Genomic DNA, 57,054 nt, shown 5'->3' on the forward strand with positions numbered 1-57,054 from the left:
ACGCTTGCGGGTGGGGCCTCCTAGAATTTCAGGGGTCCCCGTGTGAAAAAAAATCGGGTGCTGGTCGTCTTTATGACAGAGCGAAAGTATCACGGAAGCGTCCCGCTTCCCGGTGACGCCGCTTGACGGGGTTGGGGGCTACAGAAACAAAGTGCTAGGGCGTCGAACATCCAAGCGGCAGGCAGGGCTTTGACCAAGGACAACCACATATCGGAGGCGCTGCTCGAAGAGGCCATGGATTGGTTCCTCGAGTTGAAGGCGCGCCCGAACTGTCGCGACACGCAAGCCCGGTTCCGCGCCTGGCTGGGCCAGTCGGAATTGCATGGCCAAGCCTGGCAGACGGCGTTGCGGACCTGGCAGCTGCTCGGTGAGGTGCCGCCGGTGCACGAGCATCTATGGCGTGGGGCAAGGCCGTCCGTTTTCGTCGAGCCACCGGTCCGCCAACGTCGCCGGATGGGAACGGGCGGCTTGGTCGCCGGCGTGGCGCTGGCGCTTGCTGCCTGCCTCGTCCTCTTCGTCTCCCTGCCGTCGCTTCTCGTGTGGTGGCAGGCCGATCACGTGACCGAGACGGCGCAAAACAGGACGATTACGCTTGCGGACGGGACGATCATCGAAATGGGCGGCGGCAGCGCCATCGCCACCGACATCAGCGCCGGCACCCGCCATGTCAGGCTGCTGAAGGGCGAAGCCTATTTCAACGTCGCCCGCGATCCCTCGCGTCCCTTTGTCGTCGAGGCGGGTGGCGTCGAGGTGTCCGTGCTGGGGACTGCGTTTGATGTGCAGCTGGCGAGCACGGAGACGACCGTCGAGCTGGCGCACGGCACGGTGGCCGTCTCCTATAGTGCAAACGCGCACAAGCAGAATTTCGAACTGGCCCCGGGAGAAATGGCGACGGTGAGCCATGCGACCGGCGCAGTCTTGCGAAGCGCGATCGCGGCGGATGATATCGGCGCCTGGCGAAGCGGCAGGATGTTCGTCAATGATGTCACGGTCGCCGCTGCCGCCGAGCGGCTGCAGCGCTACCATTCTGCCTGGATTTCCATTCCGCAGCCGGATCTGGCAGGGCGGCGTGTAACCGGCGTCTACGATCTGAAGGATCCGGATCGGGCGCTCCAGGCGCTGGTGCAGCCTTTCGGCGGCAAGGTACGCGAGGTGACCCCCTATGGCCGCATCCTGACGCGGTTTTAATTGGAGTAAAAAAATCAGGAAAAAATCGCGCGCCGGTGAAAAAAAATCCGGGGCCGGTCGTCTTTGGTTGGAAACGCGCGCCCGCAAGGCCGCGTGGAATGCCGAGACGGGGGTAAAATGCGTTCGCCGAAATGCCGCAAGGGACATCTGAAATTCGATACGGGACGTCGCCGTGAAAGACGGCGCCTGCTGACGACGACGGCGATCGCCGCGTTTTCCTCCCTCGCGCTGATGCCCGTTTCCACGGCCTCCGCCCAGCAGACCACGTCGCGCGTCAGCAACGCCCGCAGCTTCGACATCCCGTCGCAGCCGCTTTCCACCGCGCTCAACGCCTTCGGGCGGCAGTCCGGCCTGCAGGTGACCCTGGCGGCTTCCACCTCGCAGGGGCTTCGCTCGGCGACGGTCAGCGGAACGATGACGGCGGACCAGGCGCTTGCCCGGCTTTTGTCGGGCACCGGCATTTCCTACAGGATATCGGGCGGCACCGCGCTGGTCGGCTCGGCCGTGTCGGCGGGTGGCAGCGCTGCTGTCGCTGCGGACGGAGCAACGGTCCTCGATCCGATTTCGGCCTTCGGTGCCGGGCCGCTCGGCGCCGGCGAGATCGTCATCTCGTCGGAAGACCTGAAGCGCAAGAACCCCGCCAACATTGCCGACGTGTTTTCCGGCGAGCCCGGCATTTCGGTCGGCAGCTCGTTGCCGATGTCGCAGAAGGTCTACGTCCACGGCATCGAGGAAACCAGCCTCGCTGTCACGATGGATGGCGGCCGACAGAACAACAAGGTCTTCCACCACAACGGCACCAACCTCATTGACCCCGGCCTGCTGAAGGCCGTCAACGTCGATGCCGGCGTTGCGCCGGCCGATGCCGGTCCCGGGGCGCTTGCCGGCGCGATTGCTTACGAGACGATCGACGCGCGCGATCTGCTCGATGGCGACGGCTTCGGCGGCTTTGTCACGTCGAGCTACAATTTCAACAGCGACACGGTGACGACCGGGATCTCCGCATACGGCATGCGCGACGGGCTCGAGTTCCTCGGCTACTTCAATTTCGGCAACGGCAACGATTTCACCGCCGGCAATGGGCAGGACGTGGAAGGCACCTCGACAGACGTGTTGAGCGGGCTTGGCAAGCTTGCCTACGAGTTCGACAGCGGCGACCGTTTCGAGATCAGCCACGACCGCATTCGCGACGACGCGCCGCGTCCGTTTCGCGCTAATATCGGCTTTATCGACGGACGCCCACCATGGGAGCCGCGCGTGCGCGACTACATGCTCGACCGGCAGAACACGGTGTTTACCTATACCGACAGCACGCCGGAGGGCTGGTGGGATCCAACGCTGATGCTCGCCTACTCCAGGACGGAGGTCGAAATTCCGATCATCCTGCCGCCGCGCCTCAACATTCCGCCCTATCCCGCCACCGGCACCACGAGCAGCTTCAACGGCAAGTTCGAGAACAAGTTCTCGTTCGACATGGGTAACGTCATTGCCGGCGTTGACTTTTATGACGACAAGGCTGACCTCGACGACATGTTCGATGCCAGCACCGAGAAGGCGCGCAATGTCGGCATCTATGCCCAGGCCCGGCTCGAGCCCTGGGAGAGAACGCGCCTCTCCTTCGGTGCGCGCGGCGACACGCAGCAGTTTACCGGGACGACGGGAGAAGAGTGGAACAATTCGGGCCTCAGCGGCAACGTCTCGGGCGAGTACGACCTCATCGAGGACCTGCTGACCGCCAAGGCGGGCTATTCGCACGTCTGGGCAGGCATTCCGCTCGCCGAAAACTTCATCATGAATCCCAACTGGAACTATGGCAGCGGTCCGAAGCCGGTGACGGCGGACAACTATATCCTGGGCCTGGAGGCGAACTACAACGACTTCACCGTCGAGGGCAGCGTCTTCCAAACCGATATCGATGACGCGCGCACGCCGCGTTATGCGGTCACGCGCGGGATCGAAGCGCATGACGTCCGCTCGCGCGGCTTCGAGATCGGCGCCGGCTACAGCTGGGGCGATGGTTTTTTCAAGGTGAAATACGCCAATATCGACGTGGAGATCGACGGCAAGCCTGCCGATTCTGATCTCGGCACCTATCTGGCCGCGCCGGCCGGCCAGATCATCACGCTGCAAGCGGTCCACACGCTGACGGACTGGGGCGTCACTTTCGGGGCCGACGCGGAAATTGCGCTCGACTACGACGACGTTGCCGACGGCAGCAAGCCCTTCGAGGGCTACCAAGTCTTCAACGCCTTTGTCGAATACGTGCCGCCGGAGCGGCCGAACCTGTCGCTGCGCGCCGAACTGAAGAACATTTTCGACGAAACCTATTCGGATCGGGCGACCTACGGTCAGGAGTTCGGAACGGTGACGCCACTCTACGAGCCGGGCCGTTCCTTCATCCTGACCGCCAAGGCGACTTTCTAGGGCGTCCGCGACCGCAACGGCCGCCGCCTCCAGGTGGCCGTTGCCTCAACAAGCGGAGGCGGCCACCCAAGCGCCGCCCACGCAAGCGAAAGCCGAAACGGGAGTTCCAGATGCAAGAAGCCACCACCCATTTTGCGACGGAAGACGGCCAGAAATACCTGACGCAGCTCTGCAAGCATTTCGCCCACAAGGTCGACGTCGAACAGGAGGGCCCGCGCGCCGAGCTCAGGTTTTCCTGCGGCACCGGCTACCTCCATGCCACATCAGAAGGCTTGAGCATCCGCGCCCGCTCACCCGATGACGCCAACCTTGCGGACACGAAATCGGTGATCGAAAGCCATCTTCTGCGCTTCGCGTTCCGGGAAGAGCCCGATCCGCTTGCCTGGCAGCCCGCCGGCTAAGCGAACCGCTCGCAAGCTAGTTCCGACAAGAAAATTCAATGTGTTGGTCGAAAGCGCCCAACGCAATTGCGCGGCTATGCGTGTCGCGTGCCGAGGATCAGGATGCAATCGTCTAGGCAAATAGCAGAAATCGCCACCTTTCAAAGCTTCGCAAACTGCTACCTGCGCGAAGTCAATCCGGGCATCCGGGCCATGCATCGCGCCGCAGGCGGCGCCGTCGACTGCGTGGAATGGTCTCTGCCCAGGCAGCAGATGATCCTGCGCGCCGAGGTGACATCGCCGTCGCTCTGCGGCCCACACCATTTCGGCAGGGTCTGGGGCAGGGGCGTGTCCGACGCCACCTGGCGCCATATCGAACTGATTTCGGCGCTCCATATCCTGGTGCACGAATGCTACCGCCAGGTCGACGAGGCCAAGGCCGACGTTTTGCGCGGCTTCGAGCTCGAACTCTTGATGCGCGTGCTCGAAAGTTACCAGCAAACGGCACTCTATATCGACAGGGCCGCGCCGGAGCCGGCGGACGGCGGTCATTTCATCGAAGCGGAGCAGTCGCTCGTCTTCGGCCATTGGCAGCACCCGACGCCGAAGAGCCGCCAGGGCATGACCTATTGGCAGCAGGAGAGCTACGCGCCGGAACTGCGCGGCCAGTTCAGGCTGCACTACTTCGCGGCAAAACGCGGCGACATCAGGCACGATTGCGCGCGCGCGGTTGCAGCGCCCGAGATCGTGCGGTCCCTCGTCGGGTCGGATGCTAACGGCATCGCGCTCGGAGACGACGAGTATCTGTTGCCGATGCATCCGCTTCAGGCTGAAGCCCTGCTGCTTGATCCCGATATCCGCGGCATGCTGGGGGAGGGGCGGCTGCGGCATCTCGGCCCCGCCGGCCCGGCCTTTACCGCGACCTCGTCGGTGCGCACGGTTTACGGCGCCGATGCCGGCTGGATGCTTAAATTTTCCCTGCCCGTGCGCATCACCAACTCTGTGCGTCTCAATCGTCGTCAGGAGCTCGAAGCGGGTGTCGCAATGGCGAAGCTGATCGACCGGATCGGTTTTGCCGAACGCTCGCGAAACTTCCGCATCATTCAAGACCCCGCCTATATCACGCTCGAGCTGCCCGGACGCAGCGAGAGCGGCTTTGAAGTCATCCTGCGGGAGAACCCATTTGCGGACGGCGGTGGGCGGGGCGTCGTCACCGTCGCGGCCCTGACGGCCGATCCGCTACCGGGGCAGGTTTCGCGCCTCGAACGGCTGGTTCGGACGGTCGCCGCCCGTACGGGCGAGAGCCTGCTCGATGCGACGCACCTCTGGTTTCGCCGGTATCTCGATTGCGCCGTCGAGCCGCTGATCCGCCTCTATGACGATTATGGTATAGCGCTCGAAGCCCACCAGCAAAACAGCCTGCTGGACGTCGGCACCGGCTATCCGTCCGTCAGCTACTATCGGGACAATCAGGGCTTCTATCTCTCGGAGCGGTACCGCAGCCTGATTGCCGGCCATGTGCCCGAGACGCAAACGATCGCGTCCCTCTATTTTGCCGAGAGCGAGATTCGGGATCGCTTCGCCTATTACCTGATCGTCAATCAGGTCTTCTCGGTGATAAGCCGCATGGGCCATGACGGGCTCTGCGATGAGAGCCTGCTCCTGCGCGAACTGCGCGGGCATCTCGAGCGCTATGCCAGCCGAATGAGTGGCGCCGGGCGTGACTTTGCCCGTCACGTGCTCGACCTGCCGACGATCGTCTCCAAGGCCAACCTGACGACGCGTCTCTACGACGTCGACGAACTGCAATCCAGCAACGCGCCGTCCCTCTATCGCCCCGTGCCGAACCCGCTGAGGGCGCCGGCTGTTCTGACTGCGCCGAGGACCGACCATGCCATTGCCTCTTGATCTCAAGGGCCGCCCGGACGAGCGGGTGCTTCGCCAGCTCGTTGCCGCGCTGCTGTTCGAAGGTATCGTTGAGGCCAGCGAGCACACGGATGGGGATGTCACCACCTTCCACGGGTCGATCGGCGGCCGGCAGTTCCGCTGCCACGGCGCTATCGGCCCCTTTGGCCGGCTGCGGCTGGCTGCCGGATCGGTAGAGATGCGCGATGATGCGGACGGCTGGGTCGTGCCGCCGCTGGCGCAGCTGGTATCCGTCCTGCCGGGCAGCGGACCGACGCGCGGAAAGCTGCTCAACGAACTCACGCAGACGATCGCCTTCAGCGCCTGGAACGAGCGTCAGGTACCGGCGCGGCTGCGCCGCGCTTTGTCATTTGCGGAGTTGGAGGGAGCGCTTGAGGAGGGCCATCCCTATCATCCCTGCTACAAGGCGCGTACCGGCTTTTCCGTCGCCGACCATGCAGCCTATGGGCCCGAAATGGGAGGAGCGTTCCAGCTCGTCTGGCTTCTGGTGGCGCGCAAGCATCTTCGCTGCGCGATCCCTGGTGACGAGGATGCCTTCTGGGAAGCGGAACTGGGGGAGGAAACCTGGTCCGAACTCCGGGCGAAGCGGCAGGAGCGCGGTGTTTCGCCTGATGCGTTCGGTCTCGTACCGCTACATCCCTGGCAATGGCGCGAACTCAATGAGAGACAGCTTTCTGGCTGGATCGCCGCGGGCGAAGCCCTTTGCCTCGGCCCGGCGGGGGACCGATACACGGCGACGCAGTCGGTCCGATCCCTGTTGAACCGGGACCGACCGTTGGCCGCGAGCGTCAAGCTGCCGCTCAACATCGTCAACACCTCGTCGCGCCGTACCCTTGAGCCGCATTCGGTCTGCACGGCGCCGGTGATCTCGCGCTGGATCGCCGAGATGGTTGCCGGAGATCCGGCCTTTCGCGACCGTTATCCGCTCACCGTCCTGCAGGAATATGCCGGCATCATAGCCGACAGCGACGGCCCTTTGGCCGGACAGGTCGCAGCCATCTGGCGCGAGAACGCGGAAGCGACGCTTGGCTCCGGCGAGGCCGTCATTCCCTTCAACGCGCTGATGATGGTCGAAGCGGACGGGCGTGCCTTCGCCGACGACTGGATCCAGCGCTTCGGCTTGATGCCCTGGATCAACCGCCTGATTGAAGTCGCGGTCCTGCCTGTCTGGCACCTGCTGGTGCACCATGGGCTTGCGGTAGAAGCGCACGGGCAGAACATGCTGCTCGTCCATCGCGATGGCTGGCCGGCCCGGCTGATCCTGCGCGATTTTCACGAGAGCATCGAGTTTTCGCCGGGCTTTCTGCGCGCGCCGGAAAAGGCGCCGGATTTCCTGTCGCTCGAGCCGATCTACCGGGAGGCGGAGCCCGACCAGTTCTATTGGACGGACAACCTGGATTCGCTGCGCGAATTGGTGATGGACACGCTGTTCGTCTACAATTTGAGTGAGATCTCCCACCTTCTCGACCACTGCTACGACCTGCCAGAAACGCTCTTCTGGCAGCGCGTTCAAACCGTGCTTGCCGCCTACGAGGCGGAGCACGGCGCGACGGAGCGGCTGGCGCAGCTCGGCTGCAACCAGCCCCGCATCCTGACCGAATCCCTGATGACGAGGAAGCTGCTCGCGCTCAAGCCGGAATACCACCACGAGGTGGCAAACGCCTTGGCCGCAAGGATGCTTCAACGAAGGAGAAAGCCATGATCCGTATCGATGACAGGCTCTATGACGAGGCCTATTTCAGCGCCAGATCGGCCGAACTCGCAGCCGAGATCGGCCTTGGCGCACAGGACACCGGCCGCTACGCCGTCTGCTTCTCGGAGACGGTCGATTGGCTGGCTCTGTTCTTTGCCATCCGCAAGGCGGGCGCGAGCGTGCTGCCGATCCATCCGGGCACACCCTATCCGGCCGCGCGCAAGCTCGCGATCGGCGCCGGCTGCGACCGGCTGTTCTACAACAGCCTGACGGCCGAAGTTCTCGAACCATCCGACCTGCTTTCGGCTGAGGGCACGCTGTTGCAGATGAGCTCCGGAACGACGGGCGCGCCGAAATGCGTGGCGCGCAACTGGACGGAAATCGATGCCGAGATCGAAAGCTATGTCGCCACCTTCCGCGAACCGGAGGACATGACGCCGGTCGTCGCCTGCCCGACCACCCATTCCTACGGGCTGATCTGCGGCATCCTGGTGGCGCTGAAGCGTGGGCAGACGCCGGTCATCGTCAACACCGCGAACCCGAAATATCTCCTGAAGGTGCTGCGCGAGATCGAACGGCCGCTGCTCTATTCCTCGCCGGCGATCCTGCACACGCTGGCGCGGCTGACGCCCGCGGGCGAACAGATCCACGCGACGATGACGTCGGGCACGCTGCTTCCCGATCCGTGGTTTGCCGACATTCGCACCAAGAGCCGGTTCATGTTCCAGCAATATGGCTGCTCGGAATCCGGCTGCATCGCCATCAATCCGGATGTGACTTCCGCCGGTGACATGGGCTTCGTCCTGCCGCATCTGATCGCCGCCACCGGCAACAGCGCCGAGGACGCGGGTGAGATCGTCGTTAGCAACGGCGACGGCGCGCCGATCCACACGCGTGACCTCGGCTACCGGCGCGCCGACGGCATGCTGGTCTTCGTTTCCCGCCTGGACGACATGATCAACGTCTCCGGCCTCAACGTCTATCCGAAGGACGTGGAGGATGCCGTCATGGCGATGCCGGCGATCACCGACGCCGTGGCCTTCCGCAAGGCCGATCGTTTTGCCGGCGAGCGCGTGGCGCTGCTCTTTAGCGCCGAGGCGCCGGTGGCGCCGCAGGCCGTGCGCGAATGGTGCAGCCGACACCTCGCATCTCACCAGTTGCCGATGGAAATCCTGCAGATCGATGCAGTTCCGCGCCAGGCGAACGGCAAAATCAGCCGCCGCGATGTCGCGGCCCGTCATCTGGCAGGCGAATTCAACAAACCGATTGCGGGAGCCGCATCATGACCGAAAGCGAAGTTCTGGCGGCGATCGAGGCCGTCCTGACCGACAAAATGGCGCATGGACATATGGACGGCTTCGGCCTCGATGCCCGTCTCAACGAAGATCTCTATCTCGACTCCGTGCTGATCCTCGAAATCTTCCTCAATCTCGAGCTCGAATACGGGTTGTCGGTGCCGGAAGAGGCGATCGCAAAACAGGAGATCGAAACGGTCGCCGATCTCGTCGCGCTCTATGTGCCGAAGCCGACCGCCGCCATCGTGCCCGCCTTTCCGCTCACCGGCGGGACGACCGACGAGGGGGTGCACGGCGAGGCCTATTACGACATCAAGGTCCATTGCTTCGTCAGTTGCGTCTCGGACGGCCTGAAGCGAAACGGGCTCGATCAGCGGCCGTTCTATTTCGGTGTCTGGGACGCGAAGTTCGCGGTCAGCGAGCGTTTCGAGCTTCTCTATCATGCGCCCGATATCACCCAGGAATTCTTCCGTGGCTGGTTCGAGCGGCTTTACGGCGTTTCCGTTGTCGAGTGGTACGATCCGCAGCGCACCAAGCTCGACAACCTCGCAGTGCTGCTCGGGCTGATGAAACAGCGCGGCGAAACCGGCTCGGTCATGGTCATGCTCGACATGTTCCACCTGCCGGAGCGGGAGAACAAGTTCAACCAGAACCCCTTCCCGCACTATCTGATGCTGCAGGAAACGGCCGATCCCGACACATGGTTCGTGCACGATCCCGACTATCGCTGGGAGGGCGAGATTGCCCGCGAGAAGGTCGTTCACGCCATCATGCAGCCGACTGTCGGCGGCGGTTATGTCTTCGACAATGCCGAGGCGCGCGCGCCGTTTGCCGAAGATCTGAGGGCCTATTTCGAGGCCTGCTTCGTCCGGGACCGCAATCCGCTGGTCGATGCCGTCAGAGCGATAGTCGCCGCGCATCTCGACGGGACGAACGGTGTCGCACTCACTGATCTCGGCGCCGCGGTGCGGGAACTGCCTGTTATCACCATCCGAAAATACGCCTATGAGCACGGCTTTGCCTTCTACTGGCGGGCGCTGAAGTTGCCGGCCGCCGAGTTCGAGGGCTGGTGCGGGGAGATCGAGGCGCTGGTTCAGTCGCTGAAGACGCTGCACTACGCCTGCATGAAGCTCGCCCAGACAGGCGATCGCTCGCTGTTGGGCGCCGTCATCGAGCGTCTCGACGAAGCCGACCGGCTGGAGACGAAGCTGAAGGTCAAGCTCGCAGAGGTCTTCGATCTCTGGTGCGATCTTGCCATCCCCCAGGAAATCCGTCCCTTGAAGAGAATTGCGCGATGAGAGTTTCGCTCTGCACCATCACTTTCCGCCACCATCTGATCTCGCTCGACGAGATCGCCGCCTGGGCCGAGGCCAACGACTTCCAGGGTATCGAACTCTGGGGCGCGCATGCGCGCAACCTCTCGCCGCGCGCGGATCGCAACGCCGAATGGCTCGACGGCTACGGCCTCTCGGTGCCGATGATCAGCGATTACCTGCCGCTCGACGGTGACGTGGAAGCGCTGCGGCACAAGGCGGTCGAGCTTTGCCGACTGGCGCGCCGGTGGCGCACCCGCAAGATCCGCACCTTCGCGGGAAGCCGTGGCAGCCTTGACGTCAGTGCTGACGAGCGGCGGGAGATTGTCGAGCGCCTGAAGGAGATCTGCACCATTACCGCGAGCTACGGCATCCAGCTGCTTGTCGAAACGCATCCGAAGACGCTCGCCGACACGGCGGCCTCGACGATGCGGCTCATCGACGAGGTGGACCATCCCTCCTTCGCCATCAATTTCGACACGCTGCATATTTGGGAAGGCGGCGACGACCCGGTTGCGGTCCACCGGTCGATGAAGCCGCATATCCGGCACTATCACTTGAAGAACATCGTCGACCGCGCCGACCTCACCGTGTTCGAGCCGGCCAATGTCTATGCCGCCGCCGGCAGCCGGCGGGGCATGACGCCGCTGTTCGAAGGCGCCGTCGACTACGACCGTTTCCTCTCGGAAATTGCAGGTGACCCGCAGGCCGATGCGTCGCTGGAATGGTTCGGCAACGATTGCTTCGAGACCCTGCGTCGCGATCGCAGGCAGGTCCGCGAGGCGGTTGACGGGACCGAGCCGAACCGCCGGGCCGCCGGCCAATAGGCGTTACGCATCATGATGGCCCGGACGTCTGCGCGCCGGCTCGTGTCGGCTCGGGGCCTATTGTGTCTGAAGCCTGTAGATCTCGGTCTCTTCGCTTCGGCCGGCCAGACAATGTTTGCCGAGCTGGGCGAGATCGGAGCGATCGTCATCAGCCACCAGACCGAAGGTTTCGCCGCTCAGGAGGATCATTACCTCTTCACTTGGCGCGATCGATTTGCCGAGCTGCTCCAGCCGGTTGCAGGCGTTCACCGTGTCGCCGACGATCGTATAGGCCGACCGACCGGTCATGCCGATATTGCCGGCAACGACCGACCCGGAATGGATGCCGATGCGCACCCTGAGGGGCGGCAGGCCCTTTAGGCGTCGCTCGGCGTTGTCGCTGGCGATCGATTTGGCGATCGCCCGCGCTGCCCGGATTGCCCGATCTGCATGGTCCATTTGCGCGTCGGGTGCGCCCCAGAAGGCCATGACGCAATCACCGATGAACTTGTCGATGGTGCCGCCTTCGCTTTCGATGCAGTGGCCGAGCAGGTCGAAGTGGCTGTTGAGCAGTGCCGCCACGTCGCCGGCGCTGGTCTTTTCTGCCGTCGCGGTGAAATCGACCACATCGGTGAACATGATGGTGACGGTGCGCTGGGTGGATGCCAGGTCCTCACGACCGATCAAGTGGCGCACGAGCTTCTTCGGCACATAGGTCTCAAGCCAGCGCAGCCCAGTCAGCATCGTGTTGTAGGCCTTAGCCTGCTCATCGAGTTCGGTGAAGAGGCTGCCGGGAAGCGGCCGCAGAGCGGCAAAATCGAGCATGCCGACGGCACGGACCTCACGCGCCATGCTGGTGACCGGGCGAACGATCAGGCGACCGACAACCCACGCGATGACGATCGCGACGAACAGCACCGCGAGGCCGGCAATGCCGGCCCGCAGCAGGTCCCACACCGGCTTCTCGACCGCCTCGATCGGAACCTCGACACCGATAATGAGCGGAGAGGGAGCGTAGCCGCGGATCTCGCGCGTCAGGACGACCCGTCCGTCGTCCCCGAGCTTGACCGCGCGTATCTCCATGTCCGAATCGTCGAAGGTCTCGGCCGGTTCTTTCCACAGTGCGGCGAGAAAAGGGTCGCCCAGTTCGTCGAGCTTCGGCAACCGATGCTCCGCCGAAAGGAGCGGATGTCCCGCGGCCATCAGCGGATGGGCGAGAACCTGGTCGCGGCCGTAGAGGACGAAGGGCGTCGCCCCCGGGTTCGAGACGGCAATCTGGCGCAGGAAGTCGGACATGGTGTCGACCGTTATCGTGGCACGGAAAACGCCGGCAAATTCACCGTTGTGGTTTGCCGGTTGCTGCAAATTCGTGACTGACGTGCGTATCGCCGGATCGGGTACGAAATAGACGGGCCCCCAGTGAGGCGTGCCGCTGCGCCGCGCTTCCTCGATCTCCGCGCGCTCGTTGTCGCTCGTGACCTGGTCGGTATAGGAAAAGACACCCTTTGGACCCTGCGTAACGCCGATGATATCGCCGTTGGGCTTCACGAAAGAGAGTACTCGAACTTGCGGCGTTGCCGCCAGAGCGCCCGTCATCACGCGTTCGAACTTCGGCGAATCCTTCGGGTCGAGGCGGCCGGCACCGACCTCTCGCGCCAGAAAGGCGAGCTGATCCTCCACAGGCGAGAAGCGGCTGCCGATTTGCGTCTGCACCGCCTCCAGGCCGAGATGCGCCGATTGCACGAGCAGGTCGCGGGTCGTGCCCGCTGACATGAACCAGACGACCGAGAGGATGACGGCTGCGGTCAGGGCGACCAGGGCTGCCATCACGATCGCCAGGGTGCGCGACAGGGAGATGGTTCGGTTGGGTGTTTCGGCGTCAGTCGCCTTGGTCGTCTGCACCAGCATGCCTCATGTTGCAGCAGGTGCTCGCCATTCGCGCGGCCCCGCAAGGAATGCACCCTCTTCTAGCTGTTTTGGGCGTTTTTCCAAGCGTGCGCCGGCCTTTCCCGTTCTGCGTCAATCTGTCCCTTGCAGCCGCCGGCTGATCGGCTCGAACTCCGGGGTCGCCTTGCGCGGCGTCGTGTCGCGCTCGTTGGCCTCCATCTGCTGCCAGTATTTCCAGCCGACCTTTTTCGCGCCGAGCTCGTAGTCCATGCCGTCCCAGGCATCCTCGCGGAAACTGTAGAAGGCCCAGTGCAGACCGTCCCTGTCGAGCGTGGTCAGCACGTCCTCGAGGTAGGTCTTGCAGCCGGACCACAGGCGCATGCAGCCGAACTCGCCGGCCACCAGCCGATTGAGCGGCACGCCCTTTTCTTTTGCCCATCGCACCGGCTCTGCGAGATAGGCTTCGACCCGCGCCCTGTCCCACGTCTCTTCGCCGTCGCCGAAGGGCACCTTGCCGGGGTAGGCGTAGGGCTTGTCGCGCTTCACGTTCGGTGCGCTGGTCGCGGCATAGGGCTCATACATGTGGAAGCTGTAGAGCACCTTCTGGTCGGTGAGCGCTGCCGGCCAATAGGAAAAGGCGTCGGCGGCCGCATACCAGCCGGCATCCGCCATGATGGGCGTTGCCGGGTCGACCGCCCGGATGGCGGCGATTACCGTCTCGTAGAAGGCCCTGAGGTCCGAGGCGCTGCCCGCCTGGTCGCCGTACCAGGCTTGCATCGTCTTTCGGTCGGCATGTTCGGCAAGGCCGTTCCTCTTTTCAGGCGCCGGCTCGTTGACGATGTTGTAGGCGGCGACCGCGGGATGATCCTTCAGCGCGCGGGCCAGATCCTGCCAGAAGGCTGCTGCCTGGCCCCACCAGATCTTGTCCTGCCAGAGACGGCCGTCGAACCGGTTGCCGTTGTTCTGCGCCCAGCGCATGCCGGGCAGCGACAGCGGCGCGATGACGACCTTGAGGCCCGCCTTGTCGGCCCGGTCGAGGGTCTCCTTCAGCGTCTTGAGGTCTGCCGCCGGTATGCCTTCGTATTTGTCGGCGTCGCCGATCAGATAGTCGCGCTTGGCCGGCTCCCACTTGTCGTAGGACAGGCGCACCCAGGTGGCGCCGTAGCCGGCCAAGGCCCTGAAATAGGCGTCGTCCGGGGGCAGCCGGTTGAAGCTGTTGCCGCCATGCTGCGGCTTATCCCAGAAGGTGATGAGATCGGCGGCACTGGCGGAGCCCGCAAGGCTGCAAGCGAGGAGGGCGGAGGCAATCAGGCGCATTCGGTCGGTCCTTCTGGAGTTCTTGGCCTTCGCGGCTCTTGGTTTGGCGCGGCCAACCTACCGGCGGATCGTTTCGCTGAAGTTCCCTGGGGAACAGCGTCAGGGTTCAAAGCGAGTTTGCGAAACCCATTGGCGGTGACTGATGCCTAGCGGTTTCGTTCTTCGCGAGAAAAAGGCCTCGCAGCGGATCAGTGATCCGCTGCGAGGCCCGCTTGCCTGGATATCTTCGCGATCAGTCGGAAAGCGCTGTCGCCGCCTTCTCAATCAGTTCGGCGACGGCGGCCGGCTGGGACAGAAAGACCGCATGACTTGCCTTGACCTCGACCGTATCGCTGCCGGCACGCTTGGCCATCGTCCGCATCAAGTCCGGATGAATGGCCCGGTCTTCGGTCGCAATCAGCGCCCAGCTCTTCTTGCCCTTCCAGGCCGGTGCCGTGATCTTCGTCTCGAAGGCAGATTTTGCCGGGAAGACCTGGGAATGAGCCATGAAACGGGCTTCTACCTCGGGAACGTCGGCGGCGAAGTCCGCGGCGAAGACTTCCGGATCGAGATAGAGATATCCGTCGTCCGTTGCCGCGATGCCCTTGGTTGCAGCCGGCTTCCTGGCTGCCAGGTCAAGCAGAGTTTCGCCAGCATCCGGCTGAAAGGCTGCGACATAGACGAGGCCGGCGACGTTTTCGGAAGTCCCGGCTTCGGTGACGATCATGCCGCCATAGCTGTGGCCAACGAGGACCGATGGGCCGTCCTGCAGGTCGAGGATGCGTTTGGTTGCCGCGACATCGTCGCCAAGCGAGGTCATCGGCGGTTGGACCACCGTGACGGTGAAGCCTTTGGTGGTCAAAAGGTCGAAGACCTTGCGCCAGCTCGAGCCGTCGGCGAGTGCGCCGTGCACGATGACGACATTCTTGACGGGTTCGGCCAGGGCATGCCCAAGCGGGGCCGCCGCCAAAGCCAGGAGTGTGGCAGCCAGGATTCTCATCTTTCGCATTCTTAGGTTTCCTTTCCTTGAGAGCGGAGTGATTGTTCCCCGACAAGCGGCGCCTTCTTCGGGTGACGCTTCTGGATTTTGAGAGGCGCACGCATGCTCTGGCCGCGGGGTCCGCGGCGCATGATGGTGCGTCTTCGATAGTTCGGACGGCTATTGCTGAACTATGGGAAGAGGAGAGCCGCTTGTCCGGCAGCGGTTCGCCGGCCTGCCGTCAGCGCCATTGCGGATGCCGCGAGCGCGTTGCGGTCGAGCCGGAAGTGGCGGTAGAGATCGCCGATCGTGCCGGTCTGGCCGAAATGTTCCACGCCGTGCGCGATGGTGCGGTGGCCGGCGACGGCACCGAGCCACGAGAGCGCTGCCGGATGGCCATCGAGCACGGTGACGATCGCGCAGTGGCCGGGCAGCGGATCGAGCAGCCGCTCGATATGGCTTTTCGCACGGGGGTTGCCACGGGCCCGTTCGCGCTGGGCGGCCGTCCAACCGGCATTGAGACGGTCAGCCGAGGTGACGGCGAGCACGCCAATGTCGCGGCGGACCTCGCCTATAAGTCCGGCAGCGGCAATCGCCTCGTCGGCCACCGCACCCTGGTAGGCAATGACGACATCGCAGTTTGGCCCTGGCTTGCGCAGCCAATAGGCGCCGTCGATTGCACCCTGGCCAAAATCATCGTCGACGCGCTTCAGCGGCTGTTCGAGCGGCTTGGTGGTGAGCCTCAGATAGACGGAGCCGCCGGTCTCGTCGCGCAGCCAGGTGCGCTCGTCCGGATCGTTGTCGCCATCGCGCTGCATGTAGTCGAAGGCCCATTCCATGATGACGGCGAGTTCGTCTGCAAAGGCTGGTTCGAACGCTGCCAGTCCGTCCTGGCTGATCCCAATCAGCGGCGTGCCGATCGACTGGTGCGCGCCCCCTTCGGGCGCCAGCGTCACGCCCGAGGGCGTGCCGACGATCATGAAGCGGGCGTCCTGGTAGCAGGCATAGTTGAGCGCATCGAGGCCGCGGCAGACGAAGGGGTCATAGACAGTGCCGATCGGGATCAGCCTTTTCCCGAAGAGCGAATGGCTGAGGCCGGCGGCGCCGAGCAATAGGAACAGATTCATCTCGGCGATGCCGAGTTCCACATGCTGGCCCTCCGGAGTGAACTCCCACTTTGCCGTCGATGGAATGCGGTGCTCGATGAAGGCGTCGGCGAGCGGCTGGCGGGCAAAGAGCTTGCGCCGGTTGACCCAGGCGCCAAGACTGGTGGTGCCGGTGACATCGGGCGACGTCGTGAGGATGCGTTCGGCCAGGTCCGACTTGCCCTTGGCGAGATCGTCGAGGATCTTGCCGAAGGCCATCTGCGTCGACACCTCGCGCTGGGTCTCAAACGCGATCGGCGGCACCTCGAGCCGGTGCTCGGCGTGGCGGCGTATGCCTTCGGCAAAGAAAGGGACCGCGGCGAGGAACGCCTGGAGCGCTTGACGATCCGCCACTCCGGCGAAAGGCTCCCATTCCTCGCCGCGCCCGACACCCATATGCGCCTGCCATTCGGCGAACTGGGTCGTCGTCATCAGGCCACCGTGATTGTCCTTGTGGCCGGCAATCGGCGTGCTCCAGCCCTTGATGGTATAGGCAAGGAAGCAGGTCGGCCGATCATGGTCGATCGCTGCGAAGGTTTCGGCCATCGTCTCGACGCAGTTGCCACCGAGGTTCTCCATCAGCGCTGAAAGCTCGGCATCGCTGCGCCGCTCGATGAGCGCCGAGACGTCACCCTGGTCGCCAAGATCGTCGGCAAGCCGCTTGCGCCAGACGGCACCGCCCATGAAAGTCAGCGCCGCATAGTCCTGATTGGAGCAACCGTCGATCCAGTCGCGCAGCTTCTCGCCGCCCGGTTCGGCAAAGGCCGCGCGCTGTAGCACGCCATATTTCACCCGCACCACGTCCCAGCCGAAGGCGTCGAAGATTTTCTCGACGCGCTCGAACAGGCCCTCGCGCACGATCCCGTCGAGCGACTGCCTGTTATAGTCGATGATCCACCAGCAGTTCCTGAGGGCGTTCTTCCAGCCCTCCTGCAGCGTCTCGTAGACGTTGCCTTCGTCAAGCTCGGCATCGCCGACGAGCGCGACCATGCGGCCGATCTTGCCCTCGCCCCATTGTTTGGCACGGACGAAATCCTGGACGATCGAGGCGAGCGCGGTGATGCCGACGCCGAGACCGACGGAGCCGGTCGAAAAATCGACATCGTCGACATCCTTGGTCCGGCTCGGATAGCTCTGCGCCCCGCCAAAGCCGCGGAAGTTCTCAAGTTTCTCGCGCGTCTGTCGGCCCATCAGATAGTGCATCGCGTGGAAGACCGGCGCCGCATGCGGCTTGACGGCAACACGATCCTCCGGCCTGAGCGCCGAGAAATAGAGCGCGGTCATGATCGAGACGACCGAGGCGCAACTGGCCTGATGCCCCCCAGTCTTGATGCCGTCGACCTTCGGCCGGATGTGGTTGGCGTGATGGATCATCCAGTGGGAGAGCCAGAGCAGGCGCTTTTCAATGGTCTTCAGATGGGTCGTGTCGGTCATCGCCAGGTTCCGATGGAGAAGGACGTAAGGTGACAGTCTAGGCCAAGGACTCAGCCGTCCTTGTAGTAGTAGCTGTAGCCGTTGAGCGCCGGTGCGCCGCCGAGGTGGGCGTAGAGAACGCGAGACCCCTCCGGGAAGAATCCCTTGCGGGTAAGGTCGATCATCCCCTGCATGGATTTGCCCTCATAGACAGGGTCGGTAATCATCGCTTCGGTGCGAGCCGCGAGCCGGATCGCCTCGTTGGTTTCCTCTGATGGTACGCCATAGGCGGGATAGGCGTAATCGGGATTGATCACGATCTCGTCTTCGCGGATCGCCCTGCCGAGGCGAACCAGTTCGGCCGTCGAGTCGACGATCTTTCGAACCTGGGAGCGGGTCTGCTCGAGCGTGCCCGATGCGTCGATGCCGATCACCCGATTGGCGCGGTCCTGTGCGGCAAAGCCGACGATCATGCCGCCCTGGGTGGAGCCGGTGACGACGCAGACGACGATGTAGTCGAAGGTGAAGCCGAGCTCCTTTTCCTGTGCCGCCACCTCTTCGGCAAAGCCGACGTAGCCGAGTGCGCCATACTTGTGCACCGAGGCGCCGGCCGGGATCGGGTAGGGCTTGCCGCCGGCATCCTTAACCGACTGGATCGCATCTTCCCAGCTCTTCCGAATACCGATGTCGAAACCGTCGTCGACGAGTCGACTGTCCGCCCCCATCAGCCGTGTCATCAGGATGTTGCCGACGCGGTCATAGACCGCATCATAGTGCGGCACCCATTTTTCCTGGATGACGACGCATTTCATGCCGATCTTGGCAGCAGTGGCGGCGACCATGCGGGTGTGGTTCGACTGCACGCCGCCGATCGAGACCAGCGTATCGGCGCCCGAAGCGATTGCGTCGGGCACGATATACTCAAGCTTCCGGAGCTTGTTGCCGCCCGTGGCGAGGCCGGAATTGCAGTCGTCGCGTTTGGCGTAAATCGCGACCTTTCCGCCGAGCGCCGCCGTCAGTCGCGGCAGATGCTCGATCGGCGTCGGGCCGAAGGTGAGGGGGTAGCGTTCGAACTTCTCAAGCAGTGACATGATCCAGGCCTCCGTGTGAAAATTGTAGGAGAAGGATAGGCGAAGTCTCGTGAAAGGTGCTCTCTAAATTGCTGTCAAAATTTCGCTGGATAGAATACAGTTCCGATCAAGTTTTGATTTTCTTCAATAAACGGGATAGATAATGAAAGATTCTTCCGATGATGATTTTGACCGGATCGATCTCAAGATCCTGCGTGCCCTGCAATCCGAAGGACGGCTGACCAACGCCGACCTTGCCGAGCGGGTAAACGTCAGTCCGGCGACCTGTCATCGGCGAACACAGAGGTTGTTCGAAGAGGGTCATATCACCGGTGTGAGGGCGGAGGTCGCGCCGGCAGCGGTCGGTCTCGGAGCGTTGGTGATGGTCGGCGTTGTGCTCGATCGTTCGACGCCCGAGAGCTTTGCGGCCTTCGAGGGCGCGGTGCTGGAGATGAAGGAAGTGCTCGACTGCAATCTCGTTGCTGGCGACTTCGACTATCTTTTGAAAATCCGGGTCCGAGACATGGCGGACTTCAACAAACTGCACGGTCAGAAGCTGATTGCGCTACCGGGGGTACGCCAGACGCGCACCTTCTTTGTGATGAAGGAAGTCAAGGAGAACGCCCGGCTGCCGTTCTGACGGTCGTCGAACGATTGGCCTTTCGCATCGAAGGGCACGCGAGACCCGGTACGTCTTCAGCGTGCCGGATGCGGCCCGATAGGTGCAACCCGGTCAGACCTGGACGAAGTGATCGTCTGCGACCTGCTGAAAGCGCCGCGTTTCCGGAACGTAGTTGGGCGCGCGCAAGGGGCTCTTCAGCTCGTCGCTCGCGACATTGCGGCGCGCATGGCGACGGGTCGGATCGGCGATTGGGACGGCGGCCATCAGCTTCTTCGTATAGGGATGCTGCGGATTCTCGAAAACCTGCGCACGCGAGCCGATTTCGACGATCTCGCCGAGATGCATCACGGCGACCCGGTGGCTGACGCGCTCGACGACGGCCATGTCGTGCGAGATGAAAAGATAGGCAAGGCCGAGGCTCGCCTGCAGGTCGAGCAAGAGGTTGATGACCTGTGCCTTGATCGAGACGTCGAGTGCCGAGACAGACTCGTCGGCGACGATCAGCTTCGGGTCGAGCGCCAAGGCGCGTGCGATGCAGACGCGCTGGCGCTGGCCGCCGGAGAACTCGTGCGGGTAGCGGGCGGCCATGTCGGCCTGCAGGCCGACGCGTTCGAGCAGGTCGGCGACCTTCTCACGCGCCTGCCGTGCCGTGCCGAGCTTGTGTTCGAGATAGGGTTCGGCGATCGCAGCGCCCACCGTCATGCGCGGATTGAGGCTCGCGAAAGGATCCTGAAAGATCATCTGCATGGTGCGGCGCATTTCGCGCAGCTGCCTGCGATCCATTTTGAGGACGTTCTGGCCGTCGAGCGTCACGGAGCCGCTTTCCGGCTCGATCAGCCGCATGATGGCCCGGCCGGTCGTCGACTTGCCGCAGCCGGATTCGCCGACGAGCGACAGCGTCTCGCCCGGCTGCAGACTGAAGGAGACGTTCTCGATGGCGTGGACGCGGCCTTTGAGCTTGCCGAGCAAGCCGGCGTGGATGTCGAAGCGCTTGACGAGGTTCTTGACCTCGAGGATCGGCTTGCGGCCGGCCTGGACCGTATCGGTGGCTTCCGCCGTCGCCGAAGGCAGCCCGGTCGCGGCGTCGATGACGGGAAAACGCATCGGCTGGCTTTCGCCCTTCATCGAGCCGAGCATCGGCACGGCCGAGAGCAGTGCGCGGGTATAGGGGTGTTTCGCCCGAAGGAAGATGTCCTCGGTGTTGCCGGTCTCGACCGCGTCACCGCGGAACATCACCACCGTGCGGTCGGCGATTTCGGCGACCACGCCCATGTCGTGGGTAATGAAGAGCACCGAGGTGCCTTCCTCCTCCTGCAACACCTTGATCAGGTCGAGGATCTGGCCCTGGATGGTGACGTCGAGCGCCGTCGTCGGCTCGTCGGCGATCAGGAGCTTCGGCCGGCTCGCGAGCGCCATGGCGATCATCACGCGCTGGCGCATGCCGCCGGAGAAGCGGTGCGGGTATTCGTCGAAGCGCGAGGCGGCGGAGGGAATGCGGACCTTTTCGAGCAATCGGATGGTTTCCGCCCGGGCGTCGGCCTTCGACATTGGCCTGTGGCAGAGAAGGGCCTCGGAGATCTGGTCACCGATGGTGAACAGCGGATTGAGGCTGGTCATCGGCTCCTGGAAGATCATCGCGACATCGTTGCCGCGCACGCGGCGCATCTCAGATTCCGGCAAGTCGAGGATGTTGCGCCCGCCCATCATCACCCGCCCTTCGACGCGGCTCGTCTCCTTCTGCAGGAGCCGCATGATCGAGAGCGAAGTGACGCTCTTGCCCGAGCCGGATTCGCCGACGATCGCCACGGTTTCGCCGGGCGCGACGGTAAACGATATGTCCCGGACGACAGGCTTCCAGGCGCCGTCGACCAGGAAAGAGGTCGTCAGGTTCTCGACGGAGAGAACGGGCGCCGTCGAACGGTCCGGCTGGGCTTTGGTCTCGGTCATCTCGTTTCCTCCGTCAGATGCTGCGCGTATCTTAGTTGGTCGTCGGGTCAGTCGGGCCAGCGCAGCAGGCCGGCGAAGCGGCGTGCGTTGCGTTCGGCGAGCGACGTGGCGATGATCTCGTTCGAGGCTCTCGCCTTGTCGAGCTCCTCGGCGAGGCGGCTGGCGACGATCTTCTCCTGGCCCGGATGCAGGTTACAGGGGTCGAGGTAGAAGTAATTGTGCTCGGCCTCGTGGTCTCGCACGATGATCGGCGGCGCGCCGCGGGCCAGCGCATCGGCGAGATCCCAGGCGGTGATATGGGCTTCCTGCGGGTCGATGTTGACGCGCAGCCGGTCGAGCGGGTTGTTGGTCGGGTCGGCCTCGATCACCGGCTTGATGCCGGGACGGCCGTCGAGCGTCTCGCGCCAGAGGTTCAGATAACCGGTTTCGCGCTCGCGGATGCCGGCATGGTCGCGGGTTTCCCAGGCTTGAAGTGCCGCCATCACGCCGAGCATGCTTTCCTTGCCCACCTTCATGCCGCGGCCGATGCCGAGGTTCTGCAGGAAGGTGTTGCGCACCATTTCCTTTTTGCCGGCGACGATGCCGGAGGTCGGGCCGCCCAGGAACTTGTGGCCGGAATAGAGCACGATGTCGGCGCCCTCATCGAGGAAGATGCGCAGGTCGTATTCGGAAGCGGCGTCGACGATGACCGGCACACCCTTCGAATGGCAGACCTCGGCAAATTCCCTGAGGCCGACGAGACCGTATTGCACCACGTGATGCGAGACGACGTAGACGGCGCAAGCGGTGCGCTCGTTGATCGCGCCTTCGATATGGTAGCGATAGGCCGACGTCGCCTGGCCGACGATCACCGGCTTGGCGCCGGCAAGCCGGATCGCCTGGTCGACGGGCGCGCCGTAGCTGACCACATGGCCCATCTGCAGAATGACTTCATTCTTGAGGCCGGTCGTATCCGGCAGGCGCTCGATGGCGGCAAGGTCGCTTCCGGTCATGGTGCCGGCAATGGCGAGGCTGATGCCGGCGGAGCAGGACGCCGTGATGAAGCCGGCCTCGGCACCCGTCAGCCGAGCAATCACCGGGCTCACCTTGCGCTGCAGGTCGTTGATCTCGACGAACTGCGGCAGTATGCCTGTCATGGCCGCGATCGCTTCCGGGACCACGATCGATGCGCCGAGGCTGGTCATCGTGCCGGAGACGTTGATAACGGGACGAAGTCCGAGAGCTTCGCGAATGTCACGGTCAGGCATAGTGGTCTCCATATGATTTTCTGGCGGTCGAAGCGGGTAGACTATTCCGTCTTCGCGGAATATCTACCATAGTAATGAAGTATGAGTGAGGCTTTGCGCTATCTGACGCGGCCGCCATCGGCGGCGCGGCGGCAGCGGAAGCCGAGATTTTACCGGCAGCACGCCCTTCGAGCGGTGCAGGAGTGAAGCAGTGGACAAGACGATGACCGGCGTCGAGCCGACCGACGATATGGAAACGACCGGCAAGCCGCGCCGCTCGCGCGTGAGCGGCATGGATCGCGCCTTGCAGGTGCTCGATTTCCTTTATGAGACGGGTTCCCCGAGTGGCGTCTACGCGATTGCCAAGGCTGTCGGCGCGCCGCTGTCGACCGCTTATGTCATCGTCGACGACATGGTCGAAAAGAACCTGCTTAGCCGCGATGCCGATGGGCTCGTCTGGCTCGGCGACCGGCTCTATCACTATGGCCTTGCCTATGCCCGCTCGCTCGATTTCCTCGGCGTCGCCACCCGCGAGATGCACGACCTCGGCCGTGAAGTTGCCGAGACGATCCAGCTTTGCGGCCGCGACGGCGACTACATGCAGGTGCTCGCCATGGCCGATGGTCCCGGCCATTTCCAGGTGACCTCGCGCGTCGGTACCCGCGTGCCGCTCAACTGGACGGCGTCGGGCCGTCTTCTGGTGGGGCATCTGCCCGCCGACGAACGGCTGGAGCTGTTCCGCCGCTGCGCACGAACCTCGCCGACCGGCCGCGCCGATATCGATCCGGCCGCGCTCTCCGCCCAGGCTGAAAGCGCGCTTTCCGCAAGGCTGTCGATCCAGGCGGGCGAATCCGACTATGCCGTCGCCTGCGTCGCAGCCCCGATCCTCGACGATAAGGGCAATTGCGCTGCCACGATCTCGATCGTCCTGCCCGAGCAGAAAATCCTCGACGACCGGGCGTTCTACGCCGATCACGTCAGGGTTTCCGCCGAGCGGATCGAAAAAATGATGGGCTGGCGCAGCCACTGATCCGACCTCCCGTCGTCACTCGTGCAGAGCGACGATCGCCTCGATCTCGACGGTGATGTTGCCGGGTAACGACCCGAAACCCACCGCCGAGCGCGCATGGCTGCCGGCCGCTCCAAAAACGTCCATCATCAGGTCCGAGCAGCCGTTGATGACGCGCGGATGTTCGGCAAAATCCGGAACGGCATTGACCATGCCCAGGATCTTGACGATGCGCTTGACCTTTCCGAGGTCTCCGAGCGCATCATGCATGACCGCAAGCAGGTTGATGCCGGTTAACCGTGCGTGGTCATAGGCGCTGTCGATGTCGACATCGCCGCCGACCTTGCCGGCGTAGAGATGACCGTCGGGCTCGCGTGGGCCCTGGCCGGAGAGATACAGGATGTTGCCTTCGCGCACATGCGTCACGAAATTGGCGATCGGCGGTGGCGCAGGCGGCAGGTTGATGCCGAGGGCCTGAAGGCGTTCGTAGGGTGAGACAGCGACGGGGCTGTCGTTTTTCGGGTCCATACTGTTCACGCGTTGTCCTGTCATTTCTGTATTCTGTCGCCCTGGCTTAGCGGTAGCTGAAGCCGTGGCTGTGGTCCGGGCACTCGATATGCTGCGGCTGGTAACGATTGGCGGCAACCACGTGGGTGCCCATGACCGCGTAGCGCGGCTCGAAGAGGCGGTTGAGGTGCGCTTCGGCGCCGAGTGAATCGAAGACCCGAAGCTCGCTATCGACGAGGTCGAAGAGGGTGAATTCGGCGCGGGCGCCGACGGTAAGCAGATTGTCCATCGGCAGGCGGATGACCGAGGCGGGCGCTTGGGTCACGGCCTCGACCACCTTTTCGAAAGGCATGCCGACGCTCAAGAGCTTCGACATGGTGGTGCCCAGGTCCCAGACGGACTGGTTCATGCTGCGCAGGTGCACGTCGGTGGAGATCGAGAAGGGGAGCAGACCGCGGGCGATCGCCACTTCCGCCACGCGGAAGGAGAACGAGGCGCCGCCGTGGCCGATGTCGAGGCGGATGCCTTCGCCGGCGCAGCGTTCGGCAAGCTCAAACAGGTCCTCGTCCTCGATGATGCTGGAACCGGCCTTGCCGTTGAAGCAATGGGTGACGATGTCGCCGGGCCCGAGGATTTCCAGAACCTCGTCATAGAGCGCCGGCGGCTCGCCGACATGCACCATGACAGGGATCTTCAGGATTTTGGCGATCTTCTTGCCGAGCTTCACCGGCGTCACGCCCCAGGAACCGGTGATGACGTGGCTGGCGCGCACCTTCAGGCCGACGATGTGCTCGCGGTTTTCCTGGTAGCAGGCGATGATACGGTCGATGTCGATCGAGCGGATGTCGGAGAGTTCGCTGACGCGGTTGCAGGCGACAAGCCCGATCGAGCCGAGATTGAGGAACGCCTTGATGCGCTCGCGCGACGGCTCGATGATGTATTCGCGAAAGCCGTGGAAATTGGCTTCACCGGCCGAACCCGCGTCGACGATCGTGGTGACGCCGCGCTCCATGCCGCAAAGCTGCGGGCGCACAGAAATGTCGGTGCCGCCGTGCCAGACGTGGGCGTGCAGGTCGATCCAGCCGGGCGAGATCCAGGCGCCCTTGCCCTCTATGCGACGCACGTCGCCTGATGCCTCCAGGTTCGGGCCGAGGGCTGCGATGCGGCCTTCGTCGTCGACGAGGATGTCGGTGGTTTCAGCCGGCGCGGCCATGCCGAAGGCGACGGGCTTCACCTGCCGGATCAGCACCGGACCGGCGTTCGATGTTGCGGTCGTCATGACTTACAGGTCCTTTCTGAGGCGGGGATCGAGCATATCGCGCAGGCCGTCACCGACCATCTGCAGCGACAAGACCGAAAGCACGATGGCGATGCCGGGGAAGAGCGTTACCCAGTCGGCCTGGCCGATATATTGACGCCCCGAGGCGATCATCGTGCCCCAGGTCGGGATTTCCGGGCTGACGCCGACGCCGAGGAAGGAAAGCCCGGCTTCGGCAAGCATCGCATGGGCGAAGAGGAAGGTGCCCTGCACGAGGACGGGCGAAAGCAGATTGCGCAGCACGTGACGCGTCATGATGTGTGGCGTCGAGATCCCGAGCGCGCGGGCCGCCTCGACATAAGGAAGCTCGCGGATGACCAGTGTCGAGGCGCGCACCACGCGGGCGAGCCGCGGCGCATAGACGATGCTGAGCGCGATGATGACGGTCGTCAGCGAGGGGCCCAAGGCCGCGACCAGCGCGATCGCAAGCAGGATGTCCGGGAAGGCCATCATCGCGTCGATGACGCGGGCGATCGGCGTGTCGAGCTTCGGAAAGAAGCCGGCGAGCAGACCGAGCACGACGCCGATCACGGTTGCAAGCGTGACGACCGCCGCACCGACAAGCAGCGACAATCGGCCGGCATAGATGGTGCGGGAGAAGACATCGCGGCCGAACTCGTCGGTGCCGAAGAACCATTGCAGGCTCGGCGGCTGCAGCCGGTTGACGATCGACAGCTTGCCGGGCGCATAGGGTGCGATCAGCGGCGCGAAGACGGCAAGCAGCACGAAGACGGTGAGCACGATCAGGCCGAAGGCAACGGTTTTGCGCTTCAACAGCCGGCGGACGAACTTGCGGCCTTCGCTCTCGGTGGGGGCAGATACGGTGATAGACATCAGTAGCGCACCCTTGGATCAACGAGGAGATAGAGCATGTCGATCACGAAATTGATCAGCACGTAGAGCGCGGCAATGACGAGCAGCGCGCCCTGGATGACGGGATAGTCGCGGCGAAGCACGGCGGAGACGACGAGATTGCCGACGCCGGGCAGGCCAAAGACGGTTTCCGTGACAACCGCACCCGAGATCAGCACGGCGGCGGTGAGGCCAATGATCGTCAGGATCGGGATCAGCGCGTTTTTCAGTGCGTGCTTCATCACCACCTTGCGTTCGCCGAGGCCTTTGGCGCGGGCGGTGCGGATGAAATCGTCGCCGAGCACGTCGAGCATCGATGCACGGGTAAAGCGCAGGATCAGCGCCGAGGAGACGACGCCGAGCGCGATCGCCGGCAAGGTCAGGTGATACATGCGCTCGGTGAAGGAGGATCCGGGGCCGCCATAGCCGGAGACCGGGAACCAGCCGAAACGCACGGCAAAGACCTGGATCAGGATCAGGCCAAGCCAGAAACTCGGTATGCTGGCGGCGAGCATGGCAAGCGTTGTTGCCGCCTGGTCGACGAAGGAGCCGCGCCTGTAGGCGGCATAGATGCCGATCGGCAGCGCGATGGCGCAGGCGATGACGATTGAGAACAGGGTCAGGAAGAAGGTCGGCTCGGCACGCTCCGCCAGTGCTGACGTGACCGGCTGGTTGAGGAAGATCGACTGGCCGAGATCGCCCTGCAGCAGTTGTCCGATATAGTAAACATATTGCAGGCCGAGCGACTGGTCGAGGCCAAGCCGGCTGCGCAGCGCCGTAATGTCTTCCTGGGTTGCTTCCGGACCGAGCATGACGGCGGCGGGATCGCCGGGCGTCACGCGGACGATGACGAAGACGATCGTGACGACAATCGCCATGACGACGATCATGCCCATCAGCCGTTGGAAGATGTAGCGTAACATGGTGGCCTCGAACCTTTCCTGTGCGCTCCGCCGCAAGGGTGGAGTGACGCGCCCCTTCGAGCGGGCGCCAGGCGCATGGCCCGGCTGCCCGCCGAAGTCCCTTGGGAGGGGGAGCTTACTTCTTGATCGAAGCGTTCCAGAAGTACGGCCACGGGGCCGGCGAGACGCCGTCGAGCGACTTCGACTTCGCCGAAAGCGCGTTGAAGTCGCCGATCTTGATGAACGGCACTTCCTCGAAGATCACCTTCTGCACGTCTGCCCACAGCGCCACGCGCTTGGCCGGGTCGGATTCGGCGTTGAAGGCATCGACCGCCTTGGCGCGCGCCGGCGTATCCCAGTTGCCGGGCGCCTTGGTCGACATCATGCCGATGAGGGCCGGTTCCGGCAGGAAGGGGCTGTGGGTGATGTAGATGTCCCAGAGCGTCGGGTCGGCACGGCGCTGGGTCAGCGTCGCCCAGTCGACCACCTGCAGATCGACGGTAAAGCCGGCGAGCTTCAGATACTCGGCCGCGACCTGCGCCATCTTGTAGTGGAACTCATACTGGCGGCTCGTCAGGATGCGCAGCGGCTCACCCTTGTAGCCGGCGGCCTTCAGGAGTTCGCCAGCCTTTTCCGCATCGGCGATGTTGTAGGCGCCTTCGGTGCCGGCATCGGTCCGCCAGGTAAACTGCGACGGGTAGAGAGCGGCGTCGAGCGCATAGAAGTCTGTGGTGCCGAAGGCTGCCGCCATCATGTCTTCCATGCTGAGCGAAGCGCGGATCGCCTTGCGCAGGTCGAGGTTCTTGGTCATGCCGTTGCCGGAGTTCAAGACGAAGACAGGCCAGCCGAAGGGCTGCAGCATGACGGGTTCGGAAGCGCTCGAACCCTTGACGCGTTCGAAGGATTCGACCGGCAGAGAATCGACATAGTCATACTGGCCGGAAACGGCCGCTTCGACGCGGGTGTTCGGGTCCGGAACCGGCACGAAGCGGATTTCGTCGGCATATTGGTGGCGGGCGCCGCCATAGCCGTTGGCTTCGCCTTCCGGCGACTTGTAGGCATCGTACCGGGTGAGCTGGATGTACTGGTCCGCCTTGCGTTCCTTCAGCTGGTAGGGGCCGGTGCCGACGAAATCAGTCATCGGCTCGGCCTGCTTTTCGGAAGGAAGCACGATCGCCGCGGAGTTGTTGAAGGCGAGCAGCGAAACGAGCGGCGCGTAAGGGGTGGTGAGCGAGATCTTCACCGTCAGCGGGTCGATCGCTTCGATGCCGGAAATCGTCGTTGCCGTCTGCTTGCCGCGCGAGGCGACCTTGGTCCAGCGCTCGAGCGAGGCGACGACGTCCTTCGAGTCGAGATCGGTGCCGTCGTGGAACTTGACGCCCGAGCGCAGCTTGATCGTGTAGGTCTTGCCGTCGGCGCTGATCTCCGGAAGTGCTGCCGCCAGAAGCGGGGTCGGCTTCCAGTCCTTGTCGAAGGTGTAGAGCGTCTCGAAGATGTGTTGCGAGACTATGCCGACGAGGTCGGCCGTCGATGCCATCGGGTCGAGGGTCGGCGGCTCACCGACCGTCGCGACGTTGATCACGCCGCCCTTTTCCTGCGCAAAGGCGAGAGTTGCCGATGCCACCAATGCGGTTCCAATAAGCAATGCGAGTTTAGTCGATTTCATATTTTCTCCTCCTCATATTCCATAGTTATGCTATGTCGTTCTTTATTTTGGAATATAAAAAGGCACGAAGCCGGAAATGTCAACCGGCTGTCGTCGTCTTGTCACAACCGCCGGCAGCGGCGGGCCGGAACCCTTGTCCTGGAGGGTGCATAAGTGGGCGGGAGCTATCGCGAAGGCGCGGGATTTGTTAGCCCGGAGTCCGGATTGAAAAGGGAGAAGAGAATGAAGGTCATCGGCCTGATCGGCGGCATGAGCTGGGAGAGCTCGGCGGAGTATTACCGCATCATCAACGAGACGGTTCGCGCGCGCCTCGGCGGCGTGCACTCGGCGAAATCGCTGATGTGGTCGATGGACTTCGGCGAGATCGAGCGCCTGCAGCATCACGGCGACTGGCCGGCCCTGACGGGAGAGATGATCGCCGCAGCGCGACGTCTCGAGGCAGGCGGCGCCGATTTCCTGATGATCTGCACCAACACCATGCACAAGATGGCGGCGGACGTTTCGGCAGCCGTCTCCATTCCGCTGCTGCATATCGCCGACCCGACGGCGGAGAAGATCAAGGCGGCGGGCCTTCGCAAAGTCGGCCTGCTCGGAACGGCCTTCACCATGGAACAGGACTTCTACAAAGGTCGCTTGGCGGAAAAATTCGGTCTCGATGTGCTGGTGCCGGAGGTGGAAGACCGGGCGAAGGTGCACGAGATCATCTACCGCGAACTCGTTGCCGGTATCGTCAAAGACAGCTCGCGCGACGCCTATCGCGCCATCATCGCGCGGCTTGTCGATGCGGGCGCGGAAGCGATCATCATGGGCTGCACCGAGATCATGCTTTTGATTTCACAGGCTGATAGCCCGGTCCCGGTGTTCGATACGACCGAGATCCACGCGCTTGCTGCGGTCGACCTCGCGCTCGGGGACGCCTGACCACGGCCGACTGGCCGTCGGCCGTGGTTGCAAGGGCTAGTGCAAGGTGAATTCCCGGGGTTCGCCCGGAAACAGGCTGAGAAGTGCTATGCCCTGCTGCAAAAGCAGTTCGGCGGCTGGCAAGTCGCCGACCACCAGGTCGTCCGCACAGCCGATGATGATGTTGGCGAGGCTGATCGAGTTCTCGGCGAACCGGTCGTCGCCGATCTCGTAGGCCTTCTCGGCCGTTGCCTCGAGCGCTTCCGCTACCAGCGCCATCATGTTCGAGCGTTCATCCAGCGTCATGGCATCCAGTGTCTTGGCGTCGGGAGTTTTGGCAGTTGTCTGCATGATTACCTTCCCTATTGTTCAAGCCGAAATGGCCGCGCCGGCCGAAGCCGGGGGAAAAGTCTACGACTGGGGTGAGTCCAGGAGGGGAGCCGGCGTCGAACGCGGCTTCTCCAATAAGATCGTGCGTTGCGGCGCGATATGCAAGGAATGGCTACTATGCGGCCAGCGCATGGGTCCGCGGAGGGCGGCCGCCGGGGTAGCACGTCAAGGGAGCCCGTTGAGCGCCGGATGCGTTAGGCCGTGATATGGGGTGGCCTTGCCGGCCATGCCAGGCTTTCGTCGATCGCCAGGCGATCGGCGGCGCATTCCTGGGCAAGAAAGTCGATGAAGGTGCGAACGGAGGGCAGTAGCCCGCGCCGCGAAGGAAAGACGGCGTGCACGACGCCGGACGCCGGGCGCCATTGCGGCAGCACGGGCACCAGCGTGCCGGCTGCCAGGTCCTTCCAGATCATCATCGTCGGCAGTTGCACGATGCCGGCGCCGTCGAGCGCCGCTTCGCGTAGCGCCGCCATATCGTCGGTCAGGAAACGTGGCTCGTGGCGGATGACGGCCCGTTCTCCATCGGCGCTTTCCAGCCGCCATTCATAGGTGTGCGTGGCCGAAGTCCAGGCAAGACTCGGCAATCCCGTCAGTTGCGCGGGCTCAGCGATCGGCGCCTTCAGAAATCCGGGCCTGGCGACGAGATATTGCGAACTGTCGTCGAGCTTGCGCATCACCAGCTCGCTTTTTTCGAGCGGCGGGAACCGGACACGGATCGAAACGTCGAAACCTTCGGCGATCACATCCACGCGCCGGTTGGTGCTTTCCAGCTGCAGGCCGATCCGCGGATGGGCGGTCATGAACCGGGCAAAGAGCCGGCCGAACTGGAACGAGATCAATGCGGTCGGGCAGCTCACCCGGATGATGCCCTGCGGCTCTCCCTGATGCTGCGCGATGAAGGCATCGGCCGCTTCCGCCTCGATTAACACCGCGACGCAGCGCTGGTAATATTCGCGGCCGACATCGGTAACGAAGAACCGGCGCGGCGAACGCTGGATCAGCCGAACCCCGATCCGGTCTTCCAGCATCGCAATGCGCCGGCTCAGCCGGGATTTCTGCGTACCGGTTGCCCGTGCCGCAGCCGCAAAGCCGCCATGATCCACGACTTGGACAAAATAATAGAGGTCGTTCAGGTCCTGCATCGTTCTATTCATAGGACGCTGCGTCGAAATTCACAATCTTTTGGCGGCAACGGTCCTGCAGTAGCTTACGTTCAATCACAGCAGATCGGCAACGAAGGCCGCTGGCGGTGATGAAAACAAAACGAAGGAAAGGACTTCCGATGACCAAGCCCTACGTACGCCTCAACAAGGATGATGTTGCCGTCCTGCTCGTCGACCATCAGACCGGCCTGTTGTCGCTGGTGCGCGACTTCGACCCGGACAAGTTCAAGAACAATGTCCTGGCGCTCGGTGATCTCGCCAAGTACTTCAAGCTGCCGACGGTTCTCACAACCAGCTTCGAGGATGGCCCGAACGGCCCGCTGGTTCCGGAGCTGAAGGAACAGTTTCCCGATGCGCCCTTCATTCCCCGTCCGGGCCAGATCAACGCCTGGGACAATGAGGACTTCGTCAAGGCGGTGAAGGCCACCGGCAAGAAGCAGCTGCTGATCGCCGGCGTCGTGACCGAGGTCTGCGTGGCGTTTCCGGCGCTTTCGGCGATCGAGGAAGGCTTCGAGGTCTTCGTGGTGACGGATGCTTCCGGCACCTTCAACGAGGTGACCCGCGATTCCGCCTGGTCGCGCATGACCGCCGCCGGCGTTCAGCTGATGACCTGGTTCGGCGTTGCCTGTGAGCTGCATCGCGACTGGCGCAACGACATCGAGGGTCTCGGCACGCTATTTTCGAACCACATCCCGGACTACCGCAACCTCATCACCAGCTACAACACCATGGCGGCGCGCAAGTAAGACACGCCAGACGATGAACGACGAAAGCCCCGGCCTGGGATGGCCGGGGCTTTTCGTGTTGTCTGTTGCCGTGGCCTTTATGCGCGGCTGGCGGCCTGCGGGGCGTCGTCTTGCACGTCCAGACGGGCCGCGGGCTTGATCCGGCCGGTCAAGAGCAGGCTGACGGCGAGGAAGGGCACGAGCACGCCAAGACCGAAGCGCATGTCGCTGTATTCGGCGATCAGGCCGATCAGCGGCGGCCCGAGCAGGAAGCCGAGCAGCGCGATGAAGGACAGAATGGCGACACTCGCGGCCGCCGGCCGGTCCTTCTGGTCGGCAGCGGCGGTGACGGCGAAGGGAAAGCCGACGGATACGCCGAAGCCCATGGCAGAAAAGCCGAGAAGCGCTGCCCAGGCGGCGGGGCTTACCACCACGAGAATGAGCCCGCTAATGCTGGCGATACCGCAGGCACGTGCCACCGCAACCGGGCCGTAGCTCGCCTTCAGCCGGTCGCCGGCAAAGCGCCCGGCAGCCACCATGAAGGCGAAGATCGAGTAGCCGAAACCGGCGCTGGCGCTGGAAAGCCCGAAGATGTCGCGCAGGAAGACCGCCGACCAGTCGGCGACGGCGCCTTCGGTCATGGTGATGCCAAAGACGAAGAAGCAGACGCCAAGCAATGCCCAGCCCGGCAGCTTGCGTCTGGAGGGCGCCGCTTCGGCAGCCGCGGCCTCGCCGGTCTTCAGGAGCGGCAGCTTCCGGGCGAAGTAGACGCTGATCGGCAACATGCCTGCCGCCGTCAGCGGCACCGCCCATTCCGGTGCCACGTGCAGCGCCGCGAAGCCGACGCCAACCAGGCTGCCGGTCATGATGCCGAGGCTCCAGAAGCCGTGGCAGGTGCTCATGATCAGCTGCCCGGAGTGCTTCTCGATCGCGTCGGCCTCGACATTGAGGCCGAGTTCGAGCGTCGTCAACGCTGCGCCGACGATGGCGAGCGCCACGAAGAGCACCTCGATGTTCGGGGCCCATGTCGGTAGCCAGACGAGCGCCAGAAAGACGACGAAGCCGTAGAGGATGGTCGCACGGCCGCCGATCCAGGCGACAAAACGGCCGGCAAACGGCAGGGTCAGCAGAATGCCGACGGGCATGCCGAGCAGCGCGATCGCCAGTTCCGCCGGGCCGAGGCCGAGCCTTTGCTGCACGTCGGGAATACGCGGCAGCCAGGCGCCGAAGGCGATCGGTTGCAGGAAGAAGATCAGCATGATGAGCCGTTGGTTGGTCATGCGCATTGTTCCCCGGATAGCGTGTCGCGCGATGCACCCTCGGCAGCGGGCGGGAGCCGTCGAGCCGATGCGGTATGTGAAGGAATTCTGATATTCTGAAAATTGTTTTCAGAGCTTGTCGCGCGGGGCGGGTCCCGTCAAGGCGAGAAGAGGCCGTCAAGTCGGAAAGCGCGGCCTTTCCGAGCGAATGGCTGTTGGTGTTGCGAATGTGTCGCCACCAATCCTGGCATTGGTCTGGTTCCGGTGAAAAAAATGTACATACCGGAAGCGGCGGGCTCCGACCCGCCGTGCCGTTGCGCGTGCTTTTGTCCTATCGCAGCAATTTCAGCGATCCCGTCAGCGATCTGACCCACTTCACGTCGCCGGCAAGACCGATGCCGTCGATCGTCTCCTGCGCGAGATCCCGTTCCGGAAATTGCGTCTCGTAGTCGGCATAGCTGTGCAGCGAACGCGCGAAGGCTGGAAACGGCACGACGACACGATCGTCTTCTTTCGGCAGTGCCTTCAGGAGCAGTGCACGGATCGTCGCGCCATCGGCCTGGAGGATCGGCACGGGCCGGTTGGAGCTGATGTCGATGGTGTTCTGCCTGCTGTCAGTCAGCCGCTGGTTACCGAGACCGGGCATCGCCGAGCCGATGCCGATGCAGATCGCGGCGATCGTGTTGGCGAGATGACCGGGTGTCAGTTCGGGATTGACGATGATGGCGAGGCGGGTGTCCTGAAGCACGTGGTCTGTTTCCTCTCTGTTTCTCAAAGGCTGGGTCGGCCGGGAGAATAGACCGTGTGGCGAGGCAGTATCTTTCTGATGTTGCGAGAAATTGCCAAGATGGGGTAGATTCATCCCGATAGAGCAGAAAATGAGATAGAAGATGCCCGCCACCCTGACACCCGCCGATGTAAAGATCCTGACCGCGCTGCAAAGTGACGGGCGCCTGAGCAACCAGGCGCTTTCGGAGGAGGTTGGCATGTCGACCTCGCCCTGCTGGCGGCGGGTACGGCAACTGGAGGACGACGGTGTCATCCAGGGCTACATGGCGGTACTCAATCGCCGGGAAATCGGCCTTGGGGTGCTCGCCTTCATCCGGGTAAAGATCGACAGCCATACGGAGGCGGAGGCGGACGCCTTCGCCGAGGAGGTGATGAAACTCGACAGCGTCGTTGCCTGCTACAGCATTGCCGGCGATGCGGATTTTCTCCTCCAGGTCGTCTCTGCCGATCTCGATTCCTATTCGGATTTTGCCATGAAGGTCGTGCGGCGCCTGCCGTGCATCAAGGAGATGCAGACGACCTTCGTGCTGAAGGAGATCAAGGCCTATGGCGGGCTGCCCCTGCGCGCCTCGGCCGGCCAGCGCTGACCCAAACGACGGTCAGGAGGCGGAGGCCATCAGCGGGTCTTCCCGGACCACCTGGACAAGGAAATCGAGAACGGTGCGCACGCGTAGCGGCACGTTTCTGCGCGAGGGATAGACGACGCTGATCGGCAGGCGCGCCGGCGGGAATGCCGGCATGACGTTGACCAAGCGGCCAGCCTCGATGTCCGGGCAGGCCAGGATATGGGAGAGGATCGCAAGGCCGTTGCCGGCGAGCACCGCGCGATGCACGGCCACGGCACTGTTGGCGACGAGCCGGGGCGCGATGCGCACGAAAACGTCGCCGGAGCCGTCGGAAAACGTCCACTGGCGGCCGTCGCCGGCGCGGCTGTAGCAGATGCATTCATGCTTCCCGACGTCGTCGGGAATCTTTGGCGCGGGGCGCCGGTTCAGATAGTCGGGTGCCGCCACCAGAAACGCGGTCGTCCAGCCGATCCGCCGGCAGATCAGGCCGCCCTCCGACACCGGACCCAAGCGAACCTCCAGATCGATGCCCTCCCCAACCAGTTCCGATGGTTCCTCGCGAAACAACATCTCTACGGAAAGCCCCGGATGACGGGCGAGCAGGGCGGCCAGGCGATCGCTCAGATAGAGCCCGAGCGGCGCGGGCACGGTGAGCCGCACGCGGCCCGCCACGAGGCCGGTCTCGCCGCAGGAAGCCTCGTTCAGAGCATCGACCGCCTCGACAACTTTGAGCGCCATCGGGATCATGTGTTCCCCCTCGGCGGTCAGCGCCAGCGCATTCGTCGTCCGGTGCAGAAGACGCATGCTCAGGTGCTCCTCGAGTGCCGAGACCTGGCGTGATACCGCCGGCTGGGTCAGGCCGAGATCGTTGGCAGCCGCGGAAAACGAGCCGGTCTCCGCCACCCGCAGGAAGGCTCTGAGCGCAGAAACGATGTCCATCCGGCTTCCCCCAAACGTTTCGACATAAGCCTTATGCGCCGAGTTTACCCCCGGCGCGCTTTACTGTCCATCGATTAAGGATATCTTGTATCCATAAGGATAATAGATGTCCTTAATTAGGAGCAAAGCCATGACCCAGCGCCTCAACTATGCCCAGCAGTCACCCGAGTTCTTCAAGAAAATCTCCGACTTCAGCCTCAGCCTGAAGGACAGCGTCATCGAGCAGACAATCCGCGATCTCGTCAATCTGCGGGCTTCGCAGATCAACGGCTGCGCGTTCTGCGTCGACATGCATGTGAAGGAGGCGAAGATCCACGGCGAGAGCGAATTGCGCCTCTACCACGTGGCAATCTGGCGGGAATCGAACCTGTTTGCGCCGCGCGAACGCGCAGCACTTGCCTGGACCGAGGTGCTGACGAAATTGCCCGAGGGCGGCGTTCCGGACGAGCTCTATGAGCGCGTGCGCGGCCAGCTTTCGGAAAAGGAGATCTCCGATCTGACCTTCTCCATCATGGCCATCAACGCCTGGAACCGCGTCAGCGTCGCGTTCAAGTCCGTGCCCGGCTCGGCCGACAAGCTCTATGGGCTCGACAAAGCCGGGCTCAACTGAGCCCGCGCTCTGCAACCATCATGCACGGCGGCGCGATGGGCGCCGCCGATGGAGGATCCCATGAAAATCGTCATCATCGGCGGGACCGGCCTCATCGGTTCGAAGACGGTCGAACGCCTGCGCAAGCGCGGACACGAGGTGATTGCCGCCTCCCCGAACACCGGCGTCAATACGATCACGGAAGAGGGGCTCACCGAAGCGCTCAGCGGCTGCGAGGTCGTCGTCGACCTCGCCAACTCCCCCTCGTTCGAGGACAGGGCGGTGCTCGAATTCTTCGAGACGTCGGGCCGCAATCTGCTTGCCGCCGAAAAGGCTGCCGGCGTCAAACACCATATCGCGCTTTCCGTGGTCGGAACCGAGCGGCTGCAGGAAAGCGGCTACTTCCGCGGCAAGCTTGCGCAGGAAAAGCTGATCGAGGCCGGTGGCATCCCCTACACGATCGTGCACTCGACCCAGTTCATGGAGTTCCTGAGCGGGATCGCGCAATCGGGAACCGTCGGCGACCTCGTGCGTCTGTCGCCGGCCTATGTGCAGCCGATCGCGTCAGACGATGTTGCCGATGCCATGACCGACGTGGCGCTCGCCGATCCCGTCAACGGCACGATCGAGATTGCGGGTCCGGAGCGCTCGCGCCTCAGCGATCTCGTCGCCCGCTATCTCAGGGCGATGGGCGACAATCGCAAGGTCGAGCCGGACCGGGAGGCGCGCTATTTCGGCGCTCTGCTCGAGGACGGCTCGCTTGTTTCCGACAACAATCCCCGCCTCGGCCGCATCACCTTCGAAGAGTGGTTCGCAACGGCACCCCGCAAGTAACCGAACCGGAGGCGCGCGCGTCGCGCATCTCCCTCATCTGAAAGGATTTTCGACATGATCAAGTCTCTCCTCACCACCCTCGCCGTTACCGCAACCCTGTTCGGGACCGCCGTCGCCGGTGACGCTGCCAAGGTGACGCTCGTCTATGAGCATGAATTGCCGAACGTTCCGGGCAAGAGCATTAAGGGCGTTCTGGTGGAATATGGGCCTGGCGGCTCGTCCGATGCGCACACCCATGCGAGCACGGCCTTCATCTATGCGACGGTGCTCGAAGGCTCGATCCTCAGCCAGGTCAATGATGGTCCAGTCAAGGAATACAAGGCCGGCGAGAGCTTCTCCGAGATGCCGGGCGACCGTCACGGCGTCAGCGCCAACGGCAGCAAGACCGCGCCCGCCAAGCTGCTGGCGGTCTTCGTCGTCGACACCGCCGAAAAGGAACTGACCTTTCCGATGACGAAGTGACGCCATGCCAAGGGCCGACTGCCGATCGCGCAGCCGGCCCTTCTTTCGGCCCAACCGTTGGGGCCAGCCAAGTTGCCGAGCATCTGCCGGCGCAGGCCTATCTCTACGCTTCGCCTGCTGAAACCGCGGCCGGCGCCGCTCATCCGGCGCGTTCTAGCACCCAGGCAAAGCTTCGCTTCGAGAGATCGGCGGGAATTTCCTTCGAGAGGATTTCCATCAGGTCGGACAGGCGCACGCTTCGCAGCTTGTCGCGCCAGGCTTCGTCCGCCTCCCACATGATGCGCGCCACCGCACAGGGGGTCTCGTCGCAGTAACCAGGCGCCCGACAGGGATTGTTGGCCCGGATATTGGTACAGACGAAGGTGCGCGACCGGCCTTCGACCGCCTCGACGATATCGAGGAAAGTCAGTTCCGCCGGCGCTTTCGCCAGCCGGTAGCCTCCCGAAGGACCGAGGGTCGTGTGGACGAGGCCCGCCTGTGACAGGCTCTGCAGCGCCTTCGACAGATACTCCTTCGGAAGTCCGTGGAATTCGGCCAGCGCCTTGGTCGATAGGTAGCGGCCCTCGGGCAGGCCGGCGAGAATGGCGCAACAGTGCAACGCCCATTCGACTTGGCTCTTAAGGATCATACGCTCTAACGATCTTTTTTTCGTCCGGCAGATGCCGCCCGCATCTATTAAGGACAAAAAATATCCCTATTTTTTCCCTGTGTAAACAGCGCCGTCATGTGCAACAGGAGGGATCATGGTCGTTGTCGTCGGTTTTCTGCTTGTTCTCAGCATCCTGCTGCCGCTTGCCTTCATCTGGCGACTGTGGCGGCTGAATGAACCGACGCGGCTTGGCTGGCTGCTGGCGCTTGCAGAGACCGTCGTGCTGCTCACCCTGATCGGACTTCTCAACCGCTGGGACATCGCCGGCTTCTGGACCCGGGCGGCGCTGGCCGCGCTCGCGGTCGCGGCGTCTTTGGTTTCGTTGCCCCGACATTGGCGCCGGCCCTGGCTGTCGCTGGATCGCGGAGCATTGGCGCGCAGCCTGGTGCCGACCGTAGCCTCTCTTTTCGTCTTCGGTGCAGCACTCGCCTATGTCGCCTGGGGCATCGGCTCGCAGCACGGTCCGCGCGGGCTATCGTTTCCGCTGGCCGGTGGTCGCTTCGTCGTCGCTCAGGGCGGCGGCATCGGCGTGCTCAATCATCACAGCGATCACCCGGTGCAACGGCATGCCCTCGACATCACGGCGATCGGCGACGCCGGCTTCCGGGCGTTCGGCCTGCTACCTAGGGATCCCGCTGACTATGCCATCTTCGGCAAGACCGTCGTCAGCCCGTGCGAGGGAGAGATCGTCGCGGCAGTGGATGGGCTGCCCGACCTGCCCCCGCCCGAGGCGGATCGGGGCAACCCGGCTGGAAACCACGTGATCGTTGCCTGCGACGGCATGCGGGTGGAACTGGCGCATCTGCGCAAGGGGAGCGTGACCGCCTTGATCGGGGCGCGGGTTCTCGCCGGCGATCCGATCGGCGCTGTCGGCAACTCTGGCAACAGCACGGAGCCGCATCTGCACATTCATGCCGTCGATGCCGGATCCGGAAAGGCTGTTCAACTGTCCTTCGACGGGCGTGTTCCTTCCCGCAACGCGCAATTCGCCAGGTGAGAACCGATGCGTGGTTGAGCGGGCGGTGCTTTACACGTTCGATCTGAACGGCCAAAGATAGGCCGCTCACGGGAGGAGCTCGTTCATGGACATCAGCACCATGGCTGCCTTTGCGGCCGTCACCTTCATCGCGGTGGTCACGCCCGGCCCGGACGTGATCCTGGCGATGGCCAATGGCTCTCGTTTCGGCATGAAAAAGGCGGTTGCCGGGATGATCGGCGTGCTCCTTTCCGACTTCTTCCTGATCGCCGCCGTGGCAGCCGGCCTCGGCGCCATCCTTGCCGCGTCGGAGTTCTGGTTCTCGGTCGTCAAATATGCGGGTGCCGGCTATCTCGCCTGGCTCGGCTACAAGATGCTTCGTCCCGGTAGAGCCGAGAAAGCGGAAACGCAAGGCGCCGAAAACGGCGATCTCGTTCGCACGGAATCCGCGCTTGCGATCTGCCGCCACAGCATGATCGTGGCCATCACCAACCCCAAGGCCTACCTGTTCTTCTCCGCACTGCTGCCGCAGTTCATCAACCCGGCCGCGCCGCAACTGCCGCAGTTCCTGGCGCTTACCGCCGTGTTCACCGTCGTCGAGTTTGCCGTCATGTTCGGTTACGCTCTTGTCGGCTTCAAGACGACGCAGTTTGCCGCCTCGTCGATGCGGCGCTGGATGGAACGAGGCTGCGGCGGCGCCTTGCTTGTCTCGGCTGCCTCGCTCGCGCTGGTAAAGCGCGTCAACGGATAGGCGGCGGGTCGCGATAGCGGGGTGCCCGGCCGATCGTTCGTTTTCGGGATGCGGAAGGTTCAGGAGCCGGTGGGCCGCCGTGTCGCAGCACTGCTTCTGGCAGGGCTTAATGATAGAAGCGTCGCCGCCGTTTCGGCGGGTGCGATCGAGCCCGCTGCAAACTGCGGCACGCCCGACGGATCTTCCGACCAAACGCTGTTTCTGCCGGCGGCCTTCGCGGCATAAAGCGCGGCGTCGGCGGCGGAAATGATCGCGTGCACATCCTCGTGCCGGTCGGCAAAGGCAATGCCGATGCTGACCGTTGCCGACAGCACGCCCTTGGTCGTGCTCAGCCGGCGCGCTTCGAGCGCGGTGCGAATGCTGTCGGCAATGGCGATCGCGTCGGCGCGATCCGCCTGCGGGAGGCAGGCGGCGAATTCTTCCCCGCCCATGCGCGCGATCAGGGCGTCACGCGGCACGGCCTTCGAGAGGATCCCGGCAAATTCCACGAGCACCTGGTCGCCCACCGCATGGCCGTAGCGATCGTTGATCACCTTGAAGTGGTCTATGTCGAGATAGAGCAGTGCTCCCTTGGCCGGTTGCGTGGCGAGATGGGTCTCCAGCTGCGCAAGGAACGAACGGCGGTTCGGCACACCCGTCAGCGCGTCGGTCTCCGAGGCGAGCTTGTAGCGTTGCTGGGTTCGCTCCTTGACCATGGCGAAGAAGGCGAAGCCACCGGCGAGGCTGTGAAAAAACAGCTCGAAGGTCAGCAACTGGTACCAGAGCGGCTGCGAAGTTCCCGCGGCCGTGTTGCCGGCGAGCGGCCAGATCAGGATCAGCGGGATGCGGGCGAGATAGAGCAGGCCATGGGTGGCGAACACGAAGGCGACGATGTAGGAGCTCGGGAGCTTGCGGAAATTCTCCGAGCGGAAGATCTCGTGCGCGATCAGCGCCGAATAGGCGAAGATCAGGATCGAGTAGAGCACGATCCGGCTTGTGACGCTCTCGCGAACATAGTCTGAAGAATAGGTGACGACGATCCACAGGAGCGGCCCGACGAGCGCGGAGGCGATCTTGAGCGGCTGATTGTCAAAGGCGCGCAAGCCCAGCCAGATCATCGCGAGCCCCAGCACCGCGAGCGCGTTGCCGAGCGAGATGGTGATGAAGTTGTAGCCGTCGCCGCGCAGCGTCAACAGGACGAAGCCGACTGCGCCGATGGCGAAGGCCAAGGACCACAGAAGCAGTTCGAGGCTTTTGCGCTCCTGCCGCCAGGCAAAACCGAAGAAAGCGGCGAAGATCACCAGCGTTACGAACGAACTGAGCATGATCGTCGGGGTATGCAGGATGTCCACCATCGTCTCCTGATGTTCGCGCGAAACCATGCCCGACAAGCGTAAAGCTTTCGCAAATGACGGCATTTGGTGGCGTGCGCGGCTCCGGGCAATCTGTGCCAAAACGGCGGTCGCGTAGGCAGGAAACGGGTTGAATTCGGCGGCGTCCTGCACGATTTTTGAGGGAGGCGTACAAGTGGAGGCGAGGCCGATGGGTCAGGCGATGCATCGTTATTTCATCTTTGAGACCGCGGCCGGTTTCTGCGGCATCGCCTGGAACGATGTCGGCATCACGCGCTTTCAACTGCCGACCGGCACGCTAGAGGCGACCGAGCGGCTGTTGCTGCGGCGGCTGCCTTCCAGCGAGGCGTCGGAGCCGACGCCGGTAATCCGGGCGGCGGTGGAAGCCGTGCGGCACTACTTCGAGGGCAGGGAGGTCGATTTCTCCGGCTTCGCGGTGGATCTGCAAGGCCAGGATGAATTTTTCCTGCGCATCTATGCGGCCGCGCGGGCGCTGCGCTGGGGCCAGACCACGACCTATGGCGCGCTTGCCAAGGAACTGGGCGTCGGGCCGGAAGCAGCACGCGATGTTGGCCAGGCCATGGCGAAGAACCCGGTATCGCTGATCATCCCCTGCCACCGGGTGCTGGCCGCCGGCGGCAAGATCGGCGGGTTTTCAGCGCCGGGCGGTTCGACCACCAAGACGCGCATGCTCGAACTGGAAGGCGTCCATTTGGAGGAGCAACAGGCCAAGCCCGCACAGCAGTCTTTCGGCTTCTGAGGTGAGGCTGCTCCAGCGCGTGGCGCCTAAAGCCTGTCGCGTCACAAAGGATTCACACGCCAGACTGTAAGCTCTTGTTTTTATGCGTCTCGTTGCCGCAAAACCGATGCACAGTTTTGCGCGACATGCATTAGCCTTTGGAGCGCTGCTCGGCCTCGCGTGCGTAAACCGCGAGGAAGGCCTTCCCCATCAGCGAATTCTCGTTCTCGATGCTCTTTCGCAGGACCGCGGCCCGAATTGCCTGAATGGCCCGGTCGTCGGGTGCGGCTGCGCTGGCGAATTCCACGAGTTGCACCGCGAGGCGAAAATTCCCAGCCTCCGATAGGTGCGTGGCCCGCTCCGCAAGCTTTTCGGCGCCGCCGGCAAGAGCGGCCAGTTCCGATGCGAGATCGGCAGTCCTCGGCGGCTTGAGATGGGCCGCGTCACCATCGAACCAGCCGGCATAGAAGTGATAGATGCCGCGGACGAGGAATTCCGGGTCGTCGTATTTCGCTGCCAGATAGGGCTTGCCCAGATATGCCTCGGGCACCTTCACCGCATGCAGAACCGCGTCGAGGCTGGCGCCCCTGTTGAGGAGCGCGAGCGTTTCACGCACGAGATGCTCGAGCGCCTCTGCCCCGTGGCGCAGCATCTCGGCCGCGCGCTCTTCGCCAAAGACGACCGGACCGTGACCGGGAATGAGGACCGCCGGAGCGAGCGCCTCCATCCGCCGAAGTGCCGTCGCCCAATCGGCTGCATAACGCTGCACCTTGCGCGGATTGCCGGCGTTCGGAAACACCCAGATGACGAAATCGCCGCTCGCAAGGACACGTCGTTCCGGTAGCCAGACGAACGTGGCATCGTCGGTTTCGCCTCTGCCGTGAAAAAGTTCGATCCGCTCGCCACCGACGGACAGTGACAGGGTATCGTCATAGACCGCGTCCGGTCGCCGCTGACCGATTGGGTAGATGTAGCCCGGTTTGTTGAACTGCTGGCTCTGCGCGATGCTGTTGTAGCCATGCGAAGCCTCGTAGCGCTCCATCCGCCGCTTCACGTTGCGGTGGGCGACGATCCGCGGGCGCGCTAGCCCACGCGCATCCGCTTCCTGGTCGATGACCGTGATCCCGCTGGTATGGTCGATATGGCCATGCGTGAAGATGACGGTGTGTATGGGGCTGTCGTCCCAGGAGCGTATGACGTCGAGGGTCTGCTTTGCCGTTTCCGGCTTCGCGGTGTCGATCAGGACCAGACCTTCGCTGGTACGGATGGCCGTCACGCTGCCGCAGAAGTAGGTCGTGTGGACGGTGATGATGTTGTCGGCGACATGGGTGATGGCGCCGTGCGAGACCGCGGCGGTCCATTCTTCCATCTGAGCCGTGCCGTCCCACAGACGCTCGAACAACGGGTCGTGTCTCATGGTCTTTCTGTCCTCGAAGCAATCGCCGACAGCTTTAGCATTGCCGGCCGTGGTTGGAAGCCGGCACGTGTGGTCTTGTGGACATGCCTCAGGTTTTGGGCTGCATCATCTGAGACGCTCGCTCATTGAAGAAGCTTGAACAGCTTTCCCAAAGTGCCGCTGTCCTGTGCCGGTTGCTCGGCTTCTGCAGCGGGTTGCTGCTCCGGCTGCGGCGTTTCCGGCGCCGGCTGTTCGGCAGCCGTGTCGGGCGGAGCTTGCCCATCGACGGGCGGTGCCGCCTCGGGCTCGGTGCCGCCACCGCCGATGATCTGCTCGATGGAGAGCTCGCTGCCTTCGTCCTTCGGCTGCTTGCCGATCGCACCGCTGAGGATGTCGCGAAGCTTTCCTCCCTTGCCGTCCCCGGACAGAAGCTCATCGAGCCCCAGCTTGCCGGTCGGCAATCCGAGCTTCTTCAAGGTCGAAAGCGCGGCATCGGGGTTTTTCAGAAGGCCCGAAAGGTCGGGATAGATGCGCGGAGCGGCAAACGACCCTTCGATGACGACGGGCACGCCGATGCCTTCGGTGGCGATGTCGGCACCCTGGCCCTGCAAGGATGCGACCACGCGGGGATCGAGGCGGAAGTTCAACTGGTCCTCCGGCAGGTTTGCCTCGCCTTTGCCGCTCATCCGCACGAGGGGGCCGACGAGCTTGATGTCGTCGGTGCGCGCAACGCCGTTCTCGATGGCAAAGGATGCCCCGAGTTCGGTAAAGCCGGTCGCCTTGTTGTCGTTCTGCTTGAAGCCGGAGGACATCAGGCCGACGAGATTGTTGTAGACGTCGGCAACGTCGATCCCGCGAATGGCGCCGTCGGAGAAACGGACCTCAGCCGTGCCCTTGAGCGATCGCTTGAGCGTGCTGGTCGTGCCGCCGGCGCCTGCAATGTCGAACGTCGTCTGCAGCGCGCCTTCGAGATGCTTGAAGTTTGCAAGGTCGGTGAGCAGTGGTGCGGCCGAGGCGCCCGATATCGAGGCCTTCACGGCGATAGACGGCTCCGTGCCGGATCCGTCGGCGGTCAGGCTCGCGGCCACCTGGCCGCCATAGAAGGGGCTATCCGGAATGTCGAGGTTCGCGATGCCCTCGGAGATCTTCAGGGAAGTTGCGACCGGCCCGACGACGACGCGGCCGTAGGCGAGTTTTTCGGCATCGACCTTGATGGAGGCATCGATGGAGCGAAGTGCGGACAGATCCAGCGGACCATCCGGGGCAGGGCCACCACTCGCTTTGCTTTTGGCCTTCGCCTGCGGCGCGGCCGAAGGCGCGCCGGCCAACCGCGCGAGGTCTAGTTCCTTGAAATGGAGCGCGCTCGAAATTTTGAGCGGTGTCCCGAGTTCGACCGCGCCATTGCCGCTTCCTTCGACCCCGTTGACCGAGAGCGTGGCCTTCTGGAATGCGACGCCCGCAGCGCTTGCCTTCACGTCGCCATTGAAGGCGAATTGCGTGATGCCGCCCGCGTCGGCCTGACCGATCCAGGCAAGAAGCGCTCGCAGGTCTGCGGCCGCGAAGTTCAGCTTGCCGGCGTAGCTGCCCGCAAGCGCCGCCTTGCCATCCAGCGCAAGCGTCGCTTCCTTCGTGCGCAGGTCGAGCTTCAGCGGGATGTCGCCCGCACGGGCATTGGCGTCCATGAGCAGGTCGCGGACCGGTAGGGTAAGATCGATCTCGGCCGGTTTGCCCCGCCACACGAGGCTGCCCGCAAGACGCATTGGCTTGGCCAGGCCCTCGATCTTGAGGGCGAGTTTCTTTGCCTTCACCTCGGCCATGGCCGGATCGGCGATGCCGGGAATGACGATGGTCGCGTCACGCAGGCTTGCGCCGCCGGTCACGTTGATCGTCTTGCGCACAGAGTTCGCGCTCAGTCCGCGAAACGCGAAGGCCGTGTCCATCGTCACGGTTCCCGACAGCGGTACCGATTGGCCGACCAGAGCCGCGAGTTTGGAAACGTCGAGCCCGTTGCTGACGACGCGGCCCTGGAAAATCGGCTCGGCGGCGCCGACGTCGGCGGCGAGATCGGCGGCAACACTGCCGGCGTCGATGCCGAGATGCTCGAGCCGCCCGGTCAACTGCCCGTCCTTGAGGGTCGCCGTCAGCGCGACGTCGGATGCGGAAATGTCACCAACGGCAAGGGCGCCGACATTGACGCTGATATCGGCGTCAAAACCGGCCAGCGCCTGCAGGCCTGCAGCTGCCTTGGCCTTGTCCGTCCGGCCTGCCGGTTCCTCGGGCTGGGAGGAGGATGCGGCCGTCTCGCCGTCATCGAGAAATGCGCTCAGATCCAGCCGCTCGGCGTTGAGGTCGGCGAGGAACCGCGGGCGGCTGCCCGGCACGAACAGCGCGTCGAGTCCGAGCGCTTCGTCGCCGATCGTAAGCTTGCCGCCGCGGATCTGGTAACCGCCATTGGCATTCAGCGCTACCTGGCCGCTGGCAGTCAGTTCGGTGAGCCCGGCCGCCAGCTGGTGCTCGGCCTCCAGGGAAAGGCTGAGTTCGGCAGGCTTGTGCTCGAGCAGCGGACGCAAAGGCGAAACGGCAAGCGTGACATCGTAGCGCCGGCCATCGACGCCGGCGCCGGCCGAGAGCGACAATTCGCCATCGATATCCGGAACGGCGAGCGTAAGATCGAGATCGCTGACGACGTCGACCGAACCGCCGGCGCCCTCCTGCCGCAGCGTTCCCTCGCTGATCGAGATCTTGTCGATGGCGCTTTTCTCGAGGAAGGCGACGAGGGCGGCGAGCGGATCGCGCGTTTCGCCCGTGCTCGCCTGTCCCGCCTCAGCCCCCCCGTCTTGCGCAACCGCTGCGGCCTCTGCCTTCGGCCGCAGCGCCACGACAGGGCGTACAAGCCTTACTTCCCTCACGTGCAGGCGGTCGGACCATAGCGAGGAGAGCGTCACGGAGCCCGCGACTTCGCCGATCTCGGCGGTCATGCCGTCGGCATCGAGCGAGACGTTTTCGGCCACCACCGCCAGATGCGGGACGACGGAAAGTCTGACCGGGCCTTTGAGCGCGATCGCGCTGCCGGTCGCGTTCGAGAGTTGCCGTCCCAGTTCGGCGCGCATCCAGTCGCTCGAAACGAAGCTGGGCAGGATCATGACTGAAACGACAGCGAGGACGCCGAGCGCCAGCAGGCAAAGAAAGAAACGCCGCATGTTTCCCCTCGTTGCGAAAGCGATTGATTCGGTATCGTTTTCCAGCGCGCGCCGTTTTGCAACTCCTGGGGCGATCTGCCTTCTCGTCGTACGGTTGCGCTATCGCGCGCCGACACCCTTTCCGGCGACGGCTGCATCGCCCATCTCGACGGCTGTACTCTCGGCCACGGCTGCCGGAGCGGCAACCGCGCGCGGACGATGCACGAGCGTGACCAGCACGAACGACAGGATCATCAGCAGATACCAGGCGCCGAGCTTTTGCACGGAGACCAGCGTCCAGCCGGCATGCTGCGAGGGATAGATCCAGGCCCGCGACCAAGTGCCGATGTTTTCGGCGAACCAGATGAAGAGGGCGACCAGCAGGAAGCCCACGAGCAGCGGCATGCGGTGGCGAAAGCGGAAGACGCGATAATGCACCGTGGTGCGAAGGAAGAGGATCGCGGTCAATCCGAACAGCGCGTAGCGAAGGTCGATGATGTAGTGGTGGCTGAAGAAGTTGACATAGATGGCAAGGGCCAAAAGCAGGGTCGCGATGAGCGGCGGATAGTTGCTGTAGCGCATGTCGAGAATGCGGGTCACGCGCGCCAGATAGGAGCCGACGGCGGCATACATGAAACCCGAAAACAAAGGCACGCCGCCGATGCGGAAGAAGCTTGGCTCCGGATAGATCCACGAGCCGACGGAGGTCTTGAAGATTTCCATCAGCGTGCCGACGACGTGGAAGATCAGGATGACCTTGGCCTCGGCGATGGTCTCGAGCTTGAAGACGAGCAGTGAGATCTGGATGGCGATGGCGCTCAGGAACAGGAAGTCGTAGCGGGCGAGACCACTGCCTTCGGGCCAGTAGAGTTTCGTTGCCAGCATCAGGGCCAGCATCGCGCCGCCGAAGAGGCAGGCGAAGGCCTGCTTGATGCCGAACACCAGAAATTCGGTCAGGCCGCCAAGGAAGCCGCTTGCCGGAAGCCGGTCGAGCACGCCATGCGCCGCAGCGTCGATGCGCACCTCAAGGCTCGTAAACCGCCTCTCCTCGGGTTGTCCAACCATCCGCATCGCCTCCTGCTGCCGTCGCTGCTGCGATGGCCTGACAATGCGGTTGAATTGTGGATGGCTGGAAACCGGGCCGTGTGGAGGTGGCTGCCGCGCATCCGCCACCAGCGGCGGCAGCAGGATTGCGGCATGCCGTCGTCTGCGCTCGTGGCGGGTGATCAGCGCGGGAAGGCGTAGCGGTCGACGATCGCCCAGATTTCCCGGTTGACCTCCTGCAGCTGCTCGATCACCTCGTTGATCCGCGCGATCTCCGCCTCGTTGATCTGCTCGATCTTGCCGTACTTGATCGTGTCCTTGCTGTCGAAGATCGCCATCAGTTGCGTGCTCGCCTGGTCGCCGGTTTCGTCGAAGGAATAGATGCAGTGGCTGTATTTGTTGCGGAGTTTTGCCTGCCGGCCAAGCTGTTGGGTAATCGAAAGAATTTCTTGCCGCTGCGCGGCAGGCGTCTTTCCCATCTTGGTCAGCCGCTCGACGAGTTCGATGCGGGCCCGCGTCGTGTTCAGCGTCAGGAAGATGACGATCGCGGTTTCCTTGTCGACCCGGGCGAGGCCGGCGATGAGGTAGATGAGCAAACTCTCCGTATTCGTCCACGTGTAGTTGAGTTGTCCGATTAAGAGGAGGATTTCGTGAAATCTTGCCATGGGCCTTCCAGTGCTCGCCGGTTGCCAAATGCCACACCACTGCTCGTCAGAATACTGCATTCCTGCGTCCAGTAAATTCGTTCTGACGATGGTCGCGCAGGCCCGGAAATGCGGCGCTCGGGCCCTCTCCGGCGCGTGGCCAGCCGTCGGGTGACGGCCATATTTTGCCTAGCCCACGGGTGAAGGTTTCTGCGTCTCGTCGCTAGCCCGCGAAGGTTAGCCCGAACTGACAACTTACAATGCGTGTCGGTTTTAGACAGAGTCTCCTCTGCAACCGGCGAGCAGGACGCACTCAGGCCCCCTTTGGGCAAGCTCTGCATCGAATGGAATACCCAGTTGGGAACCTGTTCCGGTCCTCTCGACCAAGTAAGGGGAGAGGCAACAAAAGCGATCAAAGTATCGACAGATGGGCGACTAGGCGCCCGGAGGAAAACACCGTTACTGAGTTCAACAAGTCCAACACGTAGCCCGCGCATGGCCCAAATCCGCGTAAGAGAAGAATGCGGCTCGGCTGTCGCGGCCTCAACTCGAGGTAATCGTCATGAGTAAGGACAAGAATATCCTGTGGCCATGGGATGACAGCCAGTCTCAAGATCAAGACCAGGGACAAGGACAGGGCCAGGGTCAGGGACAATTGCAGGCGGAGCTGCAAGGCCAGCTTCAGGGACAGGGACAAGGCCAGGGCCAGGGGCAAGACCAGGGACAGGGCCAGGACCAAGGTCAGGGCCAGGATCAGGGACAATCGCAGTACAGCGAGTCCTACAACGGCAATCTCAACGGCAACGGCAACCTCAATGGTAACGGCAACGCCAATGCCAACGGGAACGGCAACCTGAACGGCAACGGCAATGCCAACCTGAACGGCAATGGCAACGCCAACCTGAACGGCAATGGCAACGCCAACCTCAATGCCAACCTCAACGAAAACAGCACCCATGTCGACGTCGACAGCAAGACGACCGTCGACGTGGACGTCGATCTCGACCTGAGCGGCTACAAGCCGTCCGACGACGACTTTGCCGATATCGACAACTCCTCGATCCACGGCATGGCGAACACGAGCTTCAAGGACATCCTGAACGGCTCGATGAACGGCAACAGCAACGTTGCCAACGTGTTCAGCCAGAACGCCATCATGTCGGATGACGACAGCGCCTCTGACATCAACAACAGCGGCACGCTTAACCAGAACGGCAACGCCAATGCCGGCGACGCCCGCTCGGGCGACGGCATTCAGGCCGGCGCAGACGGTGGTGAAGGCGGAAGCAAGGCCTATGCCAACGGTGGCGACGGCGGCGATGGCGGCCATAGCGTTGGTGGCTTCGCGGGCGCTGGCGACGGCGATGGCGGCGACGCAGACAACAATGCCGATGCGACCGGCGGTGCCGGCCTTGGCGGCATTGCAGCCAGTGTTGGCGTTGGCGGCGGCAGCTCCAGCGGTGACGCAAATGGCGGTACGGCGACAGCCGGTGCCGGTGGTGCCGGTGGTGCCGGCCTCGGCGTCGGCCTCGGTCTCGGTGTCGGCCTTGGTGTCGGCGCGGCAGCCGGCGGCGACGGCGGCAGCAATGGTGCCGGCAACGGTGGCACAAGTGGCGACGTCACGAGCGGCCCGGCAGGATCTTCGGATGCAGGTGACGGCGGCGATGCCGGCGGCTTCATCCTGCCAATCCTGAACCTCGGTGGCGACGGTGGCGACAGCAACGGTGGCAACAGCGTAGCGGTTGGCGATACCGGCAGTGCTGACGGTGGTGATGCCGGCGATGCCGGCGACGGCGGCGGCGCTTTGGGTGCTGGTCTTGGCGCGGGTGCTGGCTTCGGCGCCGGTGCAGGCGTCGGCGGTGCCGGCGGCGGTGGTGGCGATGCCTATGCCGGTGGCGGCTCTACGGGTGACTCGACCGGTGGTGACGGTACCGGTGGTGCAGCGACCGGTGGTCACGGCCTCGGCGGCCTCGCGCTCACGGGTTCGTGGGCAGCCGGCGGCGACGGTGGCGATGCCTACGGTGGCCATGCACTCGGTGGTGCCGGCGGTGCCGGCGGCGCGGGTGGCTTCGCGACGAACGGTGATGGCGGTGCGGGTGGCAGCGCCGGCATGTGGGGCTCGTACAATGGTGACGACAGCTTCGTCGAAGGGCTCTCCTCGGCTTCGGCAGACGCAGTTATCGACACCAACGCCTTCAACCAGCAGATCGTGCTCGGCGCGAACCTGCAGGGCAACACGATCGACATGACGGTCGTCGGTGGTGATTACACGACCACTGCCGTCGGCGACGACGACAACACCTGATCGGTGAGGGGGCGTCGATCCGCGTCTCGCGGGATCGACCCGAGAATGACTGCGCGGGAAGCTCTCGCGCAGTCAGGCACGACCCGCCAAGCCGGCGGGGACTGCCGACGACAAGAGGAGGGCCTGACCTTGTATTCCGCAAAGATCACCGAGGCCATTGCCCATTTCATCGGTCTCTTCGAACTCTCTACCGAAGAGGCGCGTCTGCGTGAAATCCATGAGAAGTTCGACCCGGATCGCGACGTCCACAAGGATCCGAAGGAGCTCGTTTCTGCGCCGGTCAAGGTGCACGCACCTTACGATCTCGACGACTTCAACCCCGACGTCCCGTACAAGCCGGTCGGACCGGACATCTTCATGCCGATACCGGACGGCTATGCTGGGGTGTCCTTCCCCGAATACCCGATTTTTGGCGGCTCCCTTGGCCGCGCCAGCTCGGAAGCCTTCCTGCAGGGCGCATCGCCGAGATCGGCCTCGCAGGTGGTCGAGCCGCACATCAACCCGCCGGGCTCGGTGGTGGTCTACAGCAACCAGACCGCCGAGCTTTCGGACAATGATTTCGTCAGTGTCGGCGGGCATGGCCTGAAGTCCGGCCTGCAGATCGACAACAGCGCGACGATGGCCGAGCTCATCGACGCGACGCAGAGTATTTCGCTGCTCGGCGAGACGGATGTCGCCGGCTCCAGTGACGCGATCGCCAGCCTCGTTGTCGGCACGGCCGAGAGGCTTGAGGCATTCTCCACCGGCGGCGAAGCGGAGGCCGGGGGGCTGAGCGTCACCCATTTTTCAGCCAGGGCCAGCACGCTCGAAGGCATCTATGTGAACGGCGTGATCGTTGAGGAAGCGCCGGTTCTCAAGGATCACCTGCCGGACCCGGACGAGGCTTCCGATGCGCCGGACGAGCCCGAACTGTCGAACGACGGGGTCGAAGTCGAGGGCGGCATCGCCTATGGCGAGGGTGCCGTCGCGGTCGACACTTCGGTCGAGCTGGAAGCGGGCAGCAACACGCTGGTCAACTCCGTCGTCATCACCAGCGACTGGCTGCAGGCCGAAGTGCTGGCGGTGGCCGGCGACCACGTCGAACTCAACGCGATCGTTCAGGTCAACACCCACTATGACAGCGACCTCGTCAGTTCCGCGCTGAGCGGCAACAATATTGAGCAGCATGCTACCCAGGCGTTCAACATCGCCATGTTCAAACATGTCGAGCCGGCGCAGACGACGCATGCCGACACCGCCGACTTCCCCAAGGTCTGGGCCATCACCGAGGTCAAGGGCGACCTGATGATGGTCAACTGGCTCCAGCAGTTCACTTTCATGTCGGACCAGGACACGGCGATCCTCGCGGCTTCGGGCTCGAAGCTTTCGATCGTCGGTGGCGACAACACGGCGGCCAACCAGATATCGCTGCTGGAGCTCGGATACCGCTTTGACCTGATCTTCGTCGGCGGCAGCGTCTTCGACGCCAACATCATCCAGCAGACGAACATCCTGCTCGACAACGATCTGATCGGTGCCGTCGGCGGCTTTCACACCAGCGGCGCCGGTTCGGTCTCGACTGGCGGAAACCTGCTTTGGAACTATGCCGGAATCGTCGAAGCTGGCAGTGCAGGCCCGGTCAATCCGATGTCGGACGGTTACCTGTCCGCGCTGCAGGATCTGTCGGAAGGCAAGAAGCCGTCGGGCGACGACTTTCTGCATGATCCCGCCTTTGCCGGGCTGAATGGCCTGAGGGTGCTCTACATTTCCGGCGACCTCATCAGCCTCAACTACATCCAGCAGACCAACATTCTCGGCGACAGCGATCAGGTGACGCTGGCGATGAACGCGCTCGAGGCGCGCCCGGACGCGGACTGGACCATTTCCACGGGCTCGAATGCTCTGCTGAACTATGCCGGGATCGTCGATGTCGATACGGGCAAGACGATCTATGCCGGCGGCGGCGCCTATTCGGACGAGGTGCTCATCCAGGCGGAGCTGGTCAAGAACGATCCCTATCTCGGTAGTCAGAACCCGGATGCGCTGGTCAGCGAAGCGGTCGTCTTTCTCGGCGACGACATGCTCACTCCGGATTTCGGCCACCAGCCGCAGGATCAGATCTCGCCGAGCCATGGGCACGGCATCGATACGGCCAGTGCCGACCCCATGCACAGCATGGTCGCCTGATGGGAGTGCGGGAGGATAGTCATGACCGACCGCACCAATCCGTCTCGGCCAGTGTCTGCCGAAACCGGCGCCGATGCCGCTTCGCGTGCGGAGGAAAACGGAACACGGCCGGAAGCATCCGGCGCCGACGCCGCGCGACGGCAGTTTCTGCGCAAGCTCAATCATCAGGAACACGTTCTGGACCGTGCTGTTAGGGAGATCGACGGGGTGGCGGACCAAATAAGAAGAGTGGCGGCAAACGGCGCCGGCGAGGATGGCAACTGGACCCCTTCACCCGTTTCGCCTCTTCCCGGATCGGGCGTTGCCGCAAGGCCGGTACAGATCACCGGTCCGACACCCGGCCTCGCACCGGCGCGCGCTGCTGCACCGGCCGCACCGATCGGGGTCGCGCAGGCGTCACGCGCACAGATGGGAACGCCACGGGCGGATGCCGCTGAGACGGTCAACGTCACGTCGCGGCCGTGGCCTCCAAAGACCGAGCCCGTGGCCAGACCCGAGCCGGCTCTGCGCGGCGAGGCGACGGTCGAGCGCCGCCCGTTGCAGGAGGAACCAAAGCCGGAACCCTGCATCGAAAAGCCGGTCGGAAAACCGGTTGCCTGGCCGACCGCGGAGATGAAGGAGAGATATTCGCCTTCGGGCATGGTGGTGATCGAAGCCGACCGTGGGCCGATCAAGGCCGAGCCGCGGTCGCCCGACAAAGGTGGCGGATCGTCCGACAAGGGCGGCGGCGGAGGCGGTGGAGGGGGCGTGTTCCACAAGCGCCTTGGCCCGGTCGATTTTTCGGCGAGCCTCAGCGCTGGTCTCAAGGCGATCCGGCAGAACCTGATGATCGTCATGCTGTTTACGATCGTCACCAACATCCTCGTGCTTTCGATCCCTGTCTATCTGTTCCAGATTTCGGACCGGGTGCTGACCAGCCGCTCGGTCGACACGCTGGTGATGCTGACGGCGATCATCGTCGGCGCGGTGCTGCTGCAGTCGGTTTTCGACGCCATTCGCCGCATGATCCTGATGCGCACCGCCGTGGAGGTGGCCGCGCAACTCGGCGCGCCGATCCTGAGCGCGGCAGCGAGAGCCGCCCTGCATAGCAACGGGCGCGAGTACCAGACGCTTGGCGACCTGCAGCAGCTTCGCTCCTTCCTCGTCTCCGGCACGCTGCTTTCGTTTCTCGATGCGCCGATCGCGCCGCTCTTTCTGGTGGCGGTCTTCCTCATCCATCCGCATCTCGGGATAATCGTCGTCACCTCAGCCGTTCTCCTCCTCATCGTTACGCTGTTGAACCAGAAAGCGACGGCTGCGGCGTTCGGCGAAGCGACCAATTTCCAGACCAAGGCCAACCTTCACCTCGATTCGATGTCGCGCAACTCCCAGATCATCAACGCACTGGCGATGATCCCGGAGGCCGTGCACATCTGGGGCAAGGACATGGCCGGTTCGCTCAAGGCCCAGGTGATGGCGCAGGACCGCAACATCGCCTTTGCGTCGCTGTCCAAGGCGGTGCGCCTCCTGACGCAGGTGACGATGCTCGGTTGGGGCGCCCATCTCGCCCTCAATGGCTCGCTCACCGGTGGCATGGTGATTGCGGCCTCCATCATCGCGGGCCGCGCGCTTGGACCTATCGAGGGCGCGATCGAGGGATGGAGCCAGGTCATCCAGTCGCGTGCTGCCTATGGGCGCATTTCCGCGCTGCTGAAGACGTCACCGCTCAATTTCGAACGGTTGAAGCTGCCGCGGCCCGAAGGGCGCCTTGATGTCGAGCGCCTGCTTTTCGTTCCGCAGGGCACCAAGCGCGTGGTGCTCAACGGAATTACCTTTGCGCTGGAGCCCGGCGATTCGCTTGCCGTGATCGGCAGTTCCGGTGCCGGCAAGACGACGCTCGGCAAGATGCTGGTTGGATCCATCCTGCCGACGTCGGGCAACGTCCGGCTGGATCTCATGGACCTGAGGAACTGGGACCAGCGGCAGTTCGGCGAAAGCATCGGCTACCTGCCGCAGGACGTGCAGCTGTTTCCCGGCACGATCAAGGCCAACATCGCCCGCATGCGCGAGGATGCCACCGACGCCGACATCTACGCCGCTGCCAAGCTTGCCGATGTTCACGACATGATCGCCATGCTGCCGCACGGATACGAGACCGTGGTGGCCGCCGACGGCTCGCCTCTATCGGGCGGCCAGAAGCAGCGCGTCGCCCTTGCCCGCGCCTTCTTCGGCAACCCGCGCATGGTTGTGCTCGACGAGCCCAACTCCAATCTCGATACCGCCGGCGAGGCGGCGCTGACGCGGGCGCTGACGCATGCCAAGCGTGAGAAGATCACGGTTGTCACCATCACTCAGCGACCGGCGCTTTTGAACAGCGTCGACAAGGTTCTGCTGCTCGTCAACGGCACGGTGGCGCTCTTCGGCATGCGCCAGGACGTTCTCAAGGCACTCGCTTCGCGTGGGGTGAATACCGAAGGCAACCCGCTCGAACAAAACCAGCTTCCGTAGGCGATCATGAGCGACATGGCCAAAGTACAGGATCTGACCTGGTACGCAGAGGTTCCGCGTTCAATCTGGCAGCATACGATGATCGGCCTGGTGCTGATCGTCGTGACCTTCGGCGGCTTTGGCCTTTGGGCCTTCACCGCGCCTCTGGCGGCAGCCATCATCGCCCAGGGCAGCTTTGTCGCAACCGGGCAGAACAAGGTGGTCCAGCACTTCGAAGGCGGGATCATCAAGGATATTCTGGTGAGCGAGGGCGACCGCGTAACCGTGGATCAGCCGTTGGTGCGGCTGGACGAAACGGCCGCACAAGCGAATGAGAGGCAGTATTTTCTGCGCTGGGCGCGGCTGGAGGCGATCGTCGCCCGGCTGACCGCGCAGGCGCACGGTTTGAAGCAGATCGTGCTGCCCGCGGTTCTCACGGAGCACGTCAAGAAAGATCCTGAGATTGTCCCGATCGTGCAGAGCCAGGAGCTCAATTTTCAGACCTGGAGGAGCAAGCTCGACAGCGATATCGGACTGTTGAAGCGGAATATCGAGAGCCTGGAGTTCCGCTCGCAAGGTTTTCAGGAGCAGCTGAAATCGGTGCGCGAGCAACGAGTCCTGCTCGAGGAGGAATACATCGGCAAGAAGACGCTTTTGGCCAAGGACCTGATCCGCAAGACGGAGATCAAGACCATCCAGCGCGCGATCGCCGATGCAGAGGGCCAGATTGGCCGTCTGATGTCCGAAGTCTCGGAGACCGGCTCCCAGATCCTCAAGCAGCAGCAGCAGGTCAACCAGACCGAACAGAGCTACCAAGAGGCTGCGCTCGACGAATTGCAGAAGGCCGAGGGTGAACTGGACACAGTGCGTGAACAATTGCGCGGCGCCACCAATGTGCTCCGCCGCGCGACGATCAACGCGCCGGTGACCGGCACGGTCATCAGGATGCATTTTCATACGTCCGGCGGCGTCATCGAGAGCGGCAAGCCGATCATGGAAATCCTGCCGGCCGATGTACCGCTCATCATCGAGGCGCAGGTGCTGCGCACCGACGTCGACAATATCCGGGTCGGCGAGAAGGCGACGGTGCGGCTGACCGCGCTGAACCAGCGCACGACGCCGGTCCTCAATGGGCAGGTCTTCTACGTGTCGGCGGACGCCCTGCCGGTGCAGACGCATGAGGGCACGCGCGAGGTCTACCTGGCGCGCGTCAGCCTTCCGGCAAGCGAGCTTGCAAGAGTTCACAATTTCGTCGTGACCCCCGGCATGCCGGCGGAAATTCTGATCCAGACGGCGGAGCGGACCTTCTTCGACTATCTCACCAAGCCGATCCGCGACAGCATGGCGCGCGCCTTCATGGAAAACTGACGGTTTCGCGCGGCAGAAGCGCCTACGACGTCGGAATACGGGCGGCGTGAAACCCGTTTCCGCCTGCCCGCGTTTCGCCGGCATCACCGGCCGTTCGATCGCATTTACGGCGGTTCTGGACCGATGCGCCGGTATTGCGCTGCGCGCATAGCGCATAGCTGGCTTGCGCAAAATCCGCCTACGATTTGGGCAGAAACCCTGTATATTCACCTCATCGAAGCAATGCATCTCCTCCCGCAGAGCTTCGATGCGGTGAACGATCTCCTCCTCCCATGGATCGTTCACGAGATCAGCGCCACTCCTCCTCCCAGGCTGCTGATCGATTTTTAGAGAGCCTGCCGCTCCTCCCGCGGCGGGCTCTTTTGTTTTTCGGCAGACGCTGCCGGCAATTGCGTCCTTCAAGTGTCGAATTCGTCGACGCCACGCCCCCATGATCAACAATGCATGCCCGCGCACGGAACCAAAGCGCCCGGTTAGCGGTTACGCCTGTGGAGGTGCGTGATGTCTATCCGGCACGTGAAATCCGATCCGCAGTCGAAACCACAGCGCTGGGCGTTTCA

The 57,054-nt window shown here is 63.5% G+C and carries 48 protein-coding genes (2 of these 48 running past the window's edge); 25 read left to right on the forward strand and 23 right to left on the reverse strand.

What is annotated here, in order from left to right; translation table 11 throughout:
- The 9 genes from ASE71_RS02105 to ASE71_RS02145 all read left to right on the forward strand — a co-directional run.
- Window positions 1-24, forward strand: partial view of an RNA polymerase sigma factor gene (locus ASE71_RS02105; RefSeq protein WP_034787638.1) — the end only. Its footprint begins 519 nt before the window's first position; the window shows 24 of its 543 coding nt (coding positions 520-543); its start codon lies beyond the left edge, outside the window; it ends in the stop codon at window positions 22-24.
- Window positions 25-189: 165 nt separating this feature from the next.
- Window positions 190-1,188, forward strand: a complete 999-nt coding sequence (locus tag ASE71_RS02110; protein WP_051659105.1) for a FecR family protein — start codon at window positions 190-192, stop codon at window positions 1,186-1,188.
- A gap of 117 nt (window positions 1,189-1,305) precedes the next feature.
- Window positions 1,306-3,612 carry a TonB-dependent receptor gene (locus tag ASE71_RS02115; RefSeq protein ID WP_082566290.1) on the forward strand — a complete coding sequence of 769 codons (2,307 nt, stop codon included), beginning with the start codon at window positions 1,306-1,308 and terminating at the stop codon, window positions 3,610-3,612.
- A 110-nt stretch (window positions 3,613-3,722) separates the two neighbouring features.
- Window positions 3,723-4,013: a DUF2218 domain-containing protein gene (locus ASE71_RS02120; RefSeq protein ID WP_034787636.1), complete on the forward strand. Its 291-nt coding sequence runs from the start codon at window positions 3,723-3,725 to the stop codon at window positions 4,011-4,013.
- Between the two features lie 102 nt (window positions 4,014-4,115).
- Window positions 4,116-5,900 (forward strand): IucA/IucC family protein, encoded by a 1,785-nt coding sequence (locus ASE71_RS02125; RefSeq protein WP_060517733.1) that lies wholly within the window; start codon window positions 4,116-4,118, stop codon window positions 5,898-5,900.
- Window positions 5,884-7,620, forward strand: coding sequence for an IucA/IucC family protein (locus tag ASE71_RS02130; RefSeq protein WP_060517730.1), 1,737 nt, complete (start codon window positions 5,884-5,886; stop codon window positions 7,618-7,620). The genes ASE71_RS02125 and ASE71_RS02130 overlap by 17 nt, the downstream gene beginning before the upstream one ends.
- On the forward strand, window positions 7,617-8,897 hold the full coding sequence (locus ASE71_RS02135) for an AMP-binding protein (protein ID WP_060517729.1): 1,281 nt from the start codon (window positions 7,617-7,619) through the stop codon (window positions 8,895-8,897). Before ASE71_RS02130 ends, ASE71_RS02135 begins: the two co-directional genes overlap by 4 nt.
- Entirely contained in the window at window positions 8,894-10,204 is a 1,311-nt protein-coding gene (locus ASE71_RS02140) for a DUF6005 family protein (RefSeq protein WP_060517727.1), read from the forward strand. Before ASE71_RS02135 ends, ASE71_RS02140 begins: the two co-directional genes overlap by 4 nt.
- Entirely contained in the window at window positions 10,201-11,046 is an 846-nt protein-coding gene (locus tag ASE71_RS02145; protein WP_060517725.1) for a sugar phosphate isomerase/epimerase family protein, read from the forward strand. Before ASE71_RS02140 ends, ASE71_RS02145 begins: the two co-directional genes overlap by 4 nt.
- Window positions 11,047-11,103: 57 nt before the next feature.
- Here ASE71_RS02145 and ASE71_RS02150 read toward each other — a convergent pair whose 3' ends face one another.
- The 5 genes from ASE71_RS02150 to ASE71_RS02170 form a co-directional block, all read right to left on the reverse strand.
- Window positions 11,104-12,927, reverse strand: a complete 1,824-nt coding sequence (locus tag ASE71_RS02150; RefSeq protein ID WP_162251832.1) for an adenylate/guanylate cyclase domain-containing protein — start codon at window positions 12,925-12,927, stop codon at window positions 11,104-11,106.
- Between the two features lie 117 nt (window positions 12,928-13,044).
- Window positions 13,045-14,229 (reverse strand): glycoside hydrolase family 5 protein, encoded by a 1,185-nt coding sequence (locus tag ASE71_RS02155; protein WP_060517721.1) that lies wholly within the window; start codon window positions 14,227-14,229, stop codon window positions 13,045-13,047.
- A 232-nt stretch (window positions 14,230-14,461) separates the two neighbouring features.
- The gene (locus ASE71_RS02160) at window positions 14,462-15,217 is read right to left on the reverse strand and encodes an alpha/beta fold hydrolase (RefSeq protein ID WP_060517720.1); all 756 of its coding nucleotides are present in this window, start codon (window positions 15,215-15,217) and stop codon (window positions 14,462-14,464) included.
- A gap of 161 nt (window positions 15,218-15,378) precedes the next feature.
- Window positions 15,379-17,766, reverse strand: coding sequence for a 1-deoxy-D-xylulose-5-phosphate synthase N-terminal domain-containing protein (locus ASE71_RS02165; protein ID WP_060517718.1), 2,388 nt, complete (start codon window positions 17,764-17,766; stop codon window positions 15,379-15,381).
- Between the two features lie 50 nt (window positions 17,767-17,816).
- The gene (locus ASE71_RS02170) at window positions 17,817-18,836 is read right to left on the reverse strand and encodes a 1-aminocyclopropane-1-carboxylate deaminase (protein ID WP_034787590.1); all 1,020 of its coding nucleotides are present in this window, start codon (window positions 18,834-18,836) and stop codon (window positions 17,817-17,819) included.
- Window positions 18,837-18,978: 142 nt separating this feature from the next.
- On the opposite strand from ASE71_RS02170, the gene ASE71_RS02175 reads away from it, so the two are divergent.
- Window positions 18,979-19,455, forward strand: a complete 477-nt coding sequence (locus ASE71_RS02175; RefSeq protein WP_034787587.1) for an Lrp/AsnC family transcriptional regulator — start codon at window positions 18,979-18,981, stop codon at window positions 19,453-19,455.
- A gap of 93 nt (window positions 19,456-19,548) precedes the next feature.
- Here the strand turns inward: ASE71_RS02175 and ASE71_RS02180 are convergent, their stop codons facing one another.
- Together ASE71_RS02180 and ASE71_RS02185 are read right to left on the reverse strand one after the other, a co-directional pair.
- On the reverse strand, window positions 19,549-21,384 hold the full coding sequence (locus ASE71_RS02180; protein WP_060517716.1) for an ABC transporter ATP-binding protein: 1,836 nt from the start codon (window positions 21,382-21,384) through the stop codon (window positions 19,549-19,551).
- A 47-nt stretch (window positions 21,385-21,431) separates the two neighbouring features.
- On the reverse strand, window positions 21,432-22,631 hold the full coding sequence (locus ASE71_RS02185; protein WP_034787581.1) for an aminotransferase class V-fold PLP-dependent enzyme: 1,200 nt from the start codon (window positions 22,629-22,631) through the stop codon (window positions 21,432-21,434).
- A gap of 202 nt (window positions 22,632-22,833) precedes the next feature.
- Between ASE71_RS02185 and ASE71_RS02190 the strand changes: the two genes are divergently transcribed.
- Window positions 22,834-23,640 carry an IclR family transcriptional regulator gene (locus ASE71_RS02190; protein ID WP_034787939.1) on the forward strand — a complete coding sequence of 269 codons (807 nt, stop codon included), beginning with the start codon at window positions 22,834-22,836 and terminating at the stop codon, window positions 23,638-23,640.
- 15 nt (window positions 23,641-23,655) lie between these two features.
- Here the strand turns inward: ASE71_RS02190 and ASE71_RS02195 are convergent, their stop codons facing one another.
- The 5 genes from ASE71_RS02195 to ASE71_RS02215 form a co-directional block, all read right to left on the reverse strand.
- Entirely contained in the window at window positions 23,656-24,171 is a 516-nt protein-coding gene (locus ASE71_RS02195; RefSeq protein ID WP_051659103.1) for a RidA family protein, read from the reverse strand.
- Between the two features lie 22 nt (window positions 24,172-24,193).
- Window positions 24,194-25,405: an amidohydrolase/deacetylase family metallohydrolase gene (locus ASE71_RS02200; RefSeq protein WP_034787575.1), complete on the reverse strand. Its 1,212-nt coding sequence runs from the start codon at window positions 25,403-25,405 to the stop codon at window positions 24,194-24,196.
- 3 nt (window positions 25,406-25,408) lie between these two features.
- The gene (locus tag ASE71_RS02205) at window positions 25,409-26,278 is read right to left on the reverse strand and encodes an ABC transporter permease (protein ID WP_034787571.1); all 870 of its coding nucleotides are present in this window, start codon (window positions 26,276-26,278) and stop codon (window positions 25,409-25,411) included.
- The gene (locus tag ASE71_RS02210; RefSeq protein WP_034787569.1) at window positions 26,278-27,219 is read right to left on the reverse strand and encodes an ABC transporter permease; all 942 of its coding nucleotides are present in this window, start codon (window positions 27,217-27,219) and stop codon (window positions 26,278-26,280) included. The genes ASE71_RS02205 and ASE71_RS02210 overlap by 1 nt, the downstream gene beginning before the upstream one ends.
- Window positions 27,220-27,334: 115 nt before the next feature.
- Window positions 27,335-28,864 (reverse strand): ABC transporter substrate-binding protein, encoded by a 1,530-nt coding sequence (locus ASE71_RS02215; protein ID WP_060517714.1) that lies wholly within the window; start codon window positions 28,862-28,864, stop codon window positions 27,335-27,337.
- A 222-nt stretch (window positions 28,865-29,086) separates the two neighbouring features.
- On the opposite strand from ASE71_RS02215, the gene ASE71_RS02220 reads away from it, so the two are divergent.
- Entirely contained in the window at window positions 29,087-29,785 is a 699-nt protein-coding gene (locus tag ASE71_RS02220; protein ID WP_060517713.1) for an aspartate/glutamate racemase family protein, read from the forward strand.
- Between the two features lie 36 nt (window positions 29,786-29,821).
- Here ASE71_RS02220 and ASE71_RS02225 read toward each other — a convergent pair whose 3' ends face one another.
- Window positions 29,822-30,115 (reverse strand): hypothetical protein, encoded by a 294-nt coding sequence (locus ASE71_RS02225; RefSeq protein WP_034787562.1) that lies wholly within the window; start codon window positions 30,113-30,115, stop codon window positions 29,822-29,824.
- Window positions 30,116-30,348: 233 nt separating this feature from the next.
- On the reverse strand, window positions 30,349-31,296 hold the full coding sequence (locus ASE71_RS02230; RefSeq protein WP_034787561.1) for a LysR substrate-binding domain-containing protein: 948 nt from the start codon (window positions 31,294-31,296) through the stop codon (window positions 30,349-30,351).
- Between the two features lie 140 nt (window positions 31,297-31,436).
- Between ASE71_RS02230 and ycaC the strand changes: the two genes are divergently transcribed.
- Entirely contained in the window at window positions 31,437-32,063 is a 627-nt protein-coding gene (ycaC, locus tag ASE71_RS02235; protein ID WP_034787558.1) for an isochorismate family cysteine hydrolase YcaC, read from the forward strand.
- Between the two features lie 77 nt (window positions 32,064-32,140).
- Here ycaC and ASE71_RS02240 read toward each other — a convergent pair whose 3' ends face one another.
- Together ASE71_RS02240 and ASE71_RS02245 are read right to left on the reverse strand one after the other, a co-directional pair.
- Entirely contained in the window at window positions 32,141-33,322 is a 1,182-nt protein-coding gene (locus ASE71_RS02240) for an MFS transporter (RefSeq protein ID WP_060517711.1), read from the reverse strand.
- Between the two features lie 310 nt (window positions 33,323-33,632).
- Window positions 33,633-34,049 (reverse strand): DUF2000 domain-containing protein, encoded by a 417-nt coding sequence (locus ASE71_RS02245; RefSeq protein ID WP_060517708.1) that lies wholly within the window; start codon window positions 34,047-34,049, stop codon window positions 33,633-33,635.
- A 142-nt stretch (window positions 34,050-34,191) separates the two neighbouring features.
- On the opposite strand from ASE71_RS02245, the gene ASE71_RS02250 reads away from it, so the two are divergent.
- Complete coding sequence (locus ASE71_RS02250) at window positions 34,192-34,677, forward strand: Lrp/AsnC family transcriptional regulator (protein WP_034787553.1); 486 nt, start codon at window positions 34,192-34,194, stop codon at window positions 34,675-34,677.
- 12 nt (window positions 34,678-34,689) lie between these two features.
- On the opposite strand, the gene ASE71_RS02255 is transcribed toward ASE71_RS02250, so the two are convergent.
- Window positions 34,690-35,595 (reverse strand): LysR family transcriptional regulator, encoded by a 906-nt coding sequence (locus ASE71_RS02255; RefSeq protein ID WP_034787550.1) that lies wholly within the window; start codon window positions 35,593-35,595, stop codon window positions 34,690-34,692.
- A 130-nt stretch (window positions 35,596-35,725) separates the two neighbouring features.
- Here ASE71_RS02255 and ASE71_RS02260 point away from each other — a divergent pair, with 130 nt between their 5' ends.
- From ASE71_RS02260 to ASE71_RS02270, 3 genes are read left to right on the forward strand one after another with little or no spacing between them, the layout of a single operon-like run.
- On the forward strand, window positions 35,726-36,205 hold the full coding sequence (locus tag ASE71_RS02260; RefSeq protein ID WP_034787548.1) for a carboxymuconolactone decarboxylase family protein: 480 nt from the start codon (window positions 35,726-35,728) through the stop codon (window positions 36,203-36,205).
- A 60-nt stretch (window positions 36,206-36,265) separates the two neighbouring features.
- The gene (locus ASE71_RS02265) at window positions 36,266-37,018 is read left to right on the forward strand and encodes an SDR family oxidoreductase (protein ID WP_060517706.1); all 753 of its coding nucleotides are present in this window, start codon (window positions 36,266-36,268) and stop codon (window positions 37,016-37,018) included.
- A 54-nt stretch (window positions 37,019-37,072) separates the two neighbouring features.
- Window positions 37,073-37,480 carry a cupin domain-containing protein gene (locus tag ASE71_RS02270; protein WP_060517704.1) on the forward strand — a complete coding sequence of 136 codons (408 nt, stop codon included), beginning with the start codon at window positions 37,073-37,075 and terminating at the stop codon, window positions 37,478-37,480.
- A gap of 139 nt (window positions 37,481-37,619) precedes the next feature.
- Here ASE71_RS02270 and ASE71_RS02275 read toward each other — a convergent pair whose 3' ends face one another.
- A complete protein-coding gene (locus ASE71_RS02275) occupies window positions 37,620-38,108 on the reverse strand; it encodes an RrF2 family transcriptional regulator (protein ID WP_034787539.1) in 489 nt (162 codons plus the stop codon).
- Window positions 38,109-38,223: 115 nt separating this feature from the next.
- Between ASE71_RS02275 and ASE71_RS02280 the strand changes: the two genes are divergently transcribed.
- Both ASE71_RS02280 and ASE71_RS02285 read left to right on the forward strand, forming a co-directional pair.
- Window positions 38,224-39,126: a M23 family metallopeptidase gene (locus ASE71_RS02280; RefSeq protein ID WP_060517702.1), complete on the forward strand. Its 903-nt coding sequence runs from the start codon at window positions 38,224-38,226 to the stop codon at window positions 39,124-39,126.
- 85 nt (window positions 39,127-39,211) lie between these two features.
- Entirely contained in the window at window positions 39,212-39,856 is a 645-nt protein-coding gene (locus ASE71_RS02285; RefSeq protein ID WP_060517700.1) for a LysE family translocator, read from the forward strand.
- A 59-nt stretch (window positions 39,857-39,915) separates the two neighbouring features.
- Here ASE71_RS02285 and ASE71_RS02290 read toward each other — a convergent pair whose 3' ends face one another.
- Window positions 39,916-41,187: a GGDEF domain-containing protein gene (locus ASE71_RS02290; RefSeq protein ID WP_162251830.1), complete on the reverse strand. Its 1,272-nt coding sequence runs from the start codon at window positions 41,185-41,187 to the stop codon at window positions 39,916-39,918.
- A 190-nt stretch (window positions 41,188-41,377) separates the two neighbouring features.
- Here ASE71_RS02290 and ASE71_RS02295 point away from each other — a divergent pair, with 190 nt between their 5' ends.
- Window positions 41,378-41,947, forward strand: a complete 570-nt coding sequence (locus tag ASE71_RS02295) for a methylated-DNA--[protein]-cysteine S-methyltransferase (protein WP_060517696.1) — start codon at window positions 41,378-41,380, stop codon at window positions 41,945-41,947.
- Between the two features lie 130 nt (window positions 41,948-42,077).
- On the opposite strand, the gene ASE71_RS02300 is transcribed toward ASE71_RS02295, so the two are convergent.
- The 4 genes from ASE71_RS02300 to ASE71_RS02315 all read right to left on the reverse strand — a co-directional run bounded on the left by ASE71_RS02300 (window position 42,078) and on the right by ASE71_RS02315 (window position 48,210).
- Window positions 42,078-43,343, reverse strand: a complete 1,266-nt coding sequence (locus tag ASE71_RS02300) for an alkyl sulfatase dimerization domain-containing protein (RefSeq protein ID WP_082566288.1) — start codon at window positions 43,341-43,343, stop codon at window positions 42,078-42,080.
- Between the two features lie 122 nt (window positions 43,344-43,465).
- Complete coding sequence (locus tag ASE71_RS02305; protein ID WP_060517694.1) at window positions 43,466-46,522, reverse strand: AsmA family protein; 3,057 nt, start codon at window positions 46,520-46,522, stop codon at window positions 43,466-43,468.
- Between the two features lie 99 nt (window positions 46,523-46,621).
- Window positions 46,622-47,566: a DUF817 domain-containing protein gene (locus ASE71_RS02310; RefSeq protein ID WP_060517692.1), complete on the reverse strand. Its 945-nt coding sequence runs from the start codon at window positions 47,564-47,566 to the stop codon at window positions 46,622-46,624.
- 161 nt (window positions 47,567-47,727) lie between these two features.
- The gene (locus ASE71_RS02315; protein ID WP_051659098.1) at window positions 47,728-48,210 is read right to left on the reverse strand and encodes a hypothetical protein; all 483 of its coding nucleotides are present in this window, start codon (window positions 48,208-48,210) and stop codon (window positions 47,728-47,730) included.
- Window positions 48,211-48,751: 541 nt separating this feature from the next.
- On the opposite strand from ASE71_RS02315, the gene ASE71_RS02320 reads away from it, so the two are divergent.
- The 5 genes from ASE71_RS02320 to ASE71_RS02340 form a co-directional block, all read left to right on the forward strand.
- Window positions 48,752-50,494, forward strand: coding sequence for a hypothetical protein (locus ASE71_RS02320; protein ID WP_060517689.1), 1,743 nt, complete (start codon window positions 48,752-48,754; stop codon window positions 50,492-50,494).
- 129 nt (window positions 50,495-50,623) lie between these two features.
- Window positions 50,624-52,660, forward strand: coding sequence for a type I secretion protein (locus ASE71_RS02325; protein ID WP_244496837.1), 2,037 nt, complete (start codon window positions 50,624-50,626; stop codon window positions 52,658-52,660).
- A 21-nt stretch (window positions 52,661-52,681) separates the two neighbouring features.
- Window positions 52,682-55,147, forward strand: a complete 2,466-nt coding sequence (locus tag ASE71_RS02330; protein ID WP_060517687.1) for a type I secretion system permease/ATPase — start codon at window positions 52,682-52,684, stop codon at window positions 55,145-55,147.
- A 6-nt stretch (window positions 55,148-55,153) separates the two neighbouring features.
- Complete coding sequence (locus tag ASE71_RS02335; RefSeq protein WP_034787518.1) at window positions 55,154-56,494, forward strand: HlyD family type I secretion periplasmic adaptor subunit; 1,341 nt, start codon at window positions 55,154-55,156, stop codon at window positions 56,492-56,494.
- Window positions 56,495-56,995: 501 nt separating this feature from the next.
- On the forward strand, window positions 56,996-57,054 hold the start of the coding sequence (locus ASE71_RS02340; RefSeq protein ID WP_156400697.1) for a hypothetical protein. It continues 352 nt past the right edge of the window; 59 of the gene's 411 nt are visible here — the first part of the coding sequence; the start codon lies at window positions 56,996-56,998; the stop codon falls past the right edge of the window.

Source organism: Ensifer sp. Root954, from assembly GCF_001429005.1.
GTDB lineage: Bacteria > Pseudomonadota > Alphaproteobacteria > Rhizobiales > Rhizobiaceae > Ensifer > Ensifer adhaerens.

What these genes read in the sequence shown, in the direction of transcription:
- ASE71_RS02115 (WP_082566290.1), top strand. Translation starts at nt 1,306, where the DNA reads ATGCGTTCGCCGAAATGCCGCAAGGGACATCTGAAATTCGATACGGGA.
- ASE71_RS02120 (WP_034787636.1), top strand. Translation starts at nt 3,723, where the DNA reads ATGCAAGAAGCCACCACCCATTTTGCGACGGAAGACGGCCAGAAATAC.
- ASE71_RS02125 (WP_060517733.1), top strand. Translation starts at nt 4,116, where the DNA reads ATGCAATCGTCTAGGCAAATAGCAGAAATCGCCACCTTTCAAAGCTTC.
- ASE71_RS02130 (WP_060517730.1), top strand. Translation starts at nt 5,884, where the DNA reads ATGCCATTGCCTCTTGATCTCAAGGGCCGCCCGGACGAGCGGGTGCTT.
- ASE71_RS02135 (WP_060517729.1), top strand. Translation starts at nt 7,617, where the DNA reads ATGATCCGTATCGATGACAGGCTCTATGACGAGGCCTATTTCAGCGCC.
- ASE71_RS02140 (WP_060517727.1), top strand. Translation starts at nt 8,894, where the DNA reads ATGACCGAAAGCGAAGTTCTGGCGGCGATCGAGGCCGTCCTGACCGAC.
- ASE71_RS02145 (WP_060517725.1), top strand. Translation starts at nt 10,201, where the DNA reads ATGAGAGTTTCGCTCTGCACCATCACTTTCCGCCACCATCTGATCTCG.
- ASE71_RS02155 (WP_060517721.1), bottom strand. Translation starts at nt 14,229, where the DNA reads ATGCGCCTGATTGCCTCCGCCCTCCTCGCTTGCAGCCTTGCGGGCTCC.
- ASE71_RS02160 (WP_060517720.1), bottom strand. Translation starts at nt 15,217, where the DNA reads ATGCGAAAGATGAGAATCCTGGCTGCCACACTCCTGGCTTTGGCGGCG.
- ASE71_RS02165 (WP_060517718.1), bottom strand. Translation starts at nt 17,766, where the DNA reads ATGACCGACACGACCCATCTGAAGACCATTGAAAAGCGCCTGCTCTGG.
- ASE71_RS02170 (WP_034787590.1), bottom strand. Translation starts at nt 18,836, where the DNA reads ATGTCACTGCTTGAGAAGTTCGAACGCTACCCCCTCACCTTCGGCCCG.
- ASE71_RS02175 (WP_034787587.1), top strand. Translation starts at nt 18,979, where the DNA reads ATGAAAGATTCTTCCGATGATGATTTTGACCGGATCGATCTCAAGATC.
- ASE71_RS02180 (WP_060517716.1), bottom strand. Translation starts at nt 21,384, where the DNA reads ATGACCGAGACCAAAGCCCAGCCGGACCGTTCGACGGCGCCCGTTCTC.
- ASE71_RS02185 (WP_034787581.1), bottom strand. Translation starts at nt 22,631, where the DNA reads ATGCCTGACCGTGACATTCGCGAAGCTCTCGGACTTCGTCCCGTTATC.
- ASE71_RS02190 (WP_034787939.1), top strand. Translation starts at nt 22,834, where the DNA reads ATGACCGGCGTCGAGCCGACCGACGATATGGAAACGACCGGCAAGCCG.
- ASE71_RS02195 (WP_051659103.1), bottom strand. Translation starts at nt 24,171, where the DNA reads ATGACAGGACAACGCGTGAACAGTATGGACCCGAAAAACGACAGCCCC.
- ASE71_RS02200 (WP_034787575.1), bottom strand. Translation starts at nt 25,405, where the DNA reads ATGACGACCGCAACATCGAACGCCGGTCCGGTGCTGATCCGGCAGGTG.
- ASE71_RS02205 (WP_034787571.1), bottom strand. Translation starts at nt 26,278, where the DNA reads ATGTCTATCACCGTATCTGCCCCCACCGAGAGCGAAGGCCGCAAGTTC.
- ASE71_RS02210 (WP_034787569.1), bottom strand. Translation starts at nt 27,219, where the DNA reads ATGTTACGCTACATCTTCCAACGGCTGATGGGCATGATCGTCGTCATG.
- ASE71_RS02215 (WP_060517714.1), bottom strand. Translation starts at nt 28,864, where the DNA reads ATGAAATCGACTAAACTCGCATTGCTTATTGGAACCGCATTGGTGGCA.
- ASE71_RS02220 (WP_060517713.1), top strand. Translation starts at nt 29,087, where the DNA reads ATGAAGGTCATCGGCCTGATCGGCGGCATGAGCTGGGAGAGCTCGGCG.
- ASE71_RS02225 (WP_034787562.1), bottom strand. Translation starts at nt 30,115, where the DNA reads ATGCAGACAACTGCCAAAACTCCCGACGCCAAGACACTGGATGCCATG.
- ASE71_RS02230 (WP_034787561.1), bottom strand. Translation starts at nt 31,296, where the DNA reads ATGCAGGACCTGAACGACCTCTATTATTTTGTCCAAGTCGTGGATCAT.
- ycaC (WP_034787558.1), top strand. Translation starts at nt 31,437, where the DNA reads ATGACCAAGCCCTACGTACGCCTCAACAAGGATGATGTTGCCGTCCTG.
- ASE71_RS02240 (WP_060517711.1), bottom strand. Translation starts at nt 33,322, where the DNA reads ATGACCAACCAACGGCTCATCATGCTGATCTTCTTCCTGCAACCGATC.
- ASE71_RS02250 (WP_034787553.1), top strand. Translation starts at nt 34,192, where the DNA reads ATGCCCGCCACCCTGACACCCGCCGATGTAAAGATCCTGACCGCGCTG.
- ASE71_RS02255 (WP_034787550.1), bottom strand. Translation starts at nt 35,595, where the DNA reads ATGGACATCGTTTCTGCGCTCAGAGCCTTCCTGCGGGTGGCGGAGACC.
- ASE71_RS02260 (WP_034787548.1), top strand. Translation starts at nt 35,726, where the DNA reads ATGACCCAGCGCCTCAACTATGCCCAGCAGTCACCCGAGTTCTTCAAG.
- ASE71_RS02265 (WP_060517706.1), top strand. Translation starts at nt 36,266, where the DNA reads ATGAAAATCGTCATCATCGGCGGGACCGGCCTCATCGGTTCGAAGACG.
- ASE71_RS02270 (WP_060517704.1), top strand. Translation starts at nt 37,073, where the DNA reads ATGATCAAGTCTCTCCTCACCACCCTCGCCGTTACCGCAACCCTGTTC.
- ASE71_RS02275 (WP_034787539.1), bottom strand. Translation starts at nt 38,108, where the DNA reads ATGATCCTTAAGAGCCAAGTCGAATGGGCGTTGCACTGTTGCGCCATT.
- ASE71_RS02280 (WP_060517702.1), top strand. Translation starts at nt 38,224, where the DNA reads ATGGTCGTTGTCGTCGGTTTTCTGCTTGTTCTCAGCATCCTGCTGCCG.
- ASE71_RS02285 (WP_060517700.1), top strand. Translation starts at nt 39,212, where the DNA reads ATGGACATCAGCACCATGGCTGCCTTTGCGGCCGTCACCTTCATCGCG.
- ASE71_RS02295 (WP_060517696.1), top strand. Translation starts at nt 41,378, where the DNA reads ATGGGTCAGGCGATGCATCGTTATTTCATCTTTGAGACCGCGGCCGGT.
- ASE71_RS02300 (WP_082566288.1), bottom strand. Translation starts at nt 43,343, where the DNA reads ATGAGACACGACCCGTTGTTCGAGCGTCTGTGGGACGGCACGGCTCAG.
- ASE71_RS02305 (WP_060517694.1), bottom strand. Translation starts at nt 46,522, where the DNA reads ATGCGGCGTTTCTTTCTTTGCCTGCTGGCGCTCGGCGTCCTCGCTGTC.
- ASE71_RS02310 (WP_060517692.1), bottom strand. Translation starts at nt 47,566, where the DNA reads ATGGTTGGACAACCCGAGGAGAGGCGGTTTACGAGCCTTGAGGTGCGC.
- ASE71_RS02315 (WP_051659098.1), bottom strand. Translation starts at nt 48,210, where the DNA reads ATGGCAAGATTTCACGAAATCCTCCTCTTAATCGGACAACTCAACTAC.
- ASE71_RS02320 (WP_060517689.1), top strand. Translation starts at nt 48,752, where the DNA reads ATGAGTAAGGACAAGAATATCCTGTGGCCATGGGATGACAGCCAGTCT.
- ASE71_RS02330 (WP_060517687.1), top strand. Translation starts at nt 52,682, where the DNA reads ATGACCGACCGCACCAATCCGTCTCGGCCAGTGTCTGCCGAAACCGGC.
- ASE71_RS02335 (WP_034787518.1), top strand. Translation starts at nt 55,154, where the DNA reads ATGAGCGACATGGCCAAAGTACAGGATCTGACCTGGTACGCAGAGGTT.